50 protein-coding genes and 3 tRNA genes (2 of these 53 only partly in view) are annotated in these 57,030 nt (G+C 61.5%); 18 read left to right on the top strand and 35 right to left on the bottom strand.

From position 1 onward, the window contains the following. A protein-coding gene (locus tag M3465_RS14995) for an acetolactate synthase 3 large subunit (protein ID WP_249502584.1) crosses the window boundary here: on the top strand, positions 1-1,642 show its 3' portion. Its footprint begins 113 nt before the window's first position; the window shows 1,642 of its 1,755 coding nt (coding positions 114-1,755); its start codon lies beyond the left edge, outside the window; it ends in the stop codon at positions 1,640-1,642. A 73-nt stretch (positions 1,643-1,715) separates the two neighbouring features. Here M3465_RS14995 and M3465_RS14990 read toward each other — a convergent pair whose 3' ends face one another. Continuing rightward, positions 1,716-2,033: an EF-hand domain-containing protein gene (locus tag M3465_RS14990; RefSeq protein ID WP_249502583.1), complete on the bottom strand. Its 318-nt coding sequence runs from the start codon at positions 2,031-2,033 to the stop codon at positions 1,716-1,718. 150 nt (positions 2,034-2,183) lie between these two features. Between M3465_RS14990 and ilvN the strand changes: the two genes are divergently transcribed. Continuing rightward, positions 2,184-2,744, top strand: coding sequence for an acetolactate synthase small subunit (ilvN, locus tag M3465_RS14985; protein ID WP_249502582.1), 561 nt, complete (start codon positions 2,184-2,186; stop codon positions 2,742-2,744). 57 nt (positions 2,745-2,801) lie between these two features. Here ilvN and M3465_RS14980 read toward each other — a convergent pair whose 3' ends face one another. Next, on the bottom strand, positions 2,802-3,170 hold the full coding sequence (locus M3465_RS14980) for a hypothetical protein (RefSeq protein WP_249502581.1): 369 nt from the start codon (positions 3,168-3,170) through the stop codon (positions 2,802-2,804). A 300-nt stretch (positions 3,171-3,470) separates the two neighbouring features. Here M3465_RS14980 and M3465_RS14975 point away from each other — a divergent pair, with 300 nt between their 5' ends. After that, positions 3,471-4,265: a helix-turn-helix domain-containing protein gene (locus tag M3465_RS14975; RefSeq protein ID WP_249502580.1), complete on the top strand. Its 795-nt coding sequence runs from the start codon at positions 3,471-3,473 to the stop codon at positions 4,263-4,265. Positions 4,266-4,268: 3 nt separating this feature from the next. Here the strand turns inward: M3465_RS14975 and M3465_RS14970 are convergent, their stop codons facing one another. From M3465_RS14970 to M3465_RS14950, 5 genes are all read right to left on the bottom strand, one after another. After that, positions 4,269-5,081, bottom strand: coding sequence for a DUF2189 domain-containing protein (locus tag M3465_RS14970; RefSeq protein ID WP_249502579.1), 813 nt, complete (start codon positions 5,079-5,081; stop codon positions 4,269-4,271). 130 nt (positions 5,082-5,211) lie between these two features. Then, positions 5,212-6,336: a peptide chain release factor 2 gene (prfB, locus tag M3465_RS14965; protein WP_249502578.1), complete on the bottom strand. Its 1,125-nt coding sequence runs from the start codon at positions 6,334-6,336 to the stop codon at positions 5,212-5,214. Positions 6,337-6,431: 95 nt separating this feature from the next. Continuing rightward, positions 6,432-8,984 (bottom strand): penicillin-binding protein 1A, encoded by a 2,553-nt coding sequence (locus M3465_RS14960; RefSeq protein ID WP_249502577.1) that lies wholly within the window; start codon positions 8,982-8,984, stop codon positions 6,432-6,434. Positions 8,985-9,090: 106 nt separating this feature from the next. Then, complete coding sequence (locus M3465_RS14955; protein WP_249502576.1) at positions 9,091-10,308, bottom strand: N-acetylmuramoyl-L-alanine amidase; 1,218 nt, start codon at positions 10,306-10,308, stop codon at positions 9,091-9,093. A gap of 77 nt (positions 10,309-10,385) precedes the next feature. Further along, a complete protein-coding gene (locus M3465_RS14950) occupies positions 10,386-11,570 on the bottom strand; it encodes a pyridoxal phosphate-dependent aminotransferase (protein WP_249502575.1) in 1,185 nt (394 codons plus the stop codon). Between the two features lie 56 nt (positions 11,571-11,626). On the opposite strand from M3465_RS14950, the gene M3465_RS14945 reads away from it, so the two are divergent. Together M3465_RS14945 and M3465_RS14940 are read left to right on the top strand one after the other, a co-directional pair. Further along, complete coding sequence (locus tag M3465_RS14945; RefSeq protein ID WP_249502574.1) at positions 11,627-12,961, top strand: M48 family metalloprotease; 1,335 nt, start codon at positions 11,627-11,629, stop codon at positions 12,959-12,961. A gap of 21 nt (positions 12,962-12,982) precedes the next feature. After that, positions 12,983-13,741, top strand: a complete 759-nt coding sequence (locus M3465_RS14940; protein ID WP_249502573.1) for a DsbA family protein — start codon at positions 12,983-12,985, stop codon at positions 13,739-13,741. A gap of 49 nt (positions 13,742-13,790) precedes the next feature. Here the strand turns inward: M3465_RS14940 and ispG are convergent, their stop codons facing one another. From ispG to hemA, 3 genes are all read right to left on the bottom strand, one after another. Further along, positions 13,791-14,918, bottom strand: a complete 1,128-nt coding sequence (gene ispG, locus M3465_RS14935) for a flavodoxin-dependent (E)-4-hydroxy-3-methylbut-2-enyl-diphosphate synthase (protein WP_249502572.1) — start codon at positions 14,916-14,918, stop codon at positions 13,791-13,793. A gap of 105 nt (positions 14,919-15,023) precedes the next feature. After that, positions 15,024-16,610 (bottom strand): helix-turn-helix domain-containing protein, encoded by a 1,587-nt coding sequence (locus M3465_RS14930; protein WP_249502571.1) that lies wholly within the window; start codon positions 16,608-16,610, stop codon positions 15,024-15,026. Between the two features lie 127 nt (positions 16,611-16,737). Further along, positions 16,738-17,961 (bottom strand): 5-aminolevulinate synthase, encoded by a 1,224-nt coding sequence (hemA, locus tag M3465_RS14925; protein WP_249502570.1) that lies wholly within the window; start codon positions 17,959-17,961, stop codon positions 16,738-16,740. A 272-nt stretch (positions 17,962-18,233) separates the two neighbouring features. Here hemA and M3465_RS14920 point away from each other — a divergent pair, with 272 nt between their 5' ends. Both M3465_RS14920 and M3465_RS14915 read left to right on the top strand, forming a co-directional pair. Then, on the top strand, positions 18,234-19,616 hold the full coding sequence (locus tag M3465_RS14920; protein ID WP_249502569.1) for a M20/M25/M40 family metallo-hydrolase: 1,383 nt from the start codon (positions 18,234-18,236) through the stop codon (positions 19,614-19,616). Between the two features lie 94 nt (positions 19,617-19,710). Then, positions 19,711-20,274 carry a hypothetical protein gene (locus tag M3465_RS14915; protein WP_249502568.1) on the top strand — a complete coding sequence of 188 codons (564 nt, stop codon included), beginning with the start codon at positions 19,711-19,713 and terminating at the stop codon, positions 20,272-20,274. 96 nt (positions 20,275-20,370) lie between these two features. Here M3465_RS14915 and M3465_RS14910 read toward each other — a convergent pair. The 3 genes from M3465_RS14910 to M3465_RS14900 all read right to left on the bottom strand — a co-directional run bounded on the left by M3465_RS14910 (position 20,371) and on the right by M3465_RS14900 (position 20,926). Further along, positions 20,371-20,447: transfer RNA gene (locus tag M3465_RS14910), tRNA-Asp, on the bottom strand. Positions 20,448-20,476: 29 nt separating this feature from the next. After that, positions 20,477-20,553: transfer RNA gene (locus tag M3465_RS14905), tRNA-Asp, on the bottom strand. 40 nt (positions 20,554-20,593) lie between these two features. Further along, a complete protein-coding gene (locus M3465_RS14900; RefSeq protein WP_249502567.1) occupies positions 20,594-20,926 on the bottom strand; it encodes a hypothetical protein in 333 nt (110 codons plus the stop codon). Between the two features lie 64 nt (positions 20,927-20,990). On the opposite strand from M3465_RS14900, the gene M3465_RS17165 reads away from it, so the two are divergent. Then, positions 20,991-21,845, top strand: a complete 855-nt coding sequence (locus tag M3465_RS17165; protein ID WP_249502566.1) for a LytTR family DNA-binding domain-containing protein — start codon at positions 20,991-20,993, stop codon at positions 21,843-21,845. A gap of 9 nt (positions 21,846-21,854) precedes the next feature. Here the strand turns inward: M3465_RS17165 and M3465_RS14890 are convergent, their stop codons facing one another. The 5 genes from M3465_RS14890 to M3465_RS14870 form a co-directional block, all read right to left on the bottom strand. After that, positions 21,855-22,691 carry an ATP-binding protein gene (locus tag M3465_RS14890; RefSeq protein ID WP_249502565.1) on the bottom strand — a complete coding sequence of 279 codons (837 nt, stop codon included), beginning with the start codon at positions 22,689-22,691 and terminating at the stop codon, positions 21,855-21,857. Beyond that, positions 22,688-23,572, bottom strand: a complete 885-nt coding sequence (tatC, locus tag M3465_RS14885; RefSeq protein ID WP_249502564.1) for a twin-arginine translocase subunit TatC — start codon at positions 23,570-23,572, stop codon at positions 22,688-22,690. The genes M3465_RS14890 and tatC overlap by 4 nt, the downstream gene beginning before the upstream one ends. Next, the gene (gene tatB, locus M3465_RS14880; protein WP_249502563.1) at positions 23,569-24,036 is read right to left on the bottom strand and encodes a Sec-independent protein translocase protein TatB; all 468 of its coding nucleotides are present in this window, start codon (positions 24,034-24,036) and stop codon (positions 23,569-23,571) included. The genes tatC and tatB overlap by 4 nt, the downstream gene beginning before the upstream one ends. A gap of 6 nt (positions 24,037-24,042) precedes the next feature. Then, complete coding sequence (locus M3465_RS14875) at positions 24,043-24,291, bottom strand: twin-arginine translocase TatA/TatE family subunit (RefSeq protein ID WP_249502562.1); 249 nt, start codon at positions 24,289-24,291, stop codon at positions 24,043-24,045. A 466-nt stretch (positions 24,292-24,757) separates the two neighbouring features. After that, positions 24,758-25,009 (bottom strand): EF-hand domain-containing protein, encoded by a 252-nt coding sequence (locus M3465_RS14870; protein ID WP_249502561.1) that lies wholly within the window; start codon positions 25,007-25,009, stop codon positions 24,758-24,760. Between the two features lie 225 nt (positions 25,010-25,234). Here M3465_RS14870 and M3465_RS14865 point away from each other — a divergent pair, with 225 nt between their 5' ends. The 4 genes from M3465_RS14865 (at position 25,235) to M3465_RS14850 (ending at position 29,319) form a co-directional block, all read left to right on the top strand. After that, positions 25,235-25,699 carry an RNA polymerase sigma factor gene (locus tag M3465_RS14865; RefSeq protein ID WP_249502560.1) on the top strand — a complete coding sequence of 155 codons (465 nt, stop codon included), beginning with the start codon at positions 25,235-25,237 and terminating at the stop codon, positions 25,697-25,699. Between the two features lie 100 nt (positions 25,700-25,799). After that, complete coding sequence (locus M3465_RS14860; RefSeq protein WP_249502559.1) at positions 25,800-27,227, top strand: cytochrome c; 1,428 nt, start codon at positions 25,800-25,802, stop codon at positions 27,225-27,227. Next, positions 27,224-28,813, top strand: a complete 1,590-nt coding sequence (locus M3465_RS14855) for a flavin monoamine oxidase family protein (RefSeq protein WP_249502558.1) — start codon at positions 27,224-27,226, stop codon at positions 28,811-28,813. The genes M3465_RS14860 and M3465_RS14855 overlap by 4 nt, the downstream gene beginning before the upstream one ends. Positions 28,814-28,824: 11 nt before the next feature. Continuing rightward, complete coding sequence (locus M3465_RS14850) at positions 28,825-29,319, top strand: c-type cytochrome (RefSeq protein ID WP_249502557.1); 495 nt, start codon at positions 28,825-28,827, stop codon at positions 29,317-29,319. Here M3465_RS14850 and M3465_RS14845 read toward each other — a convergent pair. Continuing rightward, positions 29,316-29,750 (bottom strand): MarR family winged helix-turn-helix transcriptional regulator, encoded by a 435-nt coding sequence (locus tag M3465_RS14845; RefSeq protein ID WP_249502556.1) that lies wholly within the window; start codon positions 29,748-29,750, stop codon positions 29,316-29,318. The two genes, M3465_RS14850 and M3465_RS14845, sit on opposite strands and share 4 nt — an antisense overlap. Positions 29,751-29,832: 82 nt before the next feature. On the opposite strand from M3465_RS14845, the gene M3465_RS14840 reads away from it, so the two are divergent. Beyond that, positions 29,833-30,285 carry a hypothetical protein gene (locus M3465_RS14840; protein WP_249502555.1) on the top strand — a complete coding sequence of 151 codons (453 nt, stop codon included), beginning with the start codon at positions 29,833-29,835 and terminating at the stop codon, positions 30,283-30,285. Here M3465_RS14840 and M3465_RS14835 read toward each other — a convergent pair whose 3' ends face one another. From M3465_RS14835 to M3465_RS14815, 5 genes are all read right to left on the bottom strand, one after another. Continuing rightward, positions 30,286-30,765 carry a nucleoside deaminase gene (locus tag M3465_RS14835; RefSeq protein ID WP_249502554.1) on the bottom strand — a complete coding sequence of 160 codons (480 nt, stop codon included), beginning with the start codon at positions 30,763-30,765 and terminating at the stop codon, positions 30,286-30,288. A gap of 307 nt (positions 30,766-31,072) precedes the next feature. Beyond that, positions 31,073-32,587 carry a TniQ family protein gene (locus M3465_RS14830; RefSeq protein ID WP_249502553.1) on the bottom strand — a complete coding sequence of 505 codons (1,515 nt, stop codon included), beginning with the start codon at positions 32,585-32,587 and terminating at the stop codon, positions 31,073-31,075. Beyond that, positions 32,584-33,585, bottom strand: coding sequence for a TniB family NTP-binding protein (locus tag M3465_RS14825; RefSeq protein WP_249502552.1), 1,002 nt, complete (start codon positions 33,583-33,585; stop codon positions 32,584-32,586). The genes M3465_RS14830 and M3465_RS14825 overlap by 4 nt, the downstream gene beginning before the upstream one ends. Beyond that, a complete protein-coding gene (locus M3465_RS14820) occupies positions 33,582-35,732 on the bottom strand; it encodes a TnsB C-terminal domain-containing protein (RefSeq protein ID WP_249502551.1) in 2,151 nt (716 codons plus the stop codon). Before M3465_RS14820 ends, M3465_RS14825 begins: the two co-directional genes overlap by 4 nt. Then, a complete protein-coding gene (locus M3465_RS14815) occupies positions 35,729-36,490 on the bottom strand; it encodes a hypothetical protein (protein ID WP_249502550.1) in 762 nt (253 codons plus the stop codon). Before M3465_RS14815 ends, M3465_RS14820 begins: the two co-directional genes overlap by 4 nt. A 1,430-nt stretch (positions 36,491-37,920) precedes the next feature. Between M3465_RS14815 and M3465_RS14810 the strand changes: the two genes are divergently transcribed. From M3465_RS14810 to M3465_RS14795, 4 genes are all read left to right on the top strand, one after another. Further along, a complete protein-coding gene (locus tag M3465_RS14810; RefSeq protein ID WP_249502549.1) occupies positions 37,921-38,952 on the top strand; it encodes an AAA family ATPase in 1,032 nt (343 codons plus the stop codon). Positions 38,953-39,136: 184 nt separating this feature from the next. Beyond that, a complete protein-coding gene (locus M3465_RS14805) occupies positions 39,137-40,666 on the top strand; it encodes a type I restriction-modification system subunit M (protein WP_249502548.1) in 1,530 nt (509 codons plus the stop codon). After that, on the top strand, positions 40,663-41,970 hold the full coding sequence (locus tag M3465_RS14800) for a restriction endonuclease subunit S (RefSeq protein ID WP_249502547.1): 1,308 nt from the start codon (positions 40,663-40,665) through the stop codon (positions 41,968-41,970). Before M3465_RS14805 ends, M3465_RS14800 begins: the two co-directional genes overlap by 4 nt. Then, positions 41,970-45,113: a type I restriction endonuclease subunit R gene (locus M3465_RS14795; RefSeq protein ID WP_249502546.1), complete on the top strand. Its 3,144-nt coding sequence runs from the start codon at positions 41,970-41,972 to the stop codon at positions 45,111-45,113. The genes M3465_RS14800 and M3465_RS14795 overlap by 1 nt, the downstream gene beginning before the upstream one ends. 129 nt (positions 45,114-45,242) lie before the next feature. On the opposite strand, the gene M3465_RS14790 is transcribed toward M3465_RS14795, so the two are convergent. The 11 genes from M3465_RS14790 to pdxH all read right to left on the bottom strand — a co-directional run bounded on the left by M3465_RS14790 (position 45,243) and on the right by pdxH (position 56,333). Beyond that, the gene (locus tag M3465_RS14790) at positions 45,243-45,905 is read right to left on the bottom strand and encodes an abortive infection family protein (RefSeq protein WP_249502545.1); all 663 of its coding nucleotides are present in this window, start codon (positions 45,903-45,905) and stop codon (positions 45,243-45,245) included. 44 nt (positions 45,906-45,949) lie between these two features. Then, positions 45,950-47,079, bottom strand: a protein-coding gene (locus tag M3465_RS14785) for an IS3 family transposase (RefSeq protein WP_249502544.1) whose coding sequence is annotated in 2 segments (ribosomal slippage) — positions 45,950-46,845 and positions 46,845-47,079 — 1,131 coding nt in all. Because the reading frame shifts where the segments join, the coding sequence is not laid out codon by codon here. Between the two features lie 27 nt (positions 47,080-47,106). After that, complete coding sequence (locus M3465_RS14780; protein WP_249502543.1) at positions 47,107-47,739, bottom strand: AbiJ-related protein; 633 nt, start codon at positions 47,737-47,739, stop codon at positions 47,107-47,109. Positions 47,740-47,790: 51 nt separating this feature from the next. After that, positions 47,791-48,312 (bottom strand): SLATT domain-containing protein, encoded by a 522-nt coding sequence (locus M3465_RS14775; RefSeq protein ID WP_249502542.1) that lies wholly within the window; start codon positions 48,310-48,312, stop codon positions 47,791-47,793. Continuing rightward, a complete protein-coding gene (locus M3465_RS14770; protein ID WP_249502541.1) occupies positions 48,309-49,190 on the bottom strand; it encodes an SMODS domain-containing nucleotidyltransferase in 882 nt (293 codons plus the stop codon). Before M3465_RS14770 ends, M3465_RS14775 begins: the two co-directional genes overlap by 4 nt. Before the next feature lie 123 nt (positions 49,191-49,313). Beyond that, positions 49,314-49,979 (bottom strand): DUF6338 family protein, encoded by a 666-nt coding sequence (locus M3465_RS14765; RefSeq protein WP_249502735.1) that lies wholly within the window; start codon positions 49,977-49,979, stop codon positions 49,314-49,316. A gap of 400 nt (positions 49,980-50,379) precedes the next feature. Beyond that, on the bottom strand, positions 50,380-54,027 hold the full coding sequence (locus tag M3465_RS14760) for a vitamin B12-dependent ribonucleotide reductase (protein WP_249502540.1): 3,648 nt from the start codon (positions 54,025-54,027) through the stop codon (positions 50,380-50,382). 453 nt (positions 54,028-54,480) lie between these two features. Next, positions 54,481-54,557 (bottom strand) — tRNA-Pro (locus M3465_RS14755). Between the two features lie 12 nt (positions 54,558-54,569). Beyond that, on the bottom strand, positions 54,570-55,106 hold the full coding sequence (locus tag M3465_RS14750; protein ID WP_249502539.1) for a DUF192 domain-containing protein: 537 nt from the start codon (positions 55,104-55,106) through the stop codon (positions 54,570-54,572). Next, positions 55,085-55,624 carry a cold-shock protein gene (locus M3465_RS14745; RefSeq protein WP_249502734.1) on the bottom strand — a complete coding sequence of 180 codons (540 nt, stop codon included), beginning with the start codon at positions 55,622-55,624 and terminating at the stop codon, positions 55,085-55,087. The genes M3465_RS14750 and M3465_RS14745 overlap by 22 nt, the downstream gene beginning before the upstream one ends. A 103-nt stretch (positions 55,625-55,727) precedes the next feature. Further along, a complete protein-coding gene (gene pdxH, locus M3465_RS14740) occupies positions 55,728-56,333 on the bottom strand; it encodes a pyridoxamine 5'-phosphate oxidase (protein WP_249502538.1) in 606 nt (201 codons plus the stop codon). 168 nt (positions 56,334-56,501) lie between these two features. Here pdxH and fabI point away from each other — a divergent pair, with 168 nt between their 5' ends. Next, positions 56,502-57,030, top strand: the 5' portion of a protein-coding gene (gene fabI, locus M3465_RS14735) for an enoyl-ACP reductase FabI (protein WP_249502537.1). It continues 278 nt past the right edge of the window; 529 of the gene's 807 nt are visible here — the first part of the coding sequence; it begins with the start codon at positions 56,502-56,504; its stop codon lies beyond the right edge, outside the window.

The raw sequence follows: 57,030 nt of genomic DNA, 5'->3' as shown, positions 1-57,030 counted from the left end.
TTTTCAGCAGAACGGCATTCGGCACTTTCTGGTGCGCCACGAACAGGGCGCGGTGCATGCCGCAGAGGGCTATGCGCGATCAACCGGCAAGCCGGGCGTTGCGCTGGTGACATCCGGCCCCGGCGCGACGAACGCCGTCACCGGGCTGACCGACGCGCTGATGGACAGCATCCCGATCGTCGTTCTGACCGGCCAGGTGCCGACTTTCATGATCGGCTCGGACGCGTTTCAGGAGGCCGACACGGTCGGCATCACCCGCCCCTGCACCAAGCATAACTGGCTGGTGAAGGATACCGACCAGCTGTCGGGCGTCATTCACGAGGCGTTTCACGTCGCCACTTCGGGCCGCCCCGGCCCCGTTCTGGTGGACATTCCCAAGGACGTTCAATTCGCCAGCGGCAGCTATACGGAAAAGGCCAAAGCCAAGGTCAGCCATTACCAGCCGCAGGTGAAGGGCGACATGGAAACGATCACGCAGCTGGTCGAAGCGATCGAAACCGCCGAACGCCCCGTCTTCTATACCGGCGGCGGCGTGATCAATTCCGGTCCCGGCGCCAGCCAGCTTCTGCGCGAATTGGTGGAAGCGACGGGCTTTCCCATCACCTCCACGCTGATGGGGCTGGGCTGCTATCCGGCATCGGGCAAGAACTGGCTCGGGATGCTGGGGATGCACGGGCTTTACGAGGCCAATCTGGCGATGCATGATTGCGATCTGATGATCAATATCGGCGCGCGGTTCGACGACCGCATCACCGGCCGGGTCGATGCGTTCAGCCCCAAATCGCGCAAGGCGCATATCGACATCGATCCTTCGTCGATCAACAAGGTGATCCGCGTGGACATGCCGATCATCGGCGATGTCGGCTATGTTCTCGAAGATGTGCTCAAGGTCTGGAAATCGCGGGGCCGCAAGGTCAACCGCGAAGGGCTGCAGAAATGGTGGTCGCGGATCGAGGAGTGGCGCAAGGTCGATTGTCTCGCCTACAAACCGTCAGGCAAGGCCATCCGCCCGCAACACGCGATGGCACGGCTCGAAGCGCTGACCAAGGGGCGGGACCGCTACATCACCACCGAGGTCGGCCAGCACCAGATGTGGGCCGCGCAATATCTCGGCTTCGAGGATCCCAACCGCTGGATGACGTCCGGCGGGCTTGGCACGATGGGTTACGGCACACCGGCCTCCATCGGCGTGCAGGTCGCGCATCCCGACGCGCTGGTCATCAATGTCGCCGGAGAGGCGTCATGGCTGATGAACATGCAGGAAATGGGAACCGCGACGCAATATCGCCTGCCGGTCAAGCAGTTCATCCTGAACAACGAACGGCTCGGCATGGTGCGCCAATGGCAGGAGCTTCTGCATGGCGAGCGCTACTCGCATAGCTGGTCCGAAGCCCTGCCCGATTTCGTCAAGCTGGCCGAAGCCTTCGGCGCAAAGGGGATCCTGTGCAGCGATCCGGCCGATCTCGACGATGCGATCATGGAAATGGTCGATCATGACGGGCCGGTGATCTTCGACTGTCTGGTGGAAAAGCACGAAAACTGCTTCCCCATGATCCCGTCGGGCGAGCCGCATAACAAGATGCTGCTTGGCGAGGCGAAAACTCAGGATGCCATCGGCTCCAAGGGCGCGGTGATGGTGTGAGCCGCCCCGGCTCCATAGAAAAGGGCAGCCGTTCGGCGGCTGCCCTTCAAACGCGTTCGGGCGCGGAGGCGGATCAATCGCTGTCCTTGTCGTCGTCGCTGTCATCCATGTCGAAATCGCGCTCGATTTCCTCATACTCGTCCTCATCGATATCGCCGCTTGCATCGCGGTCATATCGCTTGAACGACGCGCGGTTGAATTCATCCTCATCGATGGAACCGTCCTCGTTCTCGTCGAACATCTTGAAATATTCGCCTTCGTGGAACGCTTCGGCGAATTCGTCTTCCTTCACGCTGCCATCGCCATCGCGGTCCCAGGCGTCATATGCGAATGCCGGGCCGGATACGATCAGCGCGGCGGCGGTGGTGGTCAAAACCGTCTTGAAGGTCATGGTCATCTCCTTTTCACGTTCTGCGGCCGGAGCCTGTTGCATCTTCCGTCCGGCTCAGTTTCAAAACCGACGCACACGACAAGTGTTCCAAAATCAATCACAGCCCGTTCAGACCGCTGAACGCGCCCTCATCCGTCAAGAGGCCCTGCCATGTCCGCTTTGAAAATCAAGAAAGGCTCGACCAAACATTCGGCCTACAACCTGCGCCCGACCTTTTCGGATGTGCAGGAAACGCACACGCTCGCCGTGATCGTGGACAACGAGGCCGGGGTTCTGGCACGGGTGATCGGGCTGTTTTCGGGTCGCGGCTACAACATCGACAGCCTGACGGTGGCCGAGATCGACCACGAGGGACATCTTTCGCGGATCACCATCGTCACCACCGGCACGCCGCAGGTGATCGAACAGATCAAGGCTCAGCTCGGACGCATCGTTCCGGTTCATCAGGTCAACGATCTGACGGTCGAGGGAGGATCGGTCGAACGTGAACTGGCGCTGCTTAAGGTCGAGGGCGAAGGCGACAAGCGGGTCGAGGCCCTTCGCCTCGCCGACATCTTCCGCGCGCAGGTGGTGGACAGCACGCTTGAAAGCTTCGTCTTCCAGATCACCGGCACGCCGGAAAAGGTGGATGCGTTCGCTGACCTGATGCGCCCGCTCGGCCTGGCCGAAATCGCACGAACCGGTGTTGCCGCCCTGTCGCGCGGTGTATAAACAAGGCAACGCCGCGCACCCCGGCGCGGCGTGCCTCGCGAAATCTGTCAGCGCGATCTATCCGGTAACGGCCATCGGCCCGCGCTTCGGCTCGAAATAATGCGCCAGTTCAATAACCTTGCGCGAGATCGCCTCACGCGCGGGATTGGTCGCCCGCTGCGGCTTGGGCGGGTTGCGCAGCGTTTCTGGCAAGTTCGGCGAGTGGGACTGCATCAAAAGTTGCGGATTGCTCGCCTTGCGCATGTTTTCCTGAACCGACAGATCGAAACGGATCAAATCCCCGGCGTCGAGCGCGGGCGCATCATGGATACTGGTATCGCCGGGTGTATAGAAGGCGAGTTCCCCCTGATCCTCGCACCAGATTACAGCTTTCTGAGCGTCGGTGTCAGACCACAGCACAACACCGAACATATTCTGCTTTGTCATAAATTCGTTTCCCCATCTTAGGGGTTCAATGTGTTAATTTTCCGTGGCTTAGAACATGACAAATCCCGCACCGTAGACACAATTTTTGTGTCCAACCGGCATTGACCCTGCAACAATATCGCGCCACCATTAGCACGTATAGGCGTCACGTTGACGCTGGTTAGCGTCAGTTTCGTTCAATGGTGACCGTTTTCCGTATCAAGACGGGATATAGCGGTTGATTTTCTGCGAACTGGCATTGGTTGCATCTTCCAACGCACTACTCTTGTGGTTGCCGCCAATCGAAGGAACACTCCTGCCGTGACATCTCCCAGCCCGTCCGAATTGCGAAACACTCTGGGCGCCAACCTCCGTATCCTAGCCAAGCAAGCCCCTTCGGTGTCAGCCCTTTGCAGAGAGTTGGGAATCAACCGCACACAGTTCAACCGCTATCTCTCGGGCGAGAGCTTTCCAAGGCCCGATGTTCTTTACCGGATCTGCAAACATTTCGACGTCGATGCGCGGATCATGCTGGAGCCCTTGGACGAGCTTGAGCATGGCGCCAAGGATTTGCACGGCCATCCCGATATTGCCGACTTCATGGCCGGCAGCATCCAGCAGCTGAGCGAAGAGCTTTTCCCGTCCGGATTCTATCGCTTCTCGCGGCGCAGCTTTTCCAACAATACGCTGTTCCTGCAGGGGCTGGTCTACATTTACCGCAAGGACGGAGCGACCTTCCTGCGCGGTTTCGAGGCCAAGGAAGCCGTCGCGCAACAGGGCGTTCCGACCGATCCGCGCACGCGAGAGTTTCGCGGCCTGATGCGCGCGGTGGAGGGCGGCGTGGCCGGCGTGGTCAGCCGGCGCGGCTCGGTCAGCACCTCTTTCAACTACCTGGCGCAGGTGCAATCCTTCGAAAACAATTTCTGGGTAGGCTATACCGTGCGCACCGCTCGCGAAAGCCCGACCCACACGCGTATTGCGCGACTGGTCTACGAACATCTCGGGCGCGATGGCGCAAAGGTCCGCGCCGCGGCGCGCAATGCCGGTCTTTGCCCGGCCGAAGATCTCGTGCCGTTCCATCGCAGCCAGCTGCGCATCGACGAGCCGTTCCAGTAACGCTCAAGCGCGCGCGCCGCCGGCAACCGCCTCGGTCTCGGCCGCGCTGTCGCGGTTGACGATGTCGTAAAGATGCCAGGTGGCATGCCCCAGGAGCGGCAGAACGAGGAACAGACCCAGAAATCCCGGCAATAGCGCCACGAAGGTCGACAGCGCGATAAAGGCGCCCCAGCCCAGCATCACGGCGGGGTTCGCCATAACATAGCTGAACGAGGTGATCATCGCGGTCACGAAATCCACCTCCCGGTCGAGCAGCATCGGAAGCGCGATCACGGTGATGTTGAAGAGCAGGATCGCGAAAAGCGCGCCCACGGCGGTGCCGACGCCGAGCATCATCAACCCGTTCGGCGTGAGATACACGTCGAAGGACGTTGAAACATTGGTCATGGTGCTGAGCCCGAGAAAGAGCGCGAAGATCATATGCGCGATGAAGAACCAGAAGAGAAAGACCATGATGACGATCGCGCTGATCGAGGGAAGCTGCCGGCGCGATTGATGCAGGATGACGCCCAGAATGTCCGACATGACGAGCGGCACGCCCCGTTCGAGCCGCCGGCTGACTTCGTAGAACCCCACCGCCGCGAAGGGGCCGATGAGAGGAAACCCGATGGCCGCAAGGACGAGCCAATAGCTGGTGCCGGTGGCGTAGGTGATCCAGGCGATGATCCAGCCCGTCACCACGTAGAACCCGGCAAAGAAGATCGCGTATCCCGGCGCGCGGATCATGTCGCGCCAGCCGCGCGCGAGCGCGGTGCGCAACGTGTCGAAACTGGCCGGGGAAAGGTCGGGTGCGCCGAGTTCGGGAGTTTCGGTCATTCGGGTCTCCATGCCGTCACGTTACAGCATATGAAACCGTTATTCGCGTTTTTTTGCAACGCCGGCAGACAGGTGCCATGATGCGTCGACGCATCATTCCGTTTCCGTCAACGGAAACGTCCGCCCGGTATCACTCCCCCTGCGCCTCCGCGCGGGACTTGCCCGAGACGTTCTGCGCCAGCGTCGCCGCCATGAACGGGTCGAGATCGCCGTCGAGCACACCCTTGGTGTCCGATGTCTCGTGACCGGTGCGCAAATCCTTGACCATCTGGTAGGGCTGCAGCACGTAGGAGCGGATCTGATTGCCCCAGCCGGCATCGCCCTTGGCCTCATGGGCCGCGTTGATATCGGCGTTGCGGCGGTCGAGCTCCAGCTGGTAGAGCCGCGACTTGAGTGCCTTCATCGCGATATCGCGGTTCTGATGCTGCGATTTTTCCGAACTCGTCACCACGATGCCCGTGGGCGCGTGGGTGATACGCACGGCGGAATCGGTGGTGTTCACATGCTGGCCGCCCGCGCCCGAAGACCGATAGGTGTCGATGCGGATATCGGAGGGATTGATCTCGATCTCGATATTGTCATCGACGACCGGATAGACCCAGACCGAACAGAAGGATGTGTGACGCTTGGCCGCGCTGTCGAAGGGCGAGATGCGCACGAGCCGGTGCACGCCCGATTCCGATTTCAGCCAGCCATAGGCGTTCGGCCCGCTGATCTTGTAGGCGGCCGATTTGATCCCCGCCTCTTCGCCCGGCGTTTCCGATTGCAGCTCGACCTCGTAGCCATGCGCCTCGGCCCAGCGAACATACATCCGCGCGAGCATGTTGGCCCAGTCGCAGCTTTCGGTGCCACCCGCGCCCGAATTGATCTCAAGGAACGTGTCGTTCCCGTCTGCCTCCCCGTCGAGCAGCGCTTCGAGTTCCTTGGTCGCCGCCTTCTCGGCCAGTGCCTTGAGCGCGTTTTCGGCGTCGGTGACGACCTCCTGATCGCCCTCCATCTCGCCCAGCTCGATCATCTCGACATTGTCGGACAGATCCTGCTTGATCGAGCTGTAGGTCTCCATCGCATCGACGAGCATCTGCCGCTCGCGCATCAGCTTCTGCGCCGCTGCCGGATCGTCCCAGAGGTTCGGATCCTCGACCCGCGCGTTGAATTCCTCGAGCCTGTGCTGCGCGGTGTCCCAATCGAGCCGCTGTCCCAGCAGCTTCACGGATTTTTCGATCTGCTCGACGATGTTCTGAATTTCAGCGCGCATTGGCGGTCCTGTTGTCTCGACGTTCGGGTTTCACGGGTGATAGACCAGCCCCGCCGCAGCGACAAGCGGCCACAGGCCGACGCAGCCCGGCGCGGTCAGTAAAGACCGCCCGAGCTGAGCGTTCCGAAGCTGGCTTTGGGGCCGACAACCGCGGTCCCGCCGCTTGAGGTCGTCACTTGCCGACCGCCGCCCTCGGCCGGGGTGTAAAGCTCGAAATTCGAGCCCATCGCGAAGCCGCCGTCGAACTGGATGCCGAAGATCGGCTCCTCGCCCTCGCGGAAACATTCGCTCACGACATTGTCGCCGCTGGCCTCGTCGGATAGGCGCGCGCCAGTGTTCCGGTCGATCTTGATGAACTGGCAGCTTTCCGGCGCACGGAAGGCGCTGCCGCCATATTTGGCGACGGCCTTCTGCATGAACGCGTTGAAGACCGGCCCGCACATGCCCCCGCCCGACGCGCCGCGCCCCAGCGAGCGCGGCTGATCGAAGCCGATATAGCAGCCCGCGACGATATTGGAGGTGAAGCCGACGAACCACACATCCTTGGAATCGTTGGTCGTGCCCGTCTTGCCGGCGGTCGGCACGGGCAGGTTCACCGCGCTGCGTGCCGTTCCGCGCTCGACCACGCCCTGCATCATCGAGGTGAGCTGATAGGCGGTGACCTCGTTCATCACCCGCTCGCGATTGCTGCGCACGGTCGGCCCCTGCCCCGCCCGAAGCTGCGGCACGTCGCAGTCGATGCAGACGCGCTGATCGTGCTTGTAGACGGTGTTGCCGTAGCGATCCTGCACCCGGTCCACCAGCGTCGGCTCGACGCGCTCACCGCCGTTGGCGAACATCGCATAGGCCGCGACCATCTTGTAAAGCGTCGTCTCATCCGCGCCGAGCGCGTTGGCCAGAACCCGGCCCATATTGTCGTAAACGCCAAATTTTTCGGCATAGCGCGCCACCGTGTCCATCCCGACCTCTTGCGCAAGGCGCACCGTCATCAGGTTCCGCGACCGCTCGATCCCGGTGCGCAGCGGCGTCGGGCCGTAGAACTTGTTCGACGCGTTCTTCGGCCGCCACACGCCCTGCGGCGTGTTGATCTCGATTGGCGCGTCCACTACGATCGTGGCGGGCGAATAGCCGCTGTCGAGCGCGGCGGCATAGACAAAGGGCTTGAAGCTCGATCCCGGCTGGCGCTGCGCCTGCGTCGCGCGGTTGAAGACGGATGCCTGATAGCTGAACCCGCCCTGCATCGCGATCACGCGGCCGGTGTTGACATCCATCGCCATGAACGCGCCCTGCACGCGCGGCACCTGCCGCAGCGTCCAGCGGATGAAGCTGCCATCATCATCCGAGGTCATGCGGCGCACATGCACCACGTCGCCCACCTCCAGAAGATCGCCGGCGACCTGCGCCTTGCGACCCAGTGAGCCATTGCTCATCCGCTTTCGGACCCATTGCACATCGGCAGCCGGGATCCAGTGACCGTCCTCGTCATTCGGCACGGATTCGATCCCGATGCGCGCATCGTTCGCCCCGACCTCCAGCACAACCGCCGGATACCACGGATTTTCCAGCCGGATATCGCGTGCAATGGTTTCATCCGAAAGCGCCGCGCGCCAACTTGCCTCGTCGGTGAGCTGCTCCGGCGCAATCCGCTTGCCGGTGCCGCGCCAGATGCCCTGACTGCGGTCGTAGCGCTCAAGCGCGCGTTGCAGCGCATCCTCCGCTTCAAGCTGCAGTTCGGGATCGAGCGTCGCCCGGACGCTGAACCCGCCCGAGAAAAACTCCGCCTCACCGAAATCGACGCTGAGCTGTCTGCGGATCTCATCGGTAAAATAGGAGCGCGGCGGCAGCGCGTCGCGGAACGGCTCGAAATCGCCGTTCTGCACCGATCTGAGCGGCATGTCGCGCTCGGCCTCATAGGTGTCGGCGTCGATATATCCGTTCTCGAACATCTCCTTGAGCACGAAATTGCGCCGCGCCAGCAGCCGGTCCTTCTCGCGCACGGGATGATAATCCGACGGCGCCTTGGGCATGGCGGCCAGCGTCGCGGCCTCATGCGGGGCCAGTTCGGTCAGCGTCTTGTTGAAATAGGTCTGCGCGGCCGCCGTCACGCCATAGGAGTTCTGCCCGAGGAAGATCTCGTTCATGTAAAGCTCTAGGATCTTCTCCTTGGACAGCGTGTCCTCGATGCGCGAGGCAAGGATGATTTCCTTGATCTTGCGCTCCACCCGGCGGTCGCCGGACAGAAGGAAGTTCTTCATCACCTGCTGCGTGATGGTGGACGCGCCGCGCACATCGCGCCCGCGCGAGGCCACGGCATCGAAGGCCGCCGCCGCGATCCCGCGCAGGTCATAGCCCTGATGGTCGTAGAAATTCTTGTCCTCGGCGGAAATGAACGCCTGCTTGACCAGATCGGGGATCTCGCGCGCCGGGGTGAACAGCCGCCGCTCCTGTGCGAACTCGTCGATGATGCGCCCCTCGCCGGAATAGATGCGGCTGATCGTCGGGGGCGTGTATTGCGCCAGGCTCTCATGGCTCGGCAGATCGCGCCCATACATCCAGAAGACCGCACCGACGGCCAGGGCGATCATCATCGCGCCCATCGTGATGAGCGTGAAGATCGCGCCGAAAAAGGACAGGATGAATCTGGTCAATCGTTCGCGCCTTTGTTGCGGGGGTTTGCCTTGCCTACAAAACTGGGCGCCAGCCGTCAAAACACAATGATGTGCCGGGCGGCGGCAAGCAGCGCATGACGCAAGGTCATTTCCTCCGCAGCGGCGCCAGCGCGGCATCCTCGTCGCGCCAGGCCATGAGCCCGTCGCGAATGCCCGCGGCCATGCCCTGCCGCCAGATGGGATCGCTCAGATTGGCCAGATCCTCATCGGTGGACAGGAACCCCAGCTCGACGAGGACCGATGGAATATCCGCCGCCTTGAGCACCGAAAACCCCGCATGGCGCAGCGGGCGCTTGTGCACGCGCCCCACCGCGTTCTCGATCCCCGACAGCAGGTGCCGCGCCAGCGCCGTGCTGCGCGGCGCGTTCTGCAAGCGCGCGAGATCCATCAGCACATCGGCAACCCGGTCATCGGATCGGCTCAGATCGACCCCGGCCAACAGATCGTCCCGGTCATGCCTCTCGGCCAGCGCGGCGGAGGCCGCGTCGGATGCCTCCTCCGACAGCGTGTAGATCGCCGCCCCGCGCGCCTGCCCTTCGGACAGCGCATCGGCATGGAGCGAGACGAACACGTCCGCCCCAGCCTCCCGCGCCCGCGCGACGCGTGCCTCGAGCGAGACGAAATGATCGCCCTCCCGCGTCAGCACCGCATCGAAACTGCCGGTGCGGCGCAGCACCTCCTGCAACTCGCGCGCGAAAGTCAGCATCAGATCGGCCTCGCGCACCTCGCCGCGCTCTGCGCCGGGATCGATGCCGCCGTGCCCCGGATCGATCACCACGGTCAGCCGCTTGGGATCGCGCTCCGGCAAGGGCATGATCCGGGCGGCGCGCGGCAAATCCCAGCGCGGATCCTGCGGTGCGCCGGAGGCGGCATCGAATGCCGCCTGGTCCGCCGCCTTCAGAATCACGCGGATCGTGGCTGCGCCGGTGTCGGCATCGCTGAGCATCACCGCGCTCTCGATCACCAGCGGCTCGGCCAGATCGGCCACCAGCCGCGACCAGCCCGGACGATAGCCGCCAAGGCGCACCTCCCGCACGCGATCGGTTCCGTTCATGTCCGGCGCCTGCATCTCGCCCCATTGCACCTCGCGGAAATCCATCACCAGCCGGTTCGGATCGCCGAGCGTGAAGACCCTCCATGGCACGCCCTGGCTCAGATCGAGCCGCAATTCGGTGCCGCCCCAGCGTCCCTCGATCGACCCGCCGAGAGGTCGTGCCAGCCCGCCCATCTCCTGCGCCTGCGCCGGCAGCCAGACCCATATCGTCGCCAACATCGCGAGACAGGCTGCGAACGGTCCTCGCATCGGCCCGCGGCCCGCACGGCCCCAGGGCGAACGTTCCCCCGAAGCGCCTCTCCCGCTTTTCTTCTCGTTCCAAATACTCAACCGCAACATCCGACCTCCCGCGCGCCTGAGGCGATATGGCCCCGCGCGCGCATGAACCGCCCCAGCCGGTCCAGACCCTCGGCGATATCGGCGGTGCTGCGCGCATAGGAAAACCGCAATGCGCCGCCGCCGCGCTCGGGGTCGAAATCGAGCCCCGGCGTCACCGCCACGCCTGCCTCGTCCAGTATCTCGCGGGCGAAGGCGCGGCTGTCATCGGTCAGATGCGAGACATCGGCATAGACGTAAAACGCGCCATCCGGCGGCGCGATGCGGTCGAACCCGGCCCGTGGCAGCCCTTCGATCATCAGACGCCGGTTCTCGCGATAGACGGCCATGTTCGCTTCGAGCTCGTCGCCGGCATCCATCGCCGCGAGTGCGGCGATCTGCGCGGCATGGGGGGCGCAGATGAACATGTTCTGCGCCAGCCGCTCCACTTGCCGCACGTTGTCCTTCGGCAGCACCAGCCAGCCGCAGCGCCAACCGGTCATGCTGAAATACTTGGAGAACGAATTGATCACGCAGACATCGTCGCTGATCTGCAGGGCGCTGACGGCCTTGCGCTCATATTCGACGCCGTGATAGATCTCGTCCGACAGGAAAGCCGCGCCGCGCGCCTGCGCCGCCTCCACCAGCGCGCCGAGCGCGGCGCGGTCCAGCATCGTTCCGGTCGGATTGGCCGGCGAGGCCACCATCACCCCCTCGTAATCGACCCCTTGCAGATCGGACGGCTCCAGTTGAAACCGCGCCTCGGAACGGGTCTGCACCTCGACCGGCTCCAGATCGAGCGACTTGAGGATCTGCCGGTAGGACGGATAGCCCGGCGCGCCGAGCGCCACGCGATCGCCCGCGTCGAACAGCGCTGTGAAGGCGAGGATGAACCCGCCCGAAGAGCCGGGCGTCACGACGACCCGCGCAGGATCGAGATCGACATCGTACCAGTCCCCGTAAAGCCGGGCGATCCGCGCGCGCAGCGCCGGCAATCCCAGCGCAACCGTATAGCCGAGCGCGTCCGTCGCCATCGCCTGCGCGAGCGCGTCGCGCGCGGCGGCGGGTGCCGGCGTGCCGGGCTGTCCGACCTCCATGTGAATGATGTGGCGGCCCTCCGCCTCGGCCTGCCGAGCGGCTTCCATCACATCCATCACGATAAAGGGATCGACCGCCCCGCGGCTTGAATTTCGCATCTTTCCATTCCTAGACTGGTTTCGCCTCACCTAGGGGCGTTACCGGGGAAAGGTCAATGTCCACATCCTTGCCGCGCCTGATGAAGATCGGCGCAGCCGCGCTGTGCCTCGTTGCTCTGATCGGCGCGGCACCGTCCCGCGCGGCGACATTGCTGCGCGATGCCGATATCGAACACGCGCTCGGACAACTCGGCGCACCGGTGCTGCGTGCCGCCGGGCTGAGTCCCGGACAGGTGAGGATCCTTTTGATCGACGACAGCACGCTCAATGCCTTCATCATCGACACGCAGCATATCTTCATCCATTCCGGCCTGCTGTCGAAACTCGGCAGCGCCGCGCAGCTTCAGGCGGTTATCGCGCATGAGGCCGCGCATATCGCCAATGGGCATATCTCCCGCAGGCTGGGCAACATGCGCAGCGCGCGCACCGCCTCGGGGCTCGGTCTCGCGCTCGCCGCAGCCGCAGCCGCCGCCGGTGGCGGTCGCGCGGCGGCAGGTCTGGCGATCGGCACGCAATCCTCGGTGATGCGGAATTTCCTTGCGCACAGCCGGGCCGAGGAATCCTCGGCCGATATCAGCTCGGTGCGCTATCTGACCCGCGCCGGGATCGACCCGCGCGCTGCAGTTGAGGTGCAAAAGCTCTTCAGCGGGCAGATCGCGCTCGCCGAGCACAGGCAGGACCCCTACACGCTGTCGCACCCCCTGACCCGCGACCGGCTTCGCGCCCTCGAAGGGCTGGCGGCAACCGCCCCTGCCGCTGGCCCGGACGGCACCGCGCAATACTGGTTCGCCCGCGCGCGCGGCAAGCTGACCGCCTTCACCCGCGCGCCCGGCTGGACGCTGCGCCGCGCCGGGGACAGCCCCAGCGGCGATATCGCCGAGCTGCGCCGCGCCGTCGCCTATCACCGCCAAAGCGATCTGGGCCGCGCTCTTGCTCATATCGACGCGGCGATCACTGCGCGTCCGAAAGACCCCTTCCTGCGCGAGTTGAAAGGCCAGATCCTGCTCGAATCCCGCCGCCCTGCAGATGCCGCGCGGGACTATGCCGCCGCGGCCCGGCTCGCGCCGCGCAACGCGCTGATCCTCGGCGGGCTGGGCCGTGCGCAGCTTGCCGCCGGGGATCATTCTCAGGCCTTGAACACGCTCGAAAACGCGCGCGGGCGCGATTACGGCGATGCGCGCATCCTGCGCGATCTCTCTGTCGCCTATGCACGGACCGGCCAACCGGCGATGGCCTCGCTTGTCACGGCCGAACGCTACGCATTGCAAGGGCGTCTGAGCGACGCCGCGATCCACGCGCAACGTGCCGCCGGAGCCCTGCCGCGCGGATCGGGGCCGTGGAAACGTGCGCAGGATGTGTTAAGTGCGGCCCAAAGCGCCGCGCGGCGCTGACCCTTTTCAACGGAGAGCTTCATGCCCAAATCCCTTCTCGCCCCAGCCGCCCTGGCGCTCGCGCTCGCATCCGGCGCGCAGGCCGACGATCTCGACCTGTCGAACATGTCAGACAGCGAACGCGCCGCCTTCGGCGATGCCGTGCGCAACTACCTGCTGGAAAATCCCGAAGTCATCATGGAAGCCGTGCAAGCGCTCGAAGAGCGTCAGCAGGCCCAGCAGGCACAGGACGACAAGACGCTGGTCGCGGATAACGCCGAGGCGATCTTCGAAGACGGCTATTCCTGGGTCGGCGGCAATCCCGACGGCGATATCACGGTGGTCGAATTCCTCGATTACCGCTGCGGTTATTGCCGCCGGGCGCATCCCGAAGTGCTGGAGTTGATCGCGGGCGATGGCGATATCCGCTATATCGTCAAGGAATTCCCGATCCTCGGCGAAAACTCCGTTCTCTCCTCGCGCTTCGCGCTGGCCGTCCGCAAGGTCGCCGGAGACGAGGCCTATGAGGCGGCCAGCGAGGCGCTGATGGCGCTCAACCAGGATATGGAGCCGCCCGTCATGCGCCGGCTCGCCGAAACGCTCGGCCTCAATGCCGATGCGGTTCTCGAGACGATGGACAGCGACGCGATCACCGAGCAACTGGCCGAAACGCGCGCATTGGCGCAAAAGCTGCAAATCAGCGGAACGCCGACCTTCGTGATGGGCGATGAGCTGGTGCGCGGCTATGTTCCGCTCGAAGCGATGCAGCAGATCGTCGAGGCGGAGCGCCAGGAGGGTTGAGCCCGGTGCCATGGCGGTGGGCCGCCTTGGCAAGCCGCGTCGACGCGGTTTATTCCGCCGCGTCCCGCACCGCCGCCGCGTCGAGTTCAGCGGCCTTTTTCTCGACCTCTTCGACGATATGATCGATCATCCGGTCGTTCGTCATCTTGTGGCTTTGCTTGCCCGCCAGATAGACCATCCCCGCGCCATTGCCGCCGCCGGTAAAGCCCACATCCGTCATCAGTGCCTCGCCCGGCCCGTTCACGACGCAGCCGATGATCGACAGGCTCATCGGCGTCTTGATATGCTCCAGCCGCTTCTCCAGCGTCTCGACCGTCTTGATGACATCGAAGCCCTGCCGCGCACAGGAGGGGCAGGAGATGATGTTGACGCCTCGGTGACGCAGACCAAGCGATTTCAGGATCTCGTAGCCGACCTTGACCTCCTCGACCGGATCGGCCGAAAGGCTCACCCGGATCGTGTCGCCGATGCCCATCCAGAGCAGGTTGCCGAGCCCGATGGCCGATTTGATCGTGCCGGACATGAGACCGCCCGCTTCGGTGATCCCGAGATGGATCGGCGCATCCGTCGCCTCGGCAAGTTGCTGGTAGGCGGCCGCGGCCATGAACACGTCGGAGGCCTTGCAGCTGATCTTGAACTCGTGAAAATCGTTGTCCTGCAGAATCTTGATGTGATCCAGCCCGGATTCGACCATCGCGTCGGGGCATGGCTCGCCGTATTTCTCCAGCAGGTGCTTTTCGAGGCTCCCGGCATTCACGCCGATGCGGATCGAACAGTTGTGATCGCGCGCGGCCTTGATGACCTCGCGCACACGATCCTGGCTGCCGATATTACCCGGATTGATCCGAAGGCAGGCCGCGCCGGCCTCTGCCGCCTCGATCCCGCGTTTGTAGTGAAAATGAATGTCGGCCACGATGGGCACCGGGCTTTCGCGCACGATCTCCTTGAGCGCGCGCGAGCTGTCCTCGTCCGGCACCGAAACGCGGACGATATCCGCCCCGGCTTCCGCCGCTGCCTGCACCTGCGCGATGGTCGCACGCACATCCGGCGTCAGCGTATTTGTCATCGTCTGCACCGTGATCGGCGCATCGCCCCCCACGGGAACGTTGCCGACCATGATCTGCCGGGACGTGCGGCGATAGATATTACGCCACGGGCGGATGGAATTGAGGCTCATCTTGCGTTCCTCTGGCGATGCCTGGCGAATGGCCCGAGCGGGCCTGTCACCGCTCTAGCTAGGCCCGCAGGCCAAGGGCTTCAAGCCGCAAATCGGCGCAGCGCCTCAGTCGGCCTGCCCCGGCACCGAGAGTTCGGCCACGACGCGGGCCAGGTCGCTATCGGCCTCGATCGAGGCGACGGAATAGCTTTGCGACAGGTTTTCCACCGATAGCGCAAGGTCCGATGTCACCGATCCACGCTGCCCGGCCGGACCGTAGGTTTGCCCGTTCATGGCGAAATAGACGGCACCGGATTCGCCGACGCGAAGCGTGGGCGGATCTTGTGTCACCGGAACGTCGTAAGTGTCCCCGGCATTCATGATCGTTTCATAGATGACGGTTCCATCGGCGGCGCGCACGCGAATCCACGCCGGACGCACCGCCACGAGGGTCACGCCCGGAGCACTGTCCTCGAGGATCTTCGGCTGACCGATGGCGGGCTGCGCCGGCGCGGTGCCAAGATCGGCCAGAACGCGGTTCAGATCGGCATCGGCGACCGCATTGGCAGGCTGAAGCGCCGCCGCGAGAGTCGGCCCGTCGAGCGCGAGATCGGACGTGACGGTGCCGCTCGGCCCCACCGGCCCCATGGTCTGGCCGTTGACGGCGAGATAAAGCGCGCCGCTTTCGCCGACATTGAGCGTGGCGCCGGGCTGCGAGGCCGGAACGGTCCATGTCTCGCCGGGTGCCATCACCTTTTCGAAGAGGATCTTCTGATCCTGCGCGCGCACCCGCACCCAAGCCGGCCGCGCGGCGATCAGCGTCACGCCGGTTTTCGGCAACGCACCGGTCGCGGCGATGGTTGCGTCCGCCACGCTTTGCGGCGGGGTGAGGTCGATTTCCGGCAGCGATTTGCGCGCGTGCTGCGCGAAGGCGCCAACGCTGTTGGGATCGAGCGTCGAGATCGGCGCATCGCGCGCCACCAGCACCGGCACATCGAGCGCCTGCGGTCGGTAGAGCCGATCGAAGGCTTCGGTGGTCGCGGGCGGGGTGAATAGCCCTGCCGTTTCGATATCGTCCTCTTCGGGCGCAGGCTGGGCCGGAACGACGGTTTCGATAGGGTCGAGATCCGAGAGAACGACCGGGGTCTGATCGACCGGCGCAAGTTGCACGCGCTGCACTTCCTGAAGGACCGAATAGCCGCCATAACCCAACCCGCCCAGAAGCAAGGCCAGAACCACGGTAGAGCCGATGGCCCCTGGCTCGATCCGTGAAAGAACGGAGTCACTGCCCGGCGCGAAGGGCAGCGCCGGTTGCGAGAAGGGATCGCGCGGCGCGGCATTTGCCGCCATCTCGGGCTTCTGCGGCTTGCGCGAGGATGCGGCATCGGACATGCCATGCGCGGTGGTGAAACCGCTTTCCGTGCAAAATTCGGAGAAGGTGTCATCCGGGTCCATACCCAGATAGCGCGCGTAGGAGCGCACATACCCGGCGATGAAGCCGGGCGTGTCAAAGGCCGTCGGATCGCAATTTTCGATGGCGGCGATATAGCTCGCCTTGATGCGCAATTCGCGCTGAACGTCGAGGAGCGACTTGCCGAGCGTTGCGCGTTCGCCGCGCATGACATCGCCAAGTTTGAGTTCGAAATCGTCGAACCCGCGCGGTTGTGTGTCGATACTGTCCTGCGATGATTTTGGGGGTTTCCGCCCAATCATACCCGCTGCCCCTTGCGTTCTTACCATGTAAGCGCTGCCCGCGCGGCGCTTACCCGGTGAGTCGAGTCGCGCCCCTTATTAAGGTGACGCTAACACGGAACAAGGTTTAATGCACCGATTTCAGAGCCTACGCGCTAAGTTCGGCGCGATTCAGCGCACAATGTGACCAAAGTTCGTCCATTGCGCGAACCAGCGTGTCGATCTCTTTCGGCCCATGCACTGGCGAGGGAGTGAAGCGCAGCCGCTCCGTGCCGCGCGGCACGGTGGGGAAGTTGATCGGCTGGACATAGATGCCGAACCCTTCGAGCAGCATGTCCGACAGCTTCTTGGTATGCACCGGATCGCCGACGATCACCGGGATGATATGGCTGCCGTGATCGATGATCGGCAGGCCAAGCCCCTTGAGCCGCATCTTGAGGATCCGCGCCTGCAACTGGTGCTTGTCGCGCAACTCCTGATCCTGCTTGAGATGCGCAACGGAGGCGGCGGCCCCGGCAGCCACGGCCGGCGGCAGTGACGTGGTGAAGATGAAGCCCGGCGCATAGGAGCGGATCGCGTCGCACATCTTGGCGGAGGCCGCGATATAGCCGCCCATGACCCCGTAAGCCTTGGCCAGCGTGCCGTTGATGATGTCGATCCGGTCCATCAGACGGTCGCGCTCGGCAACCCCGGCCCCGCGCGGGCCATACATGCCGACAGCGTGTACTTCGTCGATATAGGTCAGCGCGCCGAATTCGTCGGCCAGATCGCAGATCGCCTCGATCGGGGCGAAATCGCCATCCATCGAATAGACGGATTCGAAGGCGATCACCTTCGGCAGATCCGGATCGTCGGCAGCCAGCAATTCGCGCAGATGGTCGAGATCATTGTGCCGGAAAATCCGCTTCGCTCCGCCATTGCGGCGCACGCCTTCGATCATGGAGGCATGGTTGAGCGCGTCGGAATAGATGATGAGGCCGGGGAAAAGACGCGGCAGCGTCGACAGCGTCGCATCGTTGGCGATGTAGGCGGAGGTGAAGAGCAGCGCCGCTTCCTTCTGGTGCAGATCGGCCAGCTCGGCTTCAAGACGCTTGTGATAGACCGTGGTGCCGGAGATGTTGCGCGTGCCGCCCGAGCCCGCGCCCGTTGCATCGATCGCCTCGTGCATCGCGGCCAGAACCTTGGGATGCTGGCCCATGCCGAGATAGTCGTTGCCGCACCAGACGGTGATATTGCGTTCAGAGCCGTCGGGCTTGCGCCACACCGCATGCGGGAACTGGCCGTTCTGGCGTTCGATATCGATAAACGTCCGGTAGCGCCCTTCTTCGTGCAGACGGTCAAGCGCTTGATCGAGTTTGGCAGTATAGCTCACCGGCGTCTCCTTCTTGTCTGCGATCCCGGGTCCGGCTGGCGCCGCTATCGCATTCACGTTTTGGAATGGATACAGATCGCACCTCTCTATATCAATCGTTCTAGGCCCGGCCAACCGCCCAAACCTTGATTTAAGTCAACGGGACCGCGCAATTCGACGCATCCCCGGTAAAATAGCATATTTTTCACATCATTTGCAGCATGAGCGGCTCTGGACAGCCCTTGGCAGGCTGCTAGGCTCCGCCGAAATCAGCGATCAAGGAGCCGCGATCCATGTCTCTCGACCCCGTTCTGTCCCGTATCGATTCCGACCTGCCCTCCAGCCTCGAGCGGCTGATGGACCTCATGCGGATCCCCTCCATCTCGACCGATCCGGCCTATGACGAGGATTGCGTGCGCGCCGCGACATGGCTGGCAGAGGATCTGCGTTCCCTCGGAGCCGAGGCGAGCCTGCGCGAGACGCCGGGCCATCCCATGGTCGTCGGTCATATCGACGGGCCCGGCCCGCATCTTCTGTTCTACGGCCATTACGATGTGCAGCCGGTCGACCCGCTCGATCTGTGGGACCGCGACCCGTTCGATCCGCAAGTCGAGGAGACGCCGAATGGCCGCGTGATCCGCGGTCGCGGCGCGTCCGACGACAAGGGCCAGCTCATGACCTTCGTGGAAGCCTGCCGCGCCTGGAAGGCCGAACATGGCAGCCTGCCCTGCAAGATCACCTTCTTCTTCGAGGGGGAGGAAGAATCCGGCTCGCCGTCGCTGGTGCCGTTCCTGAAGGAAAACGCCGAAGAACTGAAAGCCGATATCGCGCTGATCTGCGACACCGGGCTTTTCGACAACCGGGTGCCGGCGATCACCACGATGCTGCGCGGCATGGTCAAGGAGGAGATCACCATCACCGGCCCCAGCCGCGATCTGCATTCGGGCGGCTATGGCGGCGCGGCGATGAACCCGATCCGGGTTCTGTGCAAGATCATCGCCGAGTTGCATGACGAGAATGGCCGCGTGACGGTTCCGGGTTTTTATGACGGCGTGCACGAGATCTCGGACGAGATGCGCGAGCAATGGGAGGGGCTCGGCTTCGATCACAAGGCGTTTCTGGGCGAGGTCGGCCTGTCGGAACTCGCCGGCGAAGCCGGGCGCAGCGCGCTTGAGATGCTCTGGGCGCGGCCCACTTGCGAGGTGAACGGCATCGGCGGCGGCTATCAAGGCGCGGGCTTCAAGACGGTGCTGCCGTCGAAGGCGCAGGCCAAGATCAGTTTCCGCCTTGTCGGCGATCAGGATCCGCAGGCGATTGACAAGAGCTTCCGCGACATGGTGCGCGCGATGCTGCCGCGCGATTTCGAGGTCAGCTTCGACAGCGACGGCGCGGCCCCCGCCTCTGTCATGGCGATCGACGACCCGGCCTTCGAGACCGCCCGGCGCGCGCTTGGCGATGAATGGCCTGACGACGCGGCCTTCATCGGCAGCGGCGGATCGATTCCGGTCGCGGGGTATTTCCAAACCGTTCTTGGCATGGAATCCATGCTGATCGGCTTTGCCCGCGACGACGATCAAATCCACAGCCCGAACGAGAAATACGACGTGGAGAGCTTCCACAAGGGCACGCGCAGCTGGGCCCGTATTCTCGACGCGCTGGCAGCGGCCAAGAACTGACGTTGCGGAAGGCCGGGCGGGGATCACAGGAATACCCCGCCCCGGTCGCACCTCGCCCCCATTGTCGTCACATTTGAGGGCGACCTCTGTCCGCATGAAACGGACCTTCAGAAAACAGAACCGCGACGATTTCCTGACCCGCATCGAGCGGCTCGATCCGAAATTCGCCGCGACGCCCACGAAGACGCGTCTGGAACGCAAGCCTTGGGAAGTCGAAAGAACGGGCGCGGGATCGCAAAGCCCGCTTCTGATGCTTGGCACCGGTTTCGGGCTCGTCGGCGGCGCGATCTTCGCCCTGCGCAACCCGGATCGGGTTCTGGATGCCCTCGCCGCCGCCGGATGGCCGGCGCAGTTTCTCGATTACGCGACCTACGGGATGCTGTTCCTGCTTCTCTGTCTCGCGATCTTCTTCGCCAAGACCCTCTTCCGCTTGGTAAAACCGCGCACGCCGGGCAAGTTGAACGCCGGCGGGCTGATTGCCGGCGCGATCGCCGCCATCGCCTTTTTCAGCGTCCCCGATACGGTTTACCAGGCCGGATATGAGCTTGCCGGATTCGAAGACGCGAACGATATGTTCACCTATGCGCAAACTCATGGCCAGAAGCTGACCAAGATCGATTGGGCGAGCGTGGTTCCCGTTTCATCGACGGCGAAATAGGCGCTGGCCACGCTGGCACAGTCATCCTAAGATGTGCGTTCTGCGCAACTGGCGGGCGAACCGACCATCGACACACATATCGAATTCTGTGGAAACTGGCGCGGTTGACGGGGCTCGAACCCGCGACCCCCGGCGTGACAGGCCGGTACTCTAACCATCTGAGCTACAACCGCGCAGTTTACGCAGATCCGTTCGGCAGTGGTGGCGCGGTTGACGGGGCTCGAACCCGCGACCCCCGGCGTGACAGGCCGGTACTCTAACCATCTGAGCTACAACCGCTCACTGCCGCCCGCATCAGGGCGTGTCGCGGGTTCTATGGTCAGCGCCCTGCCCCGTCAAGCGGTTTCGCACGCTTTTTCGAAGCAAATTTCCGCCCGCCGGACGCAGCGCCGTTCCGGCGCTCGCCACGCTCGGAAACAGGCCTGTTTTCGTTGATGGCAAGCGTCAGCGTTCCCATGATCCGCCCCGTCTTCGGCGCGGGAGTCTTTTGAGGAAGTATCAAATCGTCGGTCCTTGTTCCAGTTGCGGTCAGCGGCGCTACCGTGACACCACAGCGTGAAGAAAAGATTATCGGCGGCTCTTCACATGAACAAAATTCCCGATAAAGGCTTCGCAAGTTTTTCTTGATCGGATCGCGCTGCGCCGTCACCATCTCCGCGCAGCGGCGCACACGGGGCCGATATGTTTGATTGAACGCAACAGATTGAAGTCGTCACGTGAACGAGATTTGCCGCAGAAAGCTGAATTTCCGGGACCTGACGCTGTCGCCCCTGTCCTTCACGGTGGAAACCTATGTCGCGGTTCATCTGCACAAACGCACGCTGCTCTTCATCTCGCTTTGTCTGCTGACCTTCTACGCCGCCGATCCGTTCAATACGCGCGATGCCCTGCCGCCCGTTCTGGGCATACTGATCTGGCCGGCGGCGGCGGTGTTGTTCTTCGCGGTTTATTTCAACCTCTTTCTTGCCGTTTCGGCGCTCACCGCAATCGTCCCGCGACTGCGTATCCCAATGCCGCTGCTCGGGGCCATCGCCCTCTTGCCGCCCGTGTATCTTTGCGAGGCGGCGGTGCATCTGGCAACGCGCGGGGCCTATGATCTGCCGATCCTCCCGCAGCTTGCCTATTTCTACATCGCCGCGCAGGCGCTGGAGACCGTCTTTTTCAAATTCATCATGCCCAGCGTGCAAGCCGATCTCATGCGCGACGCGGTCAAGCGAGAACTCATCGTTGATGGCGAAAGAATCGATCTGACGAAACTGCTTCATATCGAGGCGCGCGAGCATCACGTTCAGCTGACATTCGAGGATGCGCACAAGCTGTCCCGCGCCCGGCTGCGCGACATCGTCGCCCAGACGCAGAGCGAGGACGGATTTCAGCCGCACCGGTCCTGGTGGGTGGCGCGCGATCCGTCGATCACGCCGCTTCGGCGCGATGGACGAATGTATTTGCGCTTGCGCGACGATACCGAGGTGCCGGTGGCGCGCACCCGGATCGAGGACGTGCAACGCTGGCTGGACACGCATCTGGAAAAGCAGCGTCCGGCGCAGCACGACGAAGACCAGCGCCGTTGATCCGACCTGCTAGAGCGCGATGCCGCGACGGCCGGCAAGATCTGTGAAGTATTGCCACGCGACCCGGCCGGACCGGGCGCCGCGGGTGGCCTGCCATTCGATCGCCTCGGCACGCAGGCTCTGATCGTCGATCTTGACGCCATAGGCGTCGCAATAGCCGCGGATCATGGCGAGATACTGATCCTGATCGCAGGGGTGAAAGCCCAGCCACAACCCGAAACGGTCCGAAAGAGAAACCTTTTCCTCGACCGCCTCGGACGGGTTGATCGCCGAGCCGCGCTCGTTCTCGATCATGTCGCGCGGCATCAGGTGCCGGCGGTTCGACGTGGCGTAGAAGATCACATTGTCCGGCCGCCCCTCGACCCCGCCATCCAGAACGGCCTTGAGCGATTTGTAATGCTGGTCGTCATGGCTGAAGCTCAGATCGTCGCAGAAGAGCACGAAGCGGTGCGGCGCACCGCGCAGCAGGTTCAGAAGGCGTCCGACGCTCGGCAGATCCTCGCGCTGCAACTCCACCAGCTTGAGCGGATGCCCCTCGTTCAGGATGGCGGCATGCACTGCCTTGACAAGGCTCGATTTCCCCATGCCCCGCGCGCCCCAGAGCAGCGCGTTGTTGGCCGGCAATCCTTCGGCGAACTGGCGCGTGTTGGCCAGCAGCGTGTCGCGGCTGCGGTCGATGCCGACAAGCAGATCGACCGGAACGCGGCTGATATCGGGCACCGGCACCAGACGATCGGGATCGGTATGCCAGACGAACCCATCCGCCCCGCCAAAATCCGGCGCGGGCGCGGCGGGCGGCGCTAGACGGTCCAGCGCAGCGGCGATCCGTTCCAGCGGGCCGATCACGTCCGCTCGTCCTCCTCGAACTCGCGCATCAGGGGATCGTCCTCGTCCTCATCTTCCATCCAAAGACCCTGCGCGCGCAATTCAGCCTCGCGTTTGCGTTCGACCCGGCGGACGAGGAAAATCGACACCTCGTAAAGCCCGTAGACCACGACGAACAGGATCACCTGGGTGATCACATCAGGCGGTGTGACCAATGCCGCCAGCACGAGAATGGCGACAACGGCATATTTGCGCACCGCGCCGAGCCCATCGGCGCTGACCAGCCCGGCCTTGCCCATGAGGGTCAGCAAAACCGGCAGCTGGAAACAAAGACCGAAGGCGACGATGAACTTGACCGTCAGGTTGAGATATTCCTGCGCCGAGCCCTGAAACACGACCGAAAGCGGCGCGCCGACCTCCGGCGTCAAGGCCTCGCCGCGGTCGCCGAATTGCTGGAACCCGAGAAAGAAGTCATAGGCCAGGGGCGTGACGACATAGAAGGCGAAGGCCGCGCCGAGAAAGAACATGAAGGGCGAGGCGACGAGGAAAGGCAGGAATGCGCCCTTTTCGGATTTGTAGAGCCCCGGCGCCACGAAACGCCACATTTGCAGCCCGATATAGGGAAAGGCCAACATGAACCCGCCCAGAAGCGAAATCTTGATGGCGACGAAGAAACCTTCCTGCGGGCTGATGAAGATCAGGTCGCAATCCTGGCCGCGCGTTGCGAGCACCTGACACAGAGGCGCGGTAAGGAAGTTGAAGATCGGTGTGGCGACGGTGAAGCAGATCACCATGCCGATGATGAAGGCGACGACCGAGTGGATCAGCCGGTTGCGCAGCTCTGCCAGATGTTCGATCAGCGGCGCGGAGCTGTCCTCGATCTCGTCCGGGGTCCGGCTCATGTCTTGTCTTTCGTATCCGGCACGTCGGAGCCGGCGGAGGCTTCGATCTCGGCTTCCATTTCTCCGACCTTGGCGGCCGCTTCGGACGCTTCGCGCGCCTTGCGCTCGGCAGCGGCCTTGGCAGCGGAGAGTTCGATCTTCTTCTTCGCGTCCGCGCGTTCGGCTGACAGTTTGCCGCTATGGCTGTTGGGATCGAGATCGGCCATCGACTTTGCCGCGTTCTTGACCTCGTCCATCGCAGAGGAGACCGGGTTGCTGGCGTTCTTGAAGGTCTTTTGAATGTCCGAAACGCCGGCTTCGTCGGCGGCGTCGTTCATCGCCTGGGTGAACTCGCGCGCCATGCCGCGCGCCTTGCCCATGAACCGACCGAGGCTGCGGAACAGCACCGGAAGATCCTTCGGCCCGACAACGATCAGCGCGACGATGCCGACCACCAGAAGCTCGGTCCAGCCCAGATCGAACATCGGGGTTTACACCTTGTCCTTGTCCGTTTTGGTCGTCGTCTCGGGGGCAGGCGGTGTGACATCGCGGGCGTCGACCGCCTTGCGGTCCTCGTCCTCGTCGTTGTCGTCCTTGCCGCCTTCGCTGACGCCTTTCTTGAAGGCGGTGATGCCCTTGCCCACTTCGCCCATCAGCGACGAGATCTTGCCGCGACCGAACAGCACCAGCACCACGACGGCGATCAGAAGAAGGCCGGGAAGGCCGATATTGTTGAGCATGGCTCTCTCCTTGTAATTCCACGCGCCGCGCGGGGGCGGCCCGTTGCACCCGCTATCTATGTGTTTTGAAGCCTGTCGAAAAGCGCCAAAGCGCCGCGCGGGGGACGAATCACGAAGGTTTTTTTCGTGGCACGGCCCGCGCCGCCGGAATTACACGACTGAGCGACGCTTTATGGGCGGGATCATTCCCCGCTTGCACCGGTCAGTTCTTTGGCGAAACAGACCCAGCGCAGACCCATCTGCGGGGCGTCGTTTTGCGTGGAGGGGCGAATATCGATCATCGATCCCGGACCGCCGATCCCAGCAGCGTGAGAGCGGCCTATCGGAACCGGAGCCGCGTGTCGATCGCGCGCGCATCGCGCCAACGCGAACAAGCCCCGCATCCGGTCAGGGAAACGAGGCGTGAAGCGAAATGCGCGGCCCCGACGAAGGGCGCCATGACGGGGCCGCGCGAGAGGGTCGTGCCTTATCCGTCGGAGGCCGGGAGGAGGCCTTCGCTCTGGGCCGCCGCCAGTTCATCCTGGTTGAGCATGCCATCGCCATCGGCATCCGCAGCGGCGAAGGTGTCGGCGGTCATTTCAGGCATGACCGCCTGAACCTCTTCCAGCGACAACATTCCGTCTGCGTTGGCATCCGCCGCCGTGTAGTCTGCAGCCATCGCTGCGACCGGAAGGGCGACGAGGGATGCGGCAAACAGGCGTGTCAGTGTCGTGTTCATGGGTCTCTCCATTTTAACTGCGTTACGAAGCACCGCGCTTCCGGCGGCCTTCACGAGGTATGAGGCGAGAAAGCCGCCCCGCATCCCCGCACCGCTCCGGGCGGCGCCGTTCTGCCCAAAATCGCCCCATGCTTGCGCGAAGCCCCGCCTGAAAAGAGCCGCGATCCGCCATCGGCGGAAACCCCCCGTCTGGCGGGATTTTTTACCGCTGTCATATCTGAGGGCATGGATACGCAAGATCATACACGCCTGCTCGCCCGCGCCCGTCGCCTGACGCGCAGCCCGCAGGATGCCGAGGATCTTTGCCACGAGGTTTATCTGGCGGTTCTCGAACGCGAAAAGGCCGGCGGGCGGATCGACCGCCCCCTGCCCTACATGATGACCGCGCTGCGCCATGCGGCGCAGGCCCGCGCGCGGGCCTCCGCCCGCGAGGCGCCACTCGGTGAGGAGGACGGACCGCAGGTCGAGGATGCGGCGCTGTCCTGTCTTTGCTCCGAAGTGCTGGCCCATGTGGAGCGGCTGTCGCTGACCGACCGCACCTTGCTGCGCCGGGTCGCCATAGACGGGCTGACACCGTCCGAGCTGGCGGCGGAGTTGAAGCTGCCGGTCGGCACGGTAATGTCGCGGCTCGCGCGGGCGCGGGTTCGGCTGCGCGCGGCGCTTGGGATCGAGACGCTGTTCGCCTCCTGATCGAAGGGAGATCGGCGAACAACGCTTGGAACTTGCACGCGCCCGGCGCCGTTGACCTGGCAGATCGACATTCGAGCTGCCAGCAATCGGAACCGCCGCCATGACGATATTCAGAACCTCCGCCCGCGTCTGTCTCTCCGCAATAAGCGCAGCATGTCTGGCCGCGCCCCTTGCGGCGCAGGAGGCGGACAGCGATCTGGTGGAGGCCGGTCGCTACGTGGCGCGCACGGCCGATTGCCAATCCTGTCATATCGGACCTGATGGCACGCCCTATGCAGGCGGCAAATTCATCGAAACGCCGCTGGGCGATATCATGGCGACCAATATCACCCCGTCGCGGAATTACGGGATCGGGGGGTATTCCGAAGACGATCTGAAGGCGGTTCTGCGCGAAGGCAAGGCGCCGGATCGCAGACTTTATCCGGCGATGCCCTACCCGTCCTATCACGGCATGACGGACGAGGACATCACCGCGCTTTATGCCTATCTGCGCACGGTCGAGCCCGTGGAGCGCGCGCCCGAAGGCGAAACGGACCTGCCGTTCCCGTTCAACATCCGAACGCTGATGGTGTTCTACAACGCGCTTGCCATCGAGGATACACCGCCCGCCGAGGATCTGGACGCGGAGATCGCGCGAGGGCAATACCTTGTCGATCATCCGGGCCATTGCGGCACCTGTCACACGCCGCGCAATTCGCTGATGATGGCCGATGAGGACCGTTACCTCGCCGGGACCATGGTTCAGGGCTGGCTTGCGCCCAACCTGACTTCGGATCCCGTTTCGGGGCTGGGCAGATGGCAGGCCGAGGATATCGCCGAATACCTCAAGACCGGACGCGCAATGGGCGCGGCGCAAGCCGCCGGCCCAATGTCGGAGGTGGTGCATTTCAGCACCCGCCACATGAACGAAGCCGACCTGATGGCGATGGCGCGCTACCTGAAAACGGTGCCGGCGATTGCTTCTGACGAGCAGACCCGCCCGGTCGTCGCCGAATATCCCCCCGCGCCGGTTCCCATGCATGAATACGGATCCATCAGAAAAAGCCTTGGCGAGGCTTTGACCCGAACCGATCTGGCCGGGGATGAAGCGCTCTACCTGACGCATTGCGCGTCGTGCCACGGGGTTAACGGCGAAGGCCAGGCCGCCGCCTATTACCCCACGCTACGCGGCAACGGCGATCTGCGCCGGGACAACGCGGCCAACCTCGTGAACGTCATCGCGCATGGTGTGGAATACGCCGCGCCCTACCGCGCGCCGCCCATGCCGGGGTTCGAGGACGATTTGACGAATGACGAAATCGCACAGATCGCCAACTATGTGCGGATCGAGTTCGGGGATTTCACCACGTCGGCGCTGGACGCGGCGGATGTGAACGCGATCCTCAATCCCGATCCCGAACTGCCGTTCCTTCTGAAATACGCCAACTGGTTCGCCTGGGCGGGGATCATCGCCGTGCTGGCGCTTCTCGGGCTGATCGGCTGGGCGATATGGCGGCGGACACAACAACCGGCGGAGGGTCGAACATGAGTATTACAATGCCCACGCGGCGCCAGCTTCTGAGCATGATCGGCCATGCCGCCGGCACGACGGCGATGTATCAGGCCATGACCTCGATGGGCTTCGCCGCAACTTCGGATTACAGCGGCCCGATCGAACTGGCCGGATCGCAGGGCGGCACCAAGGTGTTGATCCTCGGGGCGGGGCTTGCCGGGCTGACGGCGGCCTATGAGCTGCGCAAGGCTGGCTACGACGTGAAAGTGCTGGAATACCAGAACCGCGGCGGCGGACGCAGCTGGACAATCTCGGGCGGCGACAGCTTCACCGAGCTTGGCGGGCATGACGTCGATTGCACATTCGAGAAGGGCTATCTCAACCCCGGCCCGTGGCGCCTTCCGATCCATCATTATGCGGTGTTCGATTACTGCCGAAAGTTCAACGTGCCGCTTCAGCCCTTCATCATGAAGAACAACAAGGCGTATCTGCACAATAGTCAGGCCTACGGGGGCAAGCCGCAACGGATCGGCGATGTGGAAACCGATATTCGCGGCTACACGTCCGAGCTTCTGGCCAAGTCCGTCCAGCAAGGCGCGCTCGATGAACAGGTGAGCGCGGAAGATCAGGAAAAGCTGCTTGAAGGCCTCAAGGGCTGGGGCGTGCTCGACAAGAATTATCGCTATGTCACGAGCGAAGCCGTGGGTGAGCATCGCGGCTGGGACGTGCTGCCCGGCGGCGGGCTCATGCCCAAGGCCGAGCCCTCCACCCCGCTCGATTTCGGCCCCCTGCTGAATTCAGGACTTTGGGAGCAGCTTTACGTCTTCAACGAATATGTCCACGCTCCGGCGATGTTCGAGCCCGTCGGCGGCATGGGCAGGATCGGAGACGCCTTCACCGAACAGACCCGCGATTTGATCCGGTTCAACGCACGTGTGTCGAAGATCGAACAGAACGAAGGCCAGGTGACCGTGCATTACGAGGACCGCGAGGGCGGCGGCGAGGTGATGCAGGAAACGGCGGATTACTGTATCTGCACGATCCCGCTTTCCATTCTCGCGCAGCTTGAAATCGACGTTTCGGACGAGATGAAACGCGCCATCGCCTCGGTGCCTTACGCGTCGGCCTTCAAGGTGGCGCTCGAATTCAAGCGGCGGTTCTGGGAGCAGGATGAATGGATCGTAGGCGGCATCTCCTACACCGACCTGCCGATCAAACAGATCGCTTACCCGTCATACGATCTTTTCGAGGACGGCCCCGGCGTCGTTCAGGCCGCCTACGACACCTATCCGACGAAGAACTACACTTATACCTGGAACACGCTCACGCCGCAGGAGCGTATCGAGGCCGCACTGGAATTCGGCAGCCGGATCCACCCGCAATATCGCGAGGAATTCATCAGCGGCACGAGCTGCGCGTGGCACCGTATCCCGTGGACGTTGGGATGCTACGGCCAATGGACCGAAGAGCTGCGCGAAGAACATTATGAAACCTTGTGCGAATTCGACGGACGCATCGCACTGGCGGGCGAGCATTGCTCGCATATCCCGGCCTGGCAGGAGGGCGCGATCCTGTCCGGGCTGGACGTGATCCGCCGCCTTGACGCACGGGTGAACGCATGAGGAGGCACGCCATGAAAACCGCGATCGCCGCCTGTTTCGCCATGGCCTTCGCCGCCTCTCTCGCGGCGCAGGATCTGGCCGAAACGGAAGGCTACGAGGTCGAACTGCCATCGCAGGACGTGGCGACCGATAAAGCGCGGCTGCTTGAGGAAAACAGTCCCGAGGACAGTCTGCGCGAGATCATCGACCGGTTCTCGACCCATCCCGATCGCTTCACGCAAACGAGCGGGGAGGCGCTCTACAAAACGAGCTGCATGGGCTGCCATATGCCCGACGGCAGGGGCGCCGAAGGCGCGGGGCACTATCCGCCGCTCGCCGGCAATCCGAAGCTGGTGTCGAAATATTTCATCGTCACCGTTCTGCTGACAGGCTATCACGGGATGCCCCGCTTCGGTGATCAGATGGACGATGCGCAGATCGCCGAGGTCAGCAATTACGTGCGCACGCATTTCGGCAACGACTATTCCGATGCAGTGACGGCGGAAGATGTGAGCGAACTGCGCTAGGCGCGGTCCGCGTGCGATGCGATGATCTTCTGCATCGCGGCGATGAACGTCGCGCGCTCTTGCTCAGTCAGCGCGGCGAGCGCTTCGGCATTCTCCGCCTTCGCGGCCGCAATCGCGGGCGCTTCGAGTTTGCGCGCGCGGTCCGTGAGCCATATTCGCTGCACGCGCCCGTCGCTTTCGTCTTTCGCACGGCGAATGAGCCCGTCGCGTTCCATCCGGGCCAGCGTATTGGCCATCGTCGCCTGTTCGATATCGAGCCGCTGCACGAGATCCTTCTGCGTCAGCCCGTCGTTTTCCCACAATTCCAGAAGCGCGGGAAAATTACCCGTTGTCAGGCCGAGCGGCTTGATCCGCGCGGTCAACCCGCGCGCGAACAGACGCGCCATATGATTTGCGAGGAATCCCGCCGATCGGTCTTTCGAAAAGCTCATGAAGCCGTCCTAGCACTTGCATAGCCCGCTATGCAATGTTAGATAGCTGGCTATACTTAAATCCGTTTCGAAGGAGGCACCCATGACACGGATCATCCACCCCATCGCCGGCGCGCTCGCGCTTTTGACCATCGTGACTTTCTGGCTCTCCACCGCCCTGTCGGAGTTGTTTGCCAGTCAAGCTACGGTCGTGACGGTGAAAACGCTCATCCCCTGGGGTTTTTTCTTGCTCATCCCCGCGCTTGTCGCGGCGGGCGGATCGGGGTTTTCCCTTGCCAAACCGATGCGCGGCCCGCTCATTTCCGACAAGAAGAAGCGTATGCCAATCATCGCCGCAAACGGGCTCCTGATCCTGATTCCCGCGGCGCTCTACCTGTCGTTCAAGGCACAGGCGGGCGTGTTCGATACGGGCTTCTATATCGTTCAGGCCATCGAGTTGATGATCGGCGCGGTCAATATCGTGCTGCTCGGCCTGAACATGCGGGACGGGATGCGCCTGTCGGCAGGGCGCCGCCCTGCCCCGCAACGCTGTTGATCAGCTTTCCGGCCCATGCTTACGCCTGTGCAGGGCGCGCACCCTGTCATCGAAGCCGGAGACCGGGCCGACAACCTCGGTCTTTGGCAGGATGTCTTCGATGGGCCGCGTGTTGACCGGCAGCGGCCCAAGCCCCCATTCGGCACGCCATTCGCCCAGTTGCTTCGACGAGCTGGCATAGACGATCCGTCCAAGCCCCGCCCAGCCATGCGCCGCCGAACACATCGGGCAATGCTCCCCGGAGGTGTAGACGGTCGCCCCCCGCCTCGCATCGTCATCCAGATTTTGCGCTGCCCAGCGGGCCAGTTCGAATTCGGGATGCTGCGTCGGATCGCCCGTCACCGCCCGGTTGCGCGCCTCGCGCAGAACCTCGCCATCCGCACTTACCAGAACCGAGCCGAAAGGCTCGTCCCCGGCCTTCAGGGCCTGTTCGGCCAATTCGATACACCGTTCGAGATGGGCGGTTTGGGCGTCGGTCATGTCTGCGGTCCTTCCGATATGTGAGCTCTGGCAATCAACGATCCGGCCCCCGCCACGGTTTCCCGTCCCGACGCAAAAAGGGGCGCCGCAAAGCGCCCCCTTTCCGTTCACATGTAAACTGTCCCTCCGGGCATAGTTGCTCCGGATTGCAGTATAAATTTCTTATAAATCAATATGTTGGCTTTACCGCCCGATCAAAGGTTGTCCGTATTGGTAGCAAAGGTTGTCCCGAAGACGGGAAAACACTGCGATCCACAAAAAAAATCCGCCGAAGCGGATTAATTTGCAAGGTGTTTTGAAGGTTTTGTCAGGCGGTTTGTTCAACCGAACGAGGAAGGCGCATCCTCAAGGGCTCCAGGTCAGTGAGGATAAATCGAATGCTGCTCACCGCTACACGGCGACCTTCACGAACAGCAGCCAGTCCGCCTGATAGAGTCCGGGCCATCAGGTCTCCGGTGCTGCATCCGGTTCTCTTGGTCGCACTGCTGATATCGATCAGGTCGGGCAGCCCAGCTTGCGCTTCGGGAAGGGCTTCGATCTGTTTCAGAAACGCGTCGATCTCGCGGCGAGCAAATGCCAATTTACCAATTCCGTAGGCGGCGTCAGGCTCGATTACCGCACGAATGACCCCTTCGCGATACAAGCTTTCGGCTTGGGTCCGAGAGCAACCGATCTGCTCGGGCAACCGGTGCAATGATACGCTATCGACGATATCCGCGCAGAGTTGCTCGGCCGCCTCGACCGGAAACACCAGACGGTGCGCGGCCAAGTCCCAGCTTTCATGATCGGCCATACCTGCCTGAACGAGGATCTTTCTCAACCTCTTTTGATGAAGGCGGGTCGCGATCGAAAGGCTGTAGACCGAGTGCAGACGACGGGCCTTCACCCTCTTACCGAGCAAAACCTCGTCGGGTTCGACAACCAGTGTATCCAGAATGTTCTCGCGCAAAAGATCCCGTATCGGCCCGGGATCCGGAATCGGCGAATTGTAAGCAAGCCATTCATACAGACGCCCGTAGACCGCCCTCGGACCGGCTTGCCCTGCCGTCGTCGTTGACATCGCAGCGATCTGCGAAATGGCGTCGTTCACGGCTTCCGCGCCGTTGCGTGCGATGGAAAATCCTGTTTCTCCTGCCTGCCGCCACTCCTCGGGAGACAAGGCCTTGGTGTTGAATTTCAGCCCGTGCGTAAGGGTGGCACCGATCATTTCGCAGGCCTTGACCCCCTGCTCCATCGTCTGACTATCAAGCCATGATCCCGCGTATGTGTGATTGCCGCTTACCCGGTGCGAGATACTCATTTCCAGGGCTGTCGAGACTTGCAGCTCGGGCTCCAACTGGCAACTTTCGCCAACCAAGGCGAACATGTCGAAGATTTCCATGCCCGTCCCAGCAGAGGTCGGGGAGACCAGCCTCTGGTCGTGTATCGGGCATGTCTGCATTGGTCGCAGCCGCCACAGAATACGCTCCTTCATGAGCCAGGATTTCCCTTCCTTTGCATCCTCCTCGATGCACTCCGTGCAAATCACCGATCCTTCGGGACGGAGGAATTCGATGCTAAGGACCTCGCCACGGAACTCCCTGTATCTCGGCCTGAACAGGAACATCCCTTCTTCCAGTTTCCTTGCCGCAACTCCGGTCGCCGCAGCCAGATTCGAAAGCGCGTCCTCCGTTCCAGATGAAAAATCGCGGAGGTTGATGTCGAGATCCGCCAGCAAAGCGCGACGACACCGTCCCGTGTGGAACTGGCTCAGTCGGCGCAGATAAGACTCGGTGGTCTCAGCATCGTCAAAGGGAAGATGTGGGGAGAGATTGCCGATCATGCCATCCACCCCCTGCTTTCGAGACTCTCCTTCAGCCGAGGCCAGTCCTCAGGGTCGAACGGTCCGACATCGGGAAAGCCGCGCTTGAGCTCGAGGCCCTGACGAAAGTCCGCCAACGTCAACTGACCGTCGCCGCGACGAAGCGCGCGCAGGATTGCCGAATGGCAGAACTCGATAGACCGCCCGATGCTTCCGTGGGTCGCAAACTCCAGGCGCCCGACGAAATCAGGGTCCTCAATCGGTGCAATCTTCACGTGCGAGCAACACAGATCGACGAACCGACGCAAGTCTTCGCGCTCCTGATCGGTGCGGATTGGCCCCAGCTGGACGCGAGTAAAACGCTCGCTGGTCTCCCCATCGGTGCGAACCTTCTCGTCCAGCTTATGGATACCCGAGATGATCAGTGCGAGGCTCTTCTCTCCCTGCATAAGGGATTTCAGACGCCGCAGAACGGCGGTCACCTCCTTTGTAATCTCCAGCATGTGGTGGGCCTCGTCGATCCAAAGTATCGAGATATCCCGGACGGCGAACCGCCTGACAGCCATCTCCCACAACTCCATGGTGTTCAATCGCGGGTTGAACTTGTCATATCCGGTTTCAGTAAGAATTTTTGCAGCCACTCCTTTCAGGGTCGCCTCGGCGGGAACGCGAAGGTAAAGCGCGTTTCCGGGTCCGATACCATCCGTCAGGCCGATACCGTCATGTCGTATCAGGTTACGACGGATCAAAGCAGTCTTGCCGGCACCGGTCTGGCCGGTAACCAACACTCCGCGCGTTTCCTTCACCAAGCCTATTCTCTGTGGAACGGCGGTCAGCCGACCATTCTTGTCTGTCTCGAGAATTTCTTCGAGTGCGCTCTCGAAGAGCTGATCACGAGGGTTTTTCATATATCTCTCACGCAGCCAAGCGATGCAGGCTGATGGGTCATCGGGATCTACCGGAAGGCTGAGGTGCGAAGCGCCCGGGCCGCTATCGCTGAATTTTGGTTGCTTGGTCATTCCATGATGTCTCCTGGGTCTGAAGGTTTGGACCGATCATCTTGGTCGGTATTATCGCTTTCATGGGTCGCGGCATGTCCATCGAACGGTGTGACCGCCCCATCGAAAAGGTCCGGAGCCGGGGCGAGATCATTCTCGCGGAAGCGCGTATACCGCATGAAATCATCTGTTCGTGCGGCTCGTTGCTTTTCATTGAGCGGGAGGGGAAGCAGTCCTTTCAGTCCGGCAAGCTCTGCCGTGCGCGCGTCTGCGGCCACACGATAATCGTCGCGCACCTCCTGCCCTTGAAGACGCTCGGCTTTACCCTGTTCAATAAGGACAGCAAGGTCGGCATAGGACTTGTCGGCCCATTGATCGTCCTTGGAATGGGCGGTGACCCACTTCCCGTTTGGCAGCAGGACTTCTACGCGACCGATCTTCTGGTGCCACCACCAGACTTCCAACTCACGCTCCGCTTCGTTCAGGAACCACTCAGAAATCTCGGGGGCAATATAGTGGATGCCTTTCACCTCCACTCCCTTCCGCGTCACAAGCCGCTCAAGGCGATCACCGAATGCCCGGCGCAGGCGCGATTCATCGTTCAGAATTACCGGTGGAACTTCGGCGACGGCCCGCTCCCATTCATAAAGGGGAGCACTGCGGCCCAAGGTCTCCGGTTTTCGCGTATGATGGACGTCAACGATCCATCGCACGAGCCAATTGAGGAACTCTTCGAGGGTCAGCGTTGCCCGTTTCGCCGGATCGTTTTCGCCCTTGCTGACGACGTCGGAGAATGTTCTGCCGGTGAACTGCTGCAGGAACATCGCGCCAAGCGTCGCAAAGAACCGTTCAATCCACGGCTTGAGAAAGGGCTTGCCAGCCGGCACCGCGAAATTCGTGATGCCGGCCGCTGCCAAACGCGTGTAGATCTCGTCACTCATGTTGACCACCGCGCGGTCCAGAGCCAGTGTCTGGGGGTGCCCATGCATGGGCCACGGGTTTACTGCGCCGACGGCGTCCGCGATCCGCTGCTTATCGCAGTAGATCATCTCAATAGTCTTCACAGTCAGGTTCATCGACCCTTCAGCGGCGATCTGCATCGCGACGATCGCGCCGCTGTAAACATCAATGGCCGCCGAGAGGATCAGCCTTTTCGGCTCTCCGGTCAGGCAAAGCGCGATCTTCTCACTGGGCGTCAGGAGCTTCTCCAAATCCAGCAAACGCATGAATACCATCAGGTCGACGGTATATTCGTCCAGCTCAACTCTCTGAAGGGCCCGTGAAATTTGAAGGCCTTGACCAAGGGTATGAAGGTCACGATATGCAACCTCCATGCCGCGTGTGCGCACCTTGTGGTCCATCGGAGCCATCGACTCGATCAACGACCATATCGCTTGATACCCGGGAACAAGCAGCGTTTCTGCATGAGGATCACATGACGTCAAACGCCTGTTCTCTACGCGGACGCGGGCTCGAACCGAGTCCACGATACTCGCGATGGAGGGTCTTTCTTCTGTCAAGCGCAGCGCGACAACCTCACGCATGATCAACAGCAATTCGTCGCTGAAACGGCTCAGCCTGTTCCCACAGTCACGGTATCGATCAAATGCGCCAGCTGCTCCAAGTTCTTTGAATCTTTTCCACCAAAGGAAGATCGTCTTTCCTGATTTCGGAGGCTGGGAAAAGGATGTAGGCTGCCCTGCTCTAATTGGCTTTCCAGACCGCCTTTTGCGTCTCATCTCATTCGCCAGCCCGACCCTGACAATTTCCGCGATTTTCCTTTCAAAGTCCGCGCGAAAAGGCAGAAGTATCTGTTCTTCAATGAGGGTCTGCGCCGCGGAGATATACGAGCTGCGCCATTGTGCCCGAAGAGTTTCCGCTGGGCGGGGTCCGGCAGCCGCCGCAATCTCGGGCGGTTTGACGCCCAAATTTTCGGGCAACGACACAATCTTCAAGGATCCCCGTGTCAGGGCATCGATGATCTCCTGGCCCGACAACTTGTCCGAAATGGCCGGGATGATCTCACCGGTATCCGGATCGAAGCTCTCCTTCCAGATCAGTTCGCAGACCGAAACCGAAGAACGGTATACCTCCCCGAGACGGTGCCCCATCAGGATTTCCGTGCCCTCAGCCAGTTGCATTGATGTATGGTCCGAATACAGTTTCATGAAGTCGCCTCAACCGGGCGCACGGGCGAGGAAAGCGTCAGCAAACCCGTGTGAAGTGCTTCAAGCTTCTGAAACCGCACCATACGGATCACGCCGTGGAAACCCTCACAACCCAGTCCGGCCATCGCGAGAAACCCACTGATGGTGGTCGGATCGACGAGTTCTTGCGCGGCCGCCGCAAGCTGCCGGTCAATAATCGGCTGCGCGAAGCGAGAGGCGTGATACTGCTCAGCCCGGACGAGCATGTCCCGTTCGATGATCTTCTCGGTCGCGATGACGACTCGATGCGCGATGTGAGGAATGGCGGCGTGCGCGACCCGCGCAGCTTCATCCAGAAAGCCGGCACGGATTGCCCTGTCCGACCTTTTCACAAGAATGGCGGTCCGGCGCCCGGATGCTTCCGTCGCAATGAAATCGATGAAGTGCCGTCCGATTTTTCCGTTCGATTTGACAAACGGAACCTCCACCTGTTCGCAGACGTCGATCACGCCGGGCCTGTAGATGGTCAGAAGGGCGACATCATGCTCCAACTTGCTTTCAAACGCGAGTGTCTGGCCCCGCCCCAGTTCCTCCCCGAAGGTCAGCTCACCTACGACTTGGTTCGAGGTTTTCCGGGCGATCTTACGCATCGCGCGACTCGGCTTTGGAGCCTGGAATGGTCCAGACGCCAAGGCGGTCATCTGATGCACATCCGAATGTTCCGCCATCTGGATCGTGCCCGTCCCGGCGGTGCATTCGTTCTGGACGTTATAGGTCATTTGTTCAGTCCATGGTTTTCGGACCGGCGGCCAAGGCCCCGGTGGTTTTCGTTTGACTGGACTGGAGACTTCGGGTATCAGGACCCAGCAAAAGAAGATCTCTCAGCCAATGTTGAGATACAGAGCCCGGACCCGGCAAGGTCTGGGCTTTTGTGTGTTTGCTACGTCATTCTGGCCCTCCCCTCATCTTGTTCATGGTTCTTGCTGGCGCGAGAAAGAACGCGCCGGAACAAACCGCATTTGATAGGCTTGCTACGAATGTGCAGACACCGTGATTCGAGTCAACACATTGATATTTTTGGTGTTTTTTGATTTTTTCGTAGGCTGCCATTTTTCCGGAATTCAGCACTTCGGGCACGAACCAGCGATGCCTTGTTCCACGGTGAGGACGCGCCGATGCGCCATGCCGAATGTCCGCATGCAATGCTGCATGCGGTTCTGACCGGAGGTCTCCGGCCGAAGGGTTCACTCCGGGCAAATCACCCGTGACGGAACACGTATGGAAAAGCAGATAGAGCACGTGCAAAAGCCCGACGACTGGAAGTGTATCGATGGACCTTTTGCCGTTTTGGCTGCACGGGCCTGGCTCAAGGGGTGGGAGCCTCTGCCGAAATGTCTCGACTCTCCCATATTTTAACTCGGATGATGTCCTATACCCGCCGGGCTCTAATCACGTCCCGGTTTCCTGGAAATGTGCCGTCTCCGATGACACTCGCAGCATAGTAGATCCACGATTTCGAGTCGAATCCGATTCAAAAGAATCGACAAAATTTTTCGATTCCCATTTTTTTCGCTTTCACCATTGAGGATTTTCGTCGCGAGCATCCAGCGTAAATCACCTGAAAGCCACTTCACATCCCCTTTCATGGCGGAACCAACACCGGTTTTTTCTAGATGAAAGAAGGTGAAAACGAATCACTGATCGGCATGGGCTTCGCGTCACGGCCTCACGTGCAGGCACGCTCACCGAATCTTCGGCGGAACCTTCGGCGGGCATCGCACCGAACATGCGTCCGATGCGACCCGCTGCGATGGCGGCCCGCTCCTGCCGAAAGGAAAACCGGTCCGCCTTTCGTTATTATTATCAATGCCTTGATGATCAGACTCTTCAGTTTCGCTTTGACATCTCAGCGACGTTGAGCTAAAGGCCCTCCTGCCATGACACACAGTATCCGGCATATTCAACGCGCTACTCGCGCGATTTGAACCCCTCCCGGGGGCCGGTCACTTCTGTCTTTTTTCTCGAGCAGCACTGACGCCATTCTGGCCGGGTCTCTGCCCGCGGTCTTCCCCGGTATTTCAATTACAGGAGACCATCATGACCCGTATCAGACCCGCAAACCATTCCGTCGCCATCCACTCCGAAGCAGGTGTTCGGACACCACCGGATCGGGGGCGGCATCGCGATGACTAGCTCCTTCAATGATCGCATGCCCGTGCTGCCGTGCATGCTGGACGTGCCACGCCTTGACGACATGGAAGCGCAGTTCCTGGCGTTCTGGACCACGATGCGGCGCAACATCTACGGATACAATCGTAAGTCGATGCTTGACATCTCCATGCAACGTAAAGCCAAGAACCTCGCCGCGGATGCCCACAAGCGTCGCCTCCGCGAAGCAGGCCTGTCATCGGTCAAGACCGAGCTGCGGCCGGCGCTCACCGCTCTGGCACGTGAAGGTGCCAGGTTGTCAGGTCCGGCGACCGCCAATGACGTCCACGTGCTTGCGGCAGCCCTGCATGCCGAAAGTGGCTGGATGCGGGACGTCTCGACGTGGATCATGCAGCAGATGCTCCGGCATGTCGCAGGGGGCGGGCGCGGCTTCGCATTGCCCCCCGTCATCCTCGCCGGTCCGCCCGGCATCGGCAAATCGCACTACGCGCGGAAGCTGGCAGACCTCGCGGGCACCCCTGTCCGGATGATCGATGTTGGCGGCGGGTCGGCCGGATTCCGGATCTCCGGGACCGAGAAGGGCTGGGGAACCGAACAACCCGGCGTTCCGGTCGAGACCATCCTTGCGCGGAAGGTGGCCAATCCGCTGATGATCGTGGACGAGATCGACAAGGCCGGCATCGCACGAAGCACGCGGGGCAGCTCGACCAGTATCGTGACCTCCCTGTTGCAGATGCTGGAGACCGGCACGGCGCGGCATTTCGAATGCCCATTCCACCGGATCGCCTTCGACATGAGCAGGGTTGTTTGGATCATGACCGCCAACGACGTGGACCGCATTCCGGCGCCGCTGCGCGACCGGTCGCGCTTGTTCATCCTGCCGAAGCTGTCGGCGGTCGATGCCATCCGGCATTTCGATCGGCTGACGGCGGATTGCGAGGATGAGGCGGGCCGGGACCGCTGTCGCGTGTTCATCGAGAAGATGTCGCACCGGTCGGAAGGGATCAGCCTGCGCCAGATCGGCATGTTGGCGGATACGCTGAACGTGCCCGCAGCACCGCTCTACCAGTGAATTTGCGCCGGTCCTTTATCGAGGGCCGGTGCAGACCTCCGGGAACGTCCTTCAACACCCCTGATAATCCACAGAAAGCCGCGCCTCCTGCGTTGCCAGACCTCTTACGCCTCCCTAAGATACAACCATAAGATAAGTGACCGCGTTTTACCGGCTTTATCACGTAATTAACCGCGAGGCCGGTATGACGAAAGAAATCGAAAAGACCCTCTTTGCGGCTGCTGACAAGATGCGCGGCAAGATGGATCCGGGCGAATACAAATACGTCGCCCTCGGCCTGCTCTTCCTGCGCTATGTCTCGGCCGCCTATGAGGCCAAGCGCGCGGAGCTGATGGCCGACGATCTGGCCGATGCGGATGATCCCGAGGAATACGCCGCCGAGAACGTGTTCTGGGTGCCGGATACCGCCCGCTGGGATCACCTGGCAGAAAACGCGAAATCCGCCGATATCGGCGTTCAGGTCGACAACGCCATGCGCGAGATCGAGCGGGTCAACGACACGCTCAAGGACGCCTTGCCGAAGGTATATGGGCGCGCCGAACTCAGTCGCGATATCGTGGCGGGCCTGATCGAGCTGTTCACGAACGATTTGGTCCTCGATGGCAGCACCCATGATTTCGACCTGATCGGGCGGGTCTATGAATATTTCATCGGCGAATTCGCCAGCAGCGAGGGCAAGCGCGGCGGCGAGTTCTACACCCCGAAATCCATCGTCTCGGTGCTCGTCGAGATGCTGGAGCCGATTTCGGGCCGGGTCTATGACCCCTGCTGCGGCACCGGCGGATTCTTTGTGCAGTCGGAAAAGTTCATCCATGCGCATCAGGGCCGCGTCGATGACATCACGGTCTACGGTCAGGAAAGCAACCCGACCACCTACAAGCTCGCCCGGATCAACCTTGCCATGCGCCGCATCTTCGGCAACATCGCGTGGAACCACGAGGGCACGCTGGTGCGCGATGCCTTCCCGGATGAGCGGTTCGAATTCATCCTTGCCAATCCGCCCTTCAACGTCTCGGACTGGGAGGGGGAGCGCCTGCGCGAGGATAGCCGCTGGCGTTTCGGCACGCCGCCCGTCGGCAATGCCAACTTTGCCTGGCTGTCGCATATCCACCACCACCTGTCGGCGAACGGGATCGCGGGCGTTGTGCTGGCCAACGGCTCCATGTCGTCGATGCAATCGGGCGAAGGCGATATCCGCCGCGCAATGGTCGAGAATGGCGCGGTCGATGCCATGGTCGCGTTGCCGACGCAGCTGTTCTTCGGCACGCAGATTCCGGCCTGCCTGTGGATCCTGGCCAAGGACAAATCCAACGGCCACGCCGCGGGCCGTGCCTTGCGCGACCGGCGCGGCGAGGTGCTGTTCATCGATGCGCGCAAGATGGGCGCGCTGGTGCCCGGATCGCGCAAGCAAAAGGAACTGTCGGGGGACGAGATCGGCAAGATCGCCGGCACCTACCACGCCTGGCGCGGCGAGCTGGGCGAGGATGCCTATGCCGACGAGCCCGGCTTTTGCGCCTCGGCCTCGGTCGAGGAGATCGCGCGGCACAATTTCGTCCTGACCCCCGGCCGCTATGTCGGCGCGGGCGCGGTCGAGGCGGACGGGGAGGTCTTCGAGGAAAAGTTCACCCGACTGATGGGCGAGCTGCGCGGGCATTTCGCGGAAGGGCGGCGGCTGGAGGCCGAGATCGAGGCGCGACTGGGGGCTTTGGAATGATGGGCAGGCACGTTGTAGCTATTGCGGACATAGCAGATAAAATCGCTATGGGTCCGTTTGGATCGAACATCAAGGTATCCACATTTGTCGAAAACGGTATTCCCATCATCAGCGGGCAGCATCTTCACGGCACACGCCTCGACGAGTCGTCAGGATTTAATTTCATCACTGAAGCGCATGCGCAGAAGTTGCGAAATTCCAACGTCTTTCCTGGAGATATCATTTTCACTCATGCGGGAACAATCGGTCAAGTTGCATTGATTCCCGATGATGCGTCATACAAACGATATGTGATTTCTCAACGGCAATTTTATCTTCGGATTGATCGAGAGAAAGCAAATCCCGCTTTTATTACGCGTTGGTTCCATGCCCCTGTAGGAAAGCATCGTTTGATGGTGCATGCATCTCAGGTGGGGGTCCCTTCTATTTCGCGACCCACATCGAACCTTAAAGAGATCCAGATTGAGCTGCCTTCTCTGGAGGAGCAGAACGCAATCACGGAGGTGCTTGATGTCATCGATGACAAGATCGAGGTGAACCGCAAGACGAGTGCCACGCTGGAGGCGATGGCGCGGGCGCTGTATCACTCGTGGTTCGTGGATTTCGATCCGGTCTGGGCCAAGCTCGAAGGCCGCGCCCCCGCCCACATGGGCCCCGCCACCGCCGCCCTCTTTCCCGATGGCTTCGATGATAACGGGCTGCCGGAGGGATGGACGACCGGGACACTTGCAGATGTTGCAGAAAACCCGAGAACTGGAGTCAAGCCGTCGCATATAGACCCCGAAACACCCTATATCGGGTTGGAACACATGCCAAAGCGTTCGGTCGCCTTGCCTGAATGGGGATATGCGGGTGATGTCGGAAGCCAGAAATCAGGAATGTCGTGTGGCGACTTTCTCTTCGGTAAACTGCGACCGTATTTCCACAAGGTCGGCATTTCTCCAGTCGATGGAATCTGCTCAACGGACATAATCGTGGTTCGTCCCACATCTGGTGAATGGGCTGGGCTTGTTCTGGCAGTAATCTCGTCTGACGCTTTCGTGGAACATACCAATGCTGGGTCATCCGGAACGCGAATGCCCCGAACAAACTGGACCGACATGAGTTCTTTTGAAATTGCGCTGCCGCCTGTGGCCCTTGTTTCGGTATATGAAGATATCACGAAGCCATGGCGAGAACACATCGTCGCAACAATTCACGAAAACCAAACCCTCGCCGCCCTGCGCGACACGCTTCTGCCCCGCCTGATGTCGGGCGAATTGCGCGTGGGCGCGGCCCGTGACCTTGTCGAAGAGGTCGCCTGATGGCCTATGCATCCGAAGCGGATCTGGAACTCTGGACCCTGGGCGAACTGACCGCCCTTGGCTTTACCCACCTTCCCGGTGCGGCCACCGATCCCGACGCCATCCCGTCCCTGCGGCAAAGCTATCGTGACACGCTGCTCTTGCCGCGTCTGACGGATGCCATTCGTCGCCTCAACCCGCATCTGCCCGACAGCGCCGTTCAAACCGCCGTCAACGCCCTGCGCGATACCATCTTTGCCGGCGATCTGATCTCGGAAAACCGCCGCATTCACGAGGCGCTGGTGGGCGGCGTCAAGGTCACATGGGTTGAGAATGGCGAGGAGCGCAGCGATCTGGCCCGCCTGATCGACTGGGACAACGCGCAGAACGACTGGCTGGCCGTCAGCCAGTTCGAGGTGGCGGGCAAATCCCTGCGCCGCCCCGATATCGTGCTGTTCCTGAACGGCCTGCCGGTGGTGGTGATCGAGCTGAAGGGGACGGAATCCGGCACCCTGAAAGGCGCGTTCAACCAGATCGACACCTACAAGGCGCAGATTCCCGACCTGTTCCGCACCAATGCCTTCTCGGTCATCTCCGAAGGGGTGACGGCGCGCTATGGCTCGCTCTCGGCCGATTTCGACCGCTTCATGCGCTGGCGCACGGTGGATGGCGAAACGGTGATCGAGGACACCTCGGCGCTGGCGTTGCAGGTGCTGACGCGGGGCTTGCTGGATCCGGCAAACCTGTTGCAGATGATCCGCTGGTTCACCGTTTTCGAGGACGAGGGGCGCGGCCCGATCAAGAAGATCGCCGGCTATCACCAGTTCCACGCGGTGCGCAAAGGTGTTGCCGCCGTGTTCGCCGCCCGCGGCCGCGATGGGCGCGGCGGAGTGATGTGGCACACGCAAGGATCGGGCAAATCGCTGCTGATGGCGTTTCTCGGCGGTCGGCTGATGCGCGACCCGGGCCTGCAGAACCCGACGCTGGTGATCATCACCGACAGGAACGATCTGGACAACCAGCTGTTTGCGACTTTCTCGCGCTGTGCCGCGCTGTTCGGCGAAAAGCCGGAACAGGCGGAGGGCATCGAGGATCTCAAACGCCTGCTGGATCGCAAGGTCGGCGGCGTGATCTTCGCCACGATCCAGAAATTCCGTCCCGGCAAGGGTGAGGACGACTTTGGTCTGCTCACCGACCGCGACAACGTGATCGTCTTCGCCGACGAGGCCCACCGCTCGCAATATGGGTTCGAGGCCAAGATCGACGCAGAAACCGGCGAGACCCGCTATGGTTTTGCCCACCACCTGCGCGTGGCCTTGCCGAATGCCGTGCATATCGGGTTTACCGGCACGCCGGTGTCCCTGGTCGGCGCCGACACGCAAGGCGTGTTCGGCGATTACATCGACATCTACGACGTGACCCGCGCGGTCGAGGACGGCGCGACCGTGCCCATCTATTACGAGGGCCGGGTCGCGCGGATCACCACAGATCAGGAGATCATGGACCAGATCGACGCCGAGTTCGACGGTATCGTGGATGAGGCCGAAGACAGTGGCTCCGAAATGGACGACCGGTCTGTTGCCGCCCTAAAAAGTCGCTGGAGCCGGGTTGAGGCGCTGGTCGGCGCCGACAACCGGCTGAACACGGTCGTTGCCGATATCCTGAACCATTTCGACGCGCGGCTTGAGGCGATGGATGGCGGCAAGGCCATGATCGTCTGCATGTCCCGCCGGATCTGCACCGAGGTCTACGCCCGCATCGTCGCCGCCCGCCCCGACTGGCATGCGCAGGACGATACCGAGGGCGCGGTAAAGGTCATCATGACCGGATCGGCCCAGGACCCGGCGGCGTTCCAACCGCATATTCGCTCGAAATCGCGGCAAGAGGCCCTGCGCAATCGCTACCGCGACCCGGCCGATCCGCTGAAGCTGGTGATCGTCCGGGATATGTGGCTGACCGGGTTCGATGCGCCCTGTATGCACACGCTTTATGTCGACAAGCCGATGAAGGGCCACGGGCTGATGCAGGCCATCGCCCGCGTCAACCGCGTGTTCCGCGACAAGCCCTCGGGTCTTGTGGTCGATTACATCGGCCTTGCCGCTGACCTGAAGAAAGCGCTGGCGCATTATTCGGCCTCGGATCAGCAGCGCACGGGTGTTGATCAGCGCGAGGCGATCGACGCCCTGATGACGGCACTTGGCGTCATGCGCGACATGTTCCACGGCGTTGACTACATGTCCGCGCTCGATGGCACGCCCCAGGACCGGATCCACATTCTGCCCGTGGCGATCGAGCACGCCCTGACCTTGCCGGTATTCGACAAGGATGGAAAACCCGTAGAGGGTGGCGACCGCACGCTCAGCAAAAAGCGCTTCATGAAGGCGGCCACGCGGCTGATCACCGCGTTCCGCATCGCTTCCGGGAGCGCGGAGGCTGAAAACACCAAGGATGAGGTCAGCTTTTTCGCCGCGGTGCAGGCCGCCATCCGAAAGCTGGATGCGGCGTCGGCCTCCGGTCGCAGCGCCGAAAATACCGAGTTCGCGATCTCGCAACTGATCAACCAGGCGGTCGGTTCGACCGAGGTGATCGACATCCTCAAAGAATGCGGCGTGGACCGCCCTGATATCGGTGTGCTGGACGAGGCGTTCCTGCTCGGTATCCAGAGCATGGAGCAGAAGAACCTCGCCGTGGAAGCGTTGCGCCGTCTTCTGAATGGCGAGATTTCCTCGCGCACCCGGACTAACCTTGCCAAGAAGGACGCCTTTTCCAAGCGGCTGACCGAAGCTATCGCCCGCTATCACAACCGCAGCATCGACGCGCTCCAGGTGATCCAGGAACTGTTGAAGCTGGCGCACGAATTGCGCGAAGAACCGGAAGACGGCCTGTCCCAGGAAGAAGCCGCTTTCTACGATGCGCTGGCGCGCTCCGAAAGCGCGATGGAGCTGATGGGCAACGAAGAACTGCGCGTCATCGCCGCCGAGTTGGTCAACACCGTCCGTGCCAGCGCGTCTGTCGACTGGTGGCGCAAGGACAACGTCCGCACGAAGATTCGCGTCGCAGTAAAGCGGATCCTCAAAAAGCACGGGTTTCCCCCGGACCTGCAGGCCGAGGCGATCAAGCACGTGGTCCAGCAGGCAGAGGCAATGGCGCGGGAGGTGAGTTAGGAGCCCAGAATCGTCCGGCTACGGCATCCGCGCAATACATCGAAATTTGTGTTTCGACAGACTTGGGTTCCCGAAAAACGGGTTTCAATCTTGGTTTTTTTCTGTCGATAACGCCATGAGATTCGTTACTTATTCATATGTTGTTGTTGTGGAAATTTGTGAAAGGTGACGATCCAAGACGAAATCGACGAATGTGCTAGCCGCTCCAATCGCGAGACGCGCATGGCGCGGCTGTAATCCTTTGAAGTCGCGCCCGCGGCCATGACCTTTTCCATAGGCGTTGCGGAGCGGAGCTAGCGAGTGCGCGATGTTCCCGAGGCTAGTCAGGATGCCTCTGATTTCGTTCGAGCCTTTCGCGTTCTCATCGATCCCATCTGGCATGATCTTGATCTCCTTGCGGAGAAGCTTTAGAAGCTCAGGAATCTCTGCCTTTTCCGGATATACAACCTTCCGATCATCGAGGATGAGCTTGCAGCAGCTTTCCACGATCTCCTTTGCCAAAGCGATCGCCTCACCAGGCTCGCTGTCGCCGATGCGTTCGAGGCGCCGCAGGTCCTCATAAAGCGTGTTCGAATTCAGGGTGGCCGCCACCGACTTGATGCGCTGGACCGATCCACCCAGGGCGTGAACCTTGCGTTGCGGCACATAGGCCGGACGGCCATCGATGATGGCGTCCTCGACGAGTTCCCATCCGTCGGCGCGCAGATGACCATTGAACGCCCGGGCGAGCGCGCCCTGCTCCGCGTCGTCTTTCCGGACAATGGGATGTAGAACCTCGCAGATGAACTTCATGAATATTGGACCTGTCGCGTATTTGTGCCGCTCCGAGTGCTCGTTTAAGCCACCTTCCGTTCAAAAGCGACCGGGCTTTTCCAGCCCAGTGCTGAGTGGCGTCGTCGCGGATTATAGAAGCCGTTGATGTATTCGAAGATTGCCATCTCGGCCTGGCGCCGGGTTACCCAAGGTCTGCGCCAGATCAGCTCAGCCTTGATGGTTTTGAAGAACGTCTCGACTGCCGCATTGTCATAACAATTGCCTTTCCCGCTCATCGAGACCTGGAAGCCGTGTTCGCGCAGGATCTTCTGATAGTCATGCGAACAATATTGGCTACCTCTGTCGGTGTGATGGATGCAGCCCTTGGGTGGTGCCCGGAAGGCGATGGCCATTTTCAGCGCCCGGATCGCCAGGTCGCGCTTCATCCGGTTGCTGACGGCCCACCCAATGACACGCCGGGAATGCAGGTCGAGGATGACCGCCAGATATAGCCACCCCTCGCGAGTCCAGATGTAGCTGATGTCGCCTGCCCATTTCTGGTTCGGCTCAGTCGCACGGAAGTCGCGATCCAGCAGGTTCGGCGCAATATTGAACGTGTGATCGCTGTCAGTGGTTGCCTTGAACTTGCGTGTTCTCTCAACGGTAATCCCGTTTTCGCGCATCAGGCGACCAACCCGGCGGTGCCCCACATCAATGCCGACCTCCTTCAGTTCTTCGGTCATTCGGGGCCTGCCGTAGCTACCCAGGCTGAGACGCGACTGTTCCTTGATGTGCGCCAGAACGATCATATCCATGCGCTGCCTGTGGCTGGCCGGACGGCTGCGGAACGCCCGCAACCCGCGCGGGCTGACGTTCATGACCTGACACAGCCGGTCGATCGGAAAGGCCCCGCACTGTTCTTCAACGAACCTGAACCTCATGGCTTTTGGCTCGCGAAGAACTGGGTGGCTTTTTTTAGGATGTCCCTCTCCTCCTTGAGGATACGGTTCTCGCGCCGAAGTCGTTCGTTCTCCCGCGCAAGCTCGCGATCCTCGGGCGATACCACATCCGTAGCGCGGTGCGCTGTCACCCACTTGTTCAGCGTCGAAAGCCCAACGCCTAAATCATCCGCAACTTGCCGCCGTGTTAGCCCGCTGGTCAGCGCAATTCGCACTGCATCCTTGCGGAATTCATCCGTTCTTCCTGTGCCCATAGTTCGTCTCCTTTGCTGCACATTATGCTACCAAAGGAGCGGCACCAAACCGCGACAGGTCCATATGTTCTGATCAGCGGCATAGAGACCGAAACGCGGATCGCGGTAGAGCCAGTCTTGTGACCAGTCAGAGTTGTTGATGCAGTGCTGCCAGATGTCCTGCTCTGCGTTCTGGAACCGGCTATCATGAGATGGCAGGGAGGTCAGATCGAAGATTCGGCTGAGAAAAGCGATCTCATCCAAGGCGCCATGCCAGACGGTCTCCCTAGCACGCATCTCGTCAAGGATCGCGGCGCGTGTGCGTTTGTCTATATTCCCGTCAGGCACATGCCGCCCCGAGGGTGGCGCGAGCGTCGGTGAGATCTCCGCGCTCACCCAGTATCCATTGTCCTTTCCCGCAACGAGTTCGAGGTTCTTCGAGATGATCCCGGCGATCTCGTCCCGGCGATCCTCGATCGACACAAACACGCTGACCGGGACACGAAGATAGACAGTCCAGAGCTCGGTCCCGCCGTTCCAGTTATCGTATCCAACCTCGACGATCTCGATGTCTGCTTGGCTCATGGCGCGGAAAGCATCGTTTTCGTCCTTCTGGCGAAGGAGTTCCGCCACTGTGGGTAGGCTGCCTTCGATTTCGCGTCTGATGCTCAGGTATCTCATGGGTGTCTGCTCAAAGCGTCAGCAGTTTGGCGGCTGCCAAGCGGCTCTCCATTATTTCCCGCTTTTCTCGTCGTCCACAGCGAAGGCGTAGTCGCCGCTGTCGAGTTTTTTCTGTGCTTCCTTGAAGCACCATTCCGGCAAGGTGGGTGACGCCGACCTAGCGGCGTCCATCCTGTCCATCAACTGCTCAAAAGCCGGTTGAAATTCCTCAAAACTCGTCTGCGTGTGGGTTGCGGCCATTTGGCGAAACCGGTCGCGCATGTTGGTGAACTCAGTCGCTGAGGCGCCGATTTCACTCACCCGCATGTCCATCCCCAGTGCCTTGTAGATCGTGGGAAAAAATCCAGCAAGCAGAGCGAGAGCGGCCGCGACGTATGGTGCCCATGTAGTGGGGATATCCAAGAGAAGCTCGCTGGAAGCGAAGCCGCCGAAAATGATCGGCGCGACGATGAAAACGGTGTTCCAGGAGCGAGACCATTTCTCCCAGATGTAGAGGCCGACAGCCGTATACGCGCAGGATTCCTCCTGACGTTTGCATTCCTTGATGAGCTCCTGAACGCGTTGATCGGTCATGGGATCCTCGGCATGCTGATGGCGCCGAAGATCTTCTGCCACTCGTCTCCGGCCGCACCGACGTCGGAAGTCTCAAGGGAGCAAGCCTTCACCGCACGTCCATGAGCGTTATCAGCCTTCGAATACCACGAATCCCCAAGGCTCATGAACTCGCCCGTTCCGGGAGCCGCCACGTATCCGAAACGCTTGCTCTTGAGATACGAAAGAAAGTCTCGAACCATGTAATCGTGATAGAGGCGAGTTTTGCCCTTGTGTTCCCATCCTCTGAGGAACTCAATAGCGATGAGCTCGATCCAGAATGACCTGATCGGCACGGAACAGTATTCTTGCCACTTCTTCATCATCCGCACGAGTTCGCGAGTCTGCCCATCGGTGTCGTCATTGCTTGCCCTGACGGCATCGTTCTCAGCGATATAGTCAGCGGTCACGTAGGACCCGCCGTCCTTAGTGAAGCAAACCCAATATTTTCCACTATCGAGCTGGAATGCTGGTATCAACTCGACGTTGAAGGTCGAGAACGGCACCTTCACGACCGGACCATCACCCTTGATGTAGGACGTGGTCGAAAACGCAGCCTGAAGAACGTTCTTGACCTCCTGCAGGAGTGCCGACTGCCTATTGCCCGATCGCTTCTGGAAGCGTTCGTATACCGCGTAGGGCATGGCATAGAGAACGTCGACGTCGCGAGGCGGCCTGATGCTCGTGAACTTTCCGCGCGATCCTACGAATAAGGAGTTATCCGTTCCGGATGATGTGCCACGATAGTGCTTGTTCAAAGCCTTGACTACGCTCTGCCGTCGATCGGCACCGTCCTGATGCTGCTGTTGGGTCAGCAGGATGTTGTTGTGAAATTTCTCGAAACGTTCTGCGACGCCCACCTCGGCCTCCTACTCGTTATCAACCTTCATTTCTTGACCACGCTGCCGCCACGCGGAGGCTTGCCCGGTGCGCTTCCCGTGGTGGGCTGGTGGCCACCCTGCGGTTTCGGGCGATAACCGTTCTCAACGTAGGTCGACGATGGTTTCGTGGGTCGGGATACTGGCGTCGCTGTCGGTTTCTTCGCCATATGACGGTCCTTCTTCATGTTGCGGAATGATGAACTCGACGAACCGGACTTCGTCGGCCTTGATGAGCATACTGCGCTGGCCCGCATCCTGCCAGGTGCCCTCCGCATCGATCTCGTAGACCTTCTCGAGGTAGAGATCGCGCTCTCCGGGATCGGAGGAGATGAACGACGCATCACCGCAATATCCGGCAATGGGACCGCCGTTCTTGATGGTGACGAGCACATACGCGCCTGACATCTCGCCAAACTTCCAGTCCCAGGCGGCGGCAATTGGATGGACGGGGTTGATGCGAAGGCGACGTAGAAGCTGGCGCGTAAATTCTTTGCGGGTGGCAAGTCCTATAAGGCTGCCGATAATTGCAGGGAGTCCGAACACGAGCACGATCCACCCGACAACACCCCACCCTGTTTGCTTCTGGCTGATCCATTGGAAAGCCGGCAAGGTCGCGGCAAGGTAAACGACCGAGATGACGAAGTAGCTCAAGAGTGCATCCGAGTGCTTCTGTCCACGACCGGTGAGAAACTGGCTCCGGAAGAACATCAGGAGCAGGCCTGGCACAACGAATGCCAAGATGGTCTGGATTGCTTCCGGGGATTTCATATCGATCACGATCACCTCTTTAACGACGTAATTTGCCTCGTCATTGGTTTACCTACTAATTTCGAGCGGCACTTATTGCAGCCATCCACTTTTGGTAGTTCGTCTTCGGGCGCATCACTTCAAAAAAGGGGCGCCTCCAAAAGGCGCCCCATGAGTTTCTTTGGAAAGAGCTCAGTTGATTCACCGCTCGCTTTATTTTATGCCTGCGGCCCTTCCAAAGTGCAGAGCAAGCGCACCTGCTCTGGGTCTCGATGTCATCGCCTCGGGATCGACCTCAATCTAATGCGATCCATCCAGAAGATCGTTTTCGTCCCTCCCGGAGAACCTTTGCTCCCGGACCGGACAACCTTTGCCCGAAACGGGACAAACTATGCCCGGAAGGACATAAACTCCGCAAGCGTCAGCTACATCCCGACGTTCCGCCGCAGGTGTTGCACTTCATGCAGGTGCCGTTGCGCACCAGCGTGTAGTTGCCGCAATCGCCGCAGGCCTCGCCTTCGTAGCCCTGCATCTTGGCGCGGGTCACGGCGGTCATGGTGCTGGTGCTCGTCGTTCTGGATACGCTCGCGGTCACCACCGAGGTCTCCGGCGCCAGCCCCCCCAACGCGGACGAGGTATCGCCGACCGCGAGGGACTGGCCGCCCTGCAGCACCACCAGTTCCTGCGGCATCCGCTTGCGCAGATAGCCGGTCGAGCTGATCTGCTTGAGCACTTCGAGCGATTTGGAGGCCGCCGTTTCGGACAGTTCCTTGACGTTGGAGACGCCCTCCTGATCGCCCTTGCCGATATCGTCGAAGCTGGCCCCTTCGGGCTTCACATGGGCCAGGTCGGTCCGGTCAAGGTAGCTGACCGCCAGTTCGCGGAAGATGTAATCGAGGATCGAGGTCGCGTTCTTGATGCTGTCATTGCCCTGCACCATGCCCGCCGGTTCGAACTTGGTGAAGGTGAAGGCATCGACGAACTCCTCCAGCGGCACGCCGTATTGCAGGCCGACCGACACGGCGATGGCAAAGTTGTTCATCATCGCCCGGAAGCCGGCGCCTTCCTTGTGCATGTCGATGAAGATCTCGCCAAGCTGGCCATCGGCATATTCGCCGGTGCGCAGATAGACCTTGTGCCCGCCGATGGTGGCCTTCTGGGTGTAGCCCTTGCGCCGCTCGGGCATCTTCTCGCGCTGCGATTTGGCAACTTCCTTCACCACGATCTTCTCGACGATCTTTTCGGCGAGAACCTGCGCCTTTTCCTGCGTGGAGCCGGACTCGAGCACCTCCGCCGCATCCTCGTCATCCTCGACCAGCGCCGCCGCAAGCGGCTGGCTCAGCTTGGAGCCGTCCCGATAGAGCGCGTTGGCCTTGGTGCCGAGCGACCAGCTCAGCTCATAGGCATTCTGGCAATCCTCGATGGTGGCGTCATTGGGCATGTTGATCGTCTTGGAGATCGCGCCCGAAATGAAGCTTTGCGCGGCGGCCATCATGGTGATGTGGCTGTTGACCGACAGATAGCGCTTGCCCTTCTTGCCGCAGGGATTGGCGCAATCGAAGACCGGCAGATGCTCGTCCTTCAAATAGGGCGCGCCTTCGAGCGTCATGGTGCCGCAGACATGATCGTTCGCCGCCTCGATCTCGGCACGGGTGTAGCCCAGATGCCGCAGCAGATCGAAGGTCGGATCGTTCAGCTTCTCCGCCGGGATGCCCAGCACCTCGCGGCAGAACTCCTCGCCCAGCGTCCACTGGTTGAAGACGAAACGGATATCGAACGCCGCCGCCAGCGCGCCATCGACCTTTTCAAGCTGCGCGGGGCCGAAGCCGTGCCCGATCAGCGAGGTGTGGTTGATGCCGGGCGCATTGCCGATGGTGCCGTGGCCGACGGCATAGGCCACGATCTCCTCGATCTGCGAGGTGCTGTAGCCCAGCTTTTCAAGCGCGGCGGGCACGGACTGGTTGATGATCTTGAAATAGCCGCCGCCCGCCAGTTTCTTGAACTTGACCAATGCGAAATCCGGCTCGATCCCGGTTGTGTCGCAATCCATCACCAGACCGATAGTGCCGGTGGGCGCGATCACCGTGGCCTGCGCGTTGCGGTAGCCGTGCTTTTCGCCAAGACGCAGCGCCTCGTCCCAGCTCGACATGGCCAACTCGACCAGCATCGGATCGGGACAATTGCCGTGATCCAGCGCGACCGGCTTGACCGACAGCGCCTCATAGCCCTCCGTCTTGCCATAGGCGGCGTTGCGGTGGTTGCGGATGACGCGCAGCATGTGCTCGCGGTTCTTCTTGTAGCCCGCGAAGGCGCCCAGCTCTCCGGCGATCTCGGCCGAAGTGGCGTAGGACACGCCGGTCATCACCGCGGTCAGTGCCCCGCAGAGCGCGCGGCCCTCGTCGCTGTCATAGGAATAGCCCATGTTCATCAGCAGCCCGCCGATATTGGCATAGCCCAGACCCAGCGTGCGGAAATCATAGCTGCGCTGCGCGATCTCCTTGGATGGGAACTGCGCCATCATCACCGAGATTTCCAGCGTCAGCGTCCAGAGGCGCGTGGCGTGCATGTAGTCCTCGGACTGGAACACGCCGTCCTTGAGGAAGGTCAGCAGGTTCATCGAGGCAAGGTTACAGGCGGTATCGTCAAGGAACATATATTCCGAGCACGGGTTCGAGCCGCGGATCTCGCCGTCTTCGGGGCAGGTGTGCCATTCGTTGACGGTGGTGTGGAACTGGATGCCCGGATCGGCGCAGGCCCATGCGGCGTGGCCCACATCTTCCCAAAGATCGCGCGCCTTGATCGTCTTGGCGACGCTGCCATCGGTGCGGCGGATCAATTCCCAATCCGCATCGTCCTTGACTGCCTGCAGAAAGGCATTGGTCACGCGGATCGAGTTGTTCGAGTTCTGGCCCGAAACCGACGCATAGGCTTCTGAATCCCAATCGGTATCGTAGGTCGGGAACTCGATGCTCGCATAGCCCTGACGTGCGTAATCCAGAACGCGCTTGATATAGGTCTCGGGGATCATCACGCCCTTGGCCGCGCGGATCGCGCCTTTCAGGGCGTCGTTCTTCTTGGGATCATAGGCGTCTTCTTCCGCGCCATCCCATGTGCCGATGGCCGCAAAGATCGCGTTGAGCATCTTTTCGTGCATCTTCGATCCGGCGACGATGGAGGCGACCTTCTGCTCTTCCTTGACCTTCCAGTTGATGAATTCCTGGATGTCGGGGTGATCGGCATCGCAGATCACCATCTTGGCCGCGCGGCGCGTGGTGCCGCCCGACTTGATCGCGCCCGCCGCACGGTCGCCGATCTTGAGAAAGCCCATCAGGCCGGAGGATTTGCCGCCACCCGACAGCGGCTCATCGGCGGCGCGCAGGCTGGAGAAGTTGGTGCCGGTGCCGGAGCCATACTTGAACAAACGCGCCTCGCGGACCCAAAGATCCATGATACCGCCATCGCCCACCAGATCGTCGGCGACCGACTGGATGAAGCACGCGTGGGGTTGCGGATGCTCATAGGCCGAGGTCGATTTCGTCAGCTTGCCGGTCTTGTAATCGACATAGAAATGGCCCTGCCCCGGACCGTCGATGCCGTAGGCCCAATGCAGGCCGGTGTTGAACCACTGGGGGGAGTTCGGCGCGGCCATCTGGGTTGCCAGCATGTAGCGCATTTCGTCGAAATAGGCCTGCGCGTCTTCTTCGGTGGTGAAATATCCACCCTTCCAGCCCCAATAGGTCCAGGCGCCGGCCAGACGGTCGAAAACCTGCTTGGAGGAGGTCTCCCCGGTGGTTTCGGTCTTGGCCGAGGCCGGCTTGCTGCGCCACAGGAAGCTGGGAACGTCGTTTTCCTCAATCTTCTTCAGCGCGACGGGCACCCCGGCCTTGCGGAAATATTTCTGCGCGATGACATCGCTGGCGACCTGGCTCCAGCTGGCGGGCACTTCCACGTTGTCGAGATGAAAGACAACGGTGCCGTCCGGGTTGCGGATCTCGGAGGTGGTCGAGACGAACTCGATCCCCGCATAAGCGTCCTGACCTGCCTTGGTAAATTTTCTCTCGATTTTCATCGCGCCGTTCTCTTCTTGTTAAACCCCAGACAAAGCCCCCAACCGGGCCGCGAGAGACGCAGAGAGCCACCCTCCGCATGGCTGACATGCGAAGGCAAACCCTTAAAACCGGTTTGACCTGTTCTGCGTTTCAAGACCGACCGAACACTATATCTTGTGTGTGCCCGTATCGGCTCGCACAAATTGGCGTAGCTTGCCGCCCCCCGTCAACGCTTTTTTTACGAAAATGAACATAGATTTGGGGTTGACCGGCAGGGATGCCACAAGGGCTGGTGATTCAACTGTGGGTAGGCTCTGTATAGGTCTGTGGATAATTCGGGGGCAGAATTCGCGCTCCGAAAGCGGCGGGAAATAGGATCATCGCGGGGCCGAATCCGTGACCCGGCAGGCGGCGCAAACGCGTTGCGATTCCCGAGCGAGCGGGAAGAACGTATCTACCGATGAAAGGAATTCTGGTCGGGACGGCAAGATTCGAACTTGCGACCTACGGTACCCAAAACCGTCGCGCTACCAGGCTGCGCTACGCCCCGACTGCGCTGCGTTTACCGGTCGGATGCGGGTTTGGAAAGCGGTTTTTTCCCGTCGGCGCCAGACTCGCAAGGCCAAGCGGCCGCCTCGTCAGCGATGGCTGGATGGCGCATTTCCGATCCCGCCCCGATCCCGAGCCGGGCGGCCAGCCCGCCATTGATCTCAAGCACGAACTGGATGTCCTCTCCCCCCGGGATCGCGGTCAGATCGCCGGGCTGCGCCTCGTGATGCACGCGCCGGATCGTGCCGCCGGCATCGGCGAAAAGCATGTCGAGCGGGATCAGCGTGTTCTTCATCCAGAAAGCCACTGGCTGCGGCTGCTCGTAAACGAACAACATTCCGCCCATCGTTGGCACCTCTTCGACGAACATCAGCCCCCGGCTGCGCGTTTCCGGCGTATCGGCCAAATCCACGGTAATCCGCGCGCGGCCCCAATCGCCGCGCAGGTAGACGCTGTCATCCCGGCATGGCGCTTCGGCACCCGCCGGCACCGCAAGCTGCGCCAGACCCAGCGCGAGCGCGATCGGTTTCAGTCCAGACCGGCTTCCCATGCAAGCACCTCTACCGCCATGCGCCCGCGCTTGCTCTGGATCGCGCGCAGGGCCAGCGCCTCTCCGGGGAACAGATCGGAAAGGCCGGAGCGGCGCAAGACCTCGATATGGATGAACACATCCTCGGGGCGGCCATAGACATTGGCAAAACCGAACCCCTTGGCCTTGTCGAACCACTTGACCCGCGCCGGCTCGAGCGGGGTGGCGGCGATCTCCTCGGCTGAAACCCCGCTGAAATCTTCCAGCGGCGCAACATCTCCCTGCGCGGGCGGCGTGATCTCGATGATCTCGATCGCCTGAAGCCCGCGAGCGGTCTTTTGCACATCGACCACGATCCGCGCGTTATCGGCAACGGAGCCCTGCCCGAAATTCCTCAGGACATTTGCATGCAGCAGGATGTCGGGACCGCCTTCATCCGACACCAGGAAGCCGAAGCCCTTGGCCGGATCGAACCATTTGACGTATCCCGAAACGCGCGCGTCTGCTTTTGGCGAGTGTTCCACAGTCGTATCCAACATCGTCATATCGCTTTCAGCCATGCCGGTCGTCATTCCACTTTCACGTTCAAGTCACATGAATTTTCCGGCGGAAACAAGGGCTGCATTTCACGTGACGTGAGCGTCACGGATTTAAGCGATTGATTTCCCATGTATTCTTTTTTTCCTCCCAAGTCCAACGAAATCTGTCGTGTAACCGGAACGCCCCGTCCGCCCAGAACTCGATTTCCGTCGGCCTGATGCGAAACCCGCCCCAGAACGGCGGGCGCGGCGGGTTCGGGCCAAGCTTCGCGGTCAGCCTCGCGACCTCCCCCATCAGATGCGTGCGCGATCCCAGAGGCTGCGACTGCCTCGACGCCCAGGCACCGAGGCGGCTCTTGAGCGAACGCGAGGCGTAATACTCATCCGCCTTGTCTCCGTCCTCCCGCGTGACGGTGCCACGCACCCGGATCTGGCGATGCAGCGATTTCCAGTGCATCACGAAGGCCGCCTTGCCACTCGTCTCGATCTCGCGGCCCTTGCGGCTTTCGTAATTCGTGTAGAAAACGAAAGCGTCCGCCTCGATCTCCTTGAGAAGCACCATTCGGACATTCGGCATGCCCTGCTCGTCCACACTCGCAAGCGCGATGGCGTTGGGATCGTTCGGCTCGCTCGCCTCCGCCTCCCGCAGCCAGGCCCGTGCGATTTCGAACGGATCGTCGCCCGCGAAGATACCACTGCGATCACTCATGAAACTCTCCTCATCTCGATGGGCCGTATCCCGGCCCGATTCCCGATTGTCCACAGACAGATTGTGTCAGCATACCGATGCGCAAAACCCCGCCGGATTCGCAGTCTTGCCCGCGCTGCGCCCTTCGCCTAAACGATAAGGGCACATAGCGGAAAAAGGCAGGACGTCATGCAAAGCAAGATCATGGAGGGAAAGCGCGGGCTGATCATGGGGCTTGCGAATGACAAATCCATCGCCTGGGGCATCGCGCGGGCGTTGTCGGATGCCGGCGCCGATCTTGCCTTTTCCTACCAGGGCGAAGCGCTGAAAAAACGGGTCGATCCGCTTGCCGCGCAGCTTGGCTCCGATATCGTTCTGCCTTGCGATGTCAGCGACGAAGGCTCCATCGACGCGCTGTTCGACGGGCTCGGAAAGCGTTGGGACACCCTCGATTTCGTCGTCCATGCGATCGGCTTTTCCGACAAATCGGAACTGCGCGGACGATACGTGGATACCACGCGCGACAATTTCACCATGACGATGGATATCTCGGTCTATTCCTTCACCGCCGTGATGCAGCGGGCGGAAAAGATGATGACAAATGGCGGCGCGGCGCTGACCATGACCTATTACGGCGCCGAGCGGATCATGCCGCACTACAACGTGATGGGCGTGGCCAAGGCGGCGCTGGAGGCGTCGGTGCGCTATCTGGCCGAGG

This window comes from Marivita sp. GX14005 (genome assembly GCF_023370775.1).
Classification (GTDB): Bacteria; Pseudomonadota; Alphaproteobacteria; order Rhodobacterales; family Rhodobacteraceae; genus Marivita.
This window is presented reverse-complemented; position numbering and strand designations above follow the sequence as displayed.

What these genes read in the sequence shown, in the direction of transcription:
- M3465_RS14745 (WP_249502734.1), bottom strand. Translation starts at nt 55,624, where the DNA reads ATGTTGGATACGACTGTGGAACACTCGCCAAAAGCAGACGCGCGCGTT.
- M3465_RS14845 (WP_249502556.1), bottom strand. Translation starts at nt 29,750, where the DNA reads ATGAGCTTTTCGAAAGACCGATCGGCGGGATTCCTCGCAAATCATATG.
- M3465_RS14900 (WP_249502567.1), bottom strand. Translation starts at nt 20,926, where the DNA reads ATGGTGACGGCGCAGCGCGATCCGATCAAGAAAAACTTGCGAAGCCTT.
- M3465_RS14780 (WP_249502543.1), bottom strand. Translation starts at nt 47,739, where the DNA reads ATGAGATACCTGAGCATCAGACGCGAAATCGAAGGCAGCCTACCCACA.
- M3465_RS14810 (WP_249502549.1), top strand. Translation starts at nt 37,921, where the DNA reads ATGCCCGTGCTGCCGTGCATGCTGGACGTGCCACGCCTTGACGACATG.
- M3465_RS14855 (WP_249502558.1), top strand. Translation starts at nt 27,224, where the DNA reads ATGAGTATTACAATGCCCACGCGGCGCCAGCTTCTGAGCATGATCGGC.
- M3465_RS14920 (WP_249502569.1), top strand. Translation starts at nt 18,234, where the DNA reads ATGTCTCTCGACCCCGTTCTGTCCCGTATCGATTCCGACCTGCCCTCC.
- ispG (WP_249502572.1), bottom strand. Translation starts at nt 14,918, where the DNA reads ATGAGCCTCAATTCCATCCGCCCGTGGCGTAATATCTATCGCCGCACG.
- M3465_RS14980 (WP_249502581.1), bottom strand. Translation starts at nt 3,170, where the DNA reads ATGACAAAGCAGAATATGTTCGGTGTTGTGCTGTGGTCTGACACCGAC.
- M3465_RS14875 (WP_249502562.1), bottom strand. Translation starts at nt 24,291, where the DNA reads ATGCTCAACAATATCGGCCTTCCCGGCCTTCTTCTGATCGCCGTCGTG.
- M3465_RS14805 (WP_249502548.1), top strand. Translation starts at nt 39,137, where the DNA reads ATGACGAAAGAAATCGAAAAGACCCTCTTTGCGGCTGCTGACAAGATG.
- M3465_RS14750 (WP_249502539.1), bottom strand. Translation starts at nt 55,106, where the DNA reads ATGGGAAGCCGGTCTGGACTGAAACCGATCGCGCTCGCGCTGGGTCTG.
- M3465_RS14775 (WP_249502542.1), bottom strand. Translation starts at nt 48,312, where the DNA reads ATGACCGATCAACGCGTTCAGGAGCTCATCAAGGAATGCAAACGTCAG.
- M3465_RS14795 (WP_249502546.1), top strand. Translation starts at nt 41,970, where the DNA reads ATGGCCTATGCATCCGAAGCGGATCTGGAACTCTGGACCCTGGGCGAA.
- M3465_RS14835 (WP_249502554.1), bottom strand. Translation starts at nt 30,765, where the DNA reads ATGACCGACGCCCAAACCGCCCATCTCGAACGGTGTATCGAATTGGCC.
- M3465_RS14840 (WP_249502555.1), top strand. Translation starts at nt 29,833, where the DNA reads ATGACACGGATCATCCACCCCATCGCCGGCGCGCTCGCGCTTTTGACC.
- M3465_RS14915 (WP_249502568.1), top strand. Translation starts at nt 19,711, where the DNA reads ATGAAACGGACCTTCAGAAAACAGAACCGCGACGATTTCCTGACCCGC.
- M3465_RS14850 (WP_249502557.1), top strand. Translation starts at nt 28,825, where the DNA reads ATGAAAACCGCGATCGCCGCCTGTTTCGCCATGGCCTTCGCCGCCTCT.
- M3465_RS14870 (WP_249502561.1), bottom strand. Translation starts at nt 25,009, where the DNA reads ATGAACACGACACTGACACGCCTGTTTGCCGCATCCCTCGTCGCCCTT.
- M3465_RS14930 (WP_249502571.1), bottom strand. Translation starts at nt 16,610, where the DNA reads ATGATTGGGCGGAAACCCCCAAAATCATCGCAGGACAGTATCGACACA.
- M3465_RS14790 (WP_249502545.1), bottom strand. Translation starts at nt 45,905, where the DNA reads ATGAAGTTCATCTGCGAGGTTCTACATCCCATTGTCCGGAAAGACGAC.
- tatC (WP_249502564.1), bottom strand. Translation starts at nt 23,572, where the DNA reads ATGAGCCGGACCCCGGACGAGATCGAGGACAGCTCCGCGCCGCTGATC.
- M3465_RS14765 (WP_249502735.1), bottom strand. Translation starts at nt 49,979, where the DNA reads ATGAAATCCCCGGAAGCAATCCAGACCATCTTGGCATTCGTTGTGCCA.
- M3465_RS14820 (WP_249502551.1), bottom strand. Translation starts at nt 35,732, where the DNA reads ATGAAACTGTATTCGGACCATACATCAATGCAACTGGCTGAGGGCACG.
- M3465_RS14800 (WP_249502547.1), top strand. Translation starts at nt 40,663, where the DNA reads ATGATGGGCAGGCACGTTGTAGCTATTGCGGACATAGCAGATAAAATC.
- ilvN (WP_249502582.1), top strand. Translation starts at nt 2,184, where the DNA reads ATGTCCGCTTTGAAAATCAAGAAAGGCTCGACCAAACATTCGGCCTAC.
- M3465_RS14955 (WP_249502576.1), bottom strand. Translation starts at nt 10,308, where the DNA reads ATGCGAGGACCGTTCGCAGCCTGTCTCGCGATGTTGGCGACGATATGG.
- M3465_RS14830 (WP_249502553.1), bottom strand. Translation starts at nt 32,587, where the DNA reads ATGATCGGCAATCTCTCCCCACATCTTCCCTTTGACGATGCTGAGACC.
- M3465_RS14970 (WP_249502579.1), bottom strand. Translation starts at nt 5,081, where the DNA reads ATGACCGAAACTCCCGAACTCGGCGCACCCGACCTTTCCCCGGCCAGT.
- M3465_RS14815 (WP_249502550.1), bottom strand. Translation starts at nt 36,490, where the DNA reads ATGACCTATAACGTCCAGAACGAATGCACCGCCGGGACGGGCACGATC.
- M3465_RS14940 (WP_249502573.1), top strand. Translation starts at nt 12,983, where the DNA reads ATGCCCAAATCCCTTCTCGCCCCAGCCGCCCTGGCGCTCGCGCTCGCA.
- M3465_RS14825 (WP_249502552.1), bottom strand. Translation starts at nt 33,585, where the DNA reads ATGACCAAGCAACCAAAATTCAGCGATAGCGGCCCGGGCGCTTCGCAC.
- pdxH (WP_249502538.1), bottom strand. Translation starts at nt 56,333, where the DNA reads ATGAGTGATCGCAGTGGTATCTTCGCGGGCGACGATCCGTTCGAAATC.
- M3465_RS14990 (WP_249502583.1), bottom strand. Translation starts at nt 2,033, where the DNA reads ATGACCTTCAAGACGGTTTTGACCACCACCGCCGCCGCGCTGATCGTA.
- M3465_RS14760 (WP_249502540.1), bottom strand. Translation starts at nt 54,027, where the DNA reads ATGAAAATCGAGAGAAAATTTACCAAGGCAGGTCAGGACGCTTATGCG.
- prfB (WP_249502578.1), bottom strand. Translation starts at nt 6,336, where the DNA reads ATGCGCGCTGAAATTCAGAACATCGTCGAGCAGATCGAAAAATCCGTG.
- M3465_RS14860 (WP_249502559.1), top strand. Translation starts at nt 25,800, where the DNA reads ATGACGATATTCAGAACCTCCGCCCGCGTCTGTCTCTCCGCAATAAGC.
- M3465_RS14865 (WP_249502560.1), top strand. Translation starts at nt 25,235, where the DNA reads ATGGATACGCAAGATCATACACGCCTGCTCGCCCGCGCCCGTCGCCTG.
- M3465_RS14950 (WP_249502575.1), bottom strand. Translation starts at nt 11,570, where the DNA reads ATGCGAAATTCAAGCCGCGGGGCGGTCGATCCCTTTATCGTGATGGAT.
- M3465_RS14945 (WP_249502574.1), top strand. Translation starts at nt 11,627, where the DNA reads ATGTCCACATCCTTGCCGCGCCTGATGAAGATCGGCGCAGCCGCGCTG.
- tatB (WP_249502563.1), bottom strand. Translation starts at nt 24,036, where the DNA reads ATGTTCGATCTGGGCTGGACCGAGCTTCTGGTGGTCGGCATCGTCGCG.